General features: G+C 69.1%; 58 protein-coding genes, 4 tRNA genes and 1 pseudogene (2 of these 63 cut by a window edge). 43 read left to right on the plus strand and 20 right to left on the minus strand.

Features of this window, described 5'->3' with window-relative positions:
• Nucleotides 1-178, minus strand: partial view of a YajQ family cyclic di-GMP-binding protein gene (locus H297_RS0122395; RefSeq protein WP_027738879.1) — the start only. The gene continues 311 nt to the left of window position 1, outside the view; 178 of the gene's 489 nt are visible here — the first part of the coding sequence; it begins with the start codon at nucleotides 176-178; the stop codon falls past the left edge of the window.
• Between the two features lie 268 nt (nucleotides 179-446).
• On the opposite strand from H297_RS0122395, the gene H297_RS0122400 reads away from it, so the two are divergent.
• Nucleotides 447-528, plus strand: a tRNA-Tyr gene (locus H297_RS0122400).
• A 439-nt stretch (nucleotides 529-967) separates the two neighbouring features.
• Here the strand turns inward: H297_RS0122400 and H297_RS0122405 are convergent.
• The 5 genes from H297_RS0122405 to H297_RS40805 form a co-directional block, all read right to left on the minus strand.
• Entirely contained in the window at nucleotides 968-1663 is a 696-nt protein-coding gene (locus H297_RS0122405) for a restriction endonuclease (protein WP_486589624.1), read from the minus strand.
• Nucleotides 1660-1854: a hypothetical protein gene (locus tag H297_RS0122410; RefSeq protein ID WP_027738881.1), complete on the minus strand. Its 195-nt coding sequence runs from the start codon at nucleotides 1852-1854 to the stop codon at nucleotides 1660-1662. Before H297_RS0122410 ends, H297_RS0122405 begins: the two co-directional genes overlap by 4 nt.
• Nucleotides 1855-2249: 395 nt before the next feature.
• On the minus strand, nucleotides 2250-2438 hold the full coding sequence (locus tag H297_RS0122415; protein WP_027738882.1) for a hypothetical protein: 189 nt from the start codon (nucleotides 2436-2438) through the stop codon (nucleotides 2250-2252).
• Between the two features lie 198 nt (nucleotides 2439-2636).
• Nucleotides 2637-3317, minus strand: coding sequence for an SDR family oxidoreductase (locus H297_RS0122420; protein WP_027738883.1), 681 nt, complete (start codon nucleotides 3315-3317; stop codon nucleotides 2637-2639).
• A 129-nt stretch (nucleotides 3318-3446) separates the two neighbouring features.
• Nucleotides 3447-5009 (minus strand): hydrolase, encoded by a 1563-nt coding sequence (locus tag H297_RS40805; RefSeq protein WP_027738884.1) that lies wholly within the window; start codon nucleotides 5007-5009, stop codon nucleotides 3447-3449.
• Between the two features lie 204 nt (nucleotides 5010-5213).
• Here H297_RS40805 and H297_RS0122430 point away from each other — a divergent pair.
• From H297_RS0122430 to H297_RS0122455, 6 genes are all read left to right on the plus strand, one after another.
• Nucleotides 5214-5286: transfer RNA gene (locus H297_RS0122430), tRNA-Thr, on the plus strand.
• Between the two features lie 39 nt (nucleotides 5287-5325).
• Nucleotides 5326-5398 (plus strand) — tRNA-Met (locus tag H297_RS0122435).
• A gap of 88 nt (nucleotides 5399-5486) precedes the next feature.
• A complete protein-coding gene (gene rpmG / locus H297_RS0122440; RefSeq protein WP_019354206.1) occupies nucleotides 5487-5651 on the plus strand; it encodes a 50S ribosomal protein L33 in 165 nt (54 codons plus the stop codon).
• 245 nt (nucleotides 5652-5896) lie between these two features.
• Nucleotides 5897-6358 (plus strand): MaoC family dehydratase N-terminal domain-containing protein, encoded by a 462-nt coding sequence (locus H297_RS0122445; protein ID WP_027738885.1) that lies wholly within the window; start codon nucleotides 5897-5899, stop codon nucleotides 6356-6358.
• A 16-nt stretch (nucleotides 6359-6374) separates the two neighbouring features.
• Nucleotides 6375-6809, plus strand: coding sequence for a MaoC family dehydratase (locus H297_RS0122450; protein ID WP_027738886.1), 435 nt, complete (start codon nucleotides 6375-6377; stop codon nucleotides 6807-6809).
• Between the two features lie 105 nt (nucleotides 6810-6914).
• Nucleotides 6915-7988, plus strand: a complete 1074-nt coding sequence (locus tag H297_RS0122455) for a UDP-N-acetylmuramate dehydrogenase (protein WP_027738887.1) — start codon at nucleotides 6915-6917, stop codon at nucleotides 7986-7988.
• 81 nt (nucleotides 7989-8069) lie between these two features.
• Here the strand turns inward: H297_RS0122455 and H297_RS37865 are convergent, their stop codons facing one another.
• The gene (locus H297_RS37865; protein WP_051352085.1) at nucleotides 8070-8333 is read right to left on the minus strand and encodes an NAD(P)H-binding protein; all 264 of its coding nucleotides are present in this window, start codon (nucleotides 8331-8333) and stop codon (nucleotides 8070-8072) included.
• A 47-nt stretch (nucleotides 8334-8380) separates the two neighbouring features.
• Between H297_RS37865 and H297_RS37870 the strand changes: the two are divergent.
• A pseudogene (locus H297_RS37870) lies at nucleotides 8381-8602 on the plus strand (TetR/AcrR family transcriptional regulator C-terminal domain-containing protein); the annotation flags it as partial.
• 34 nt (nucleotides 8603-8636) lie between these two features.
• On the opposite strand, the gene H297_RS0122470 reads toward H297_RS37870, so the two are convergent.
• Complete coding sequence (locus H297_RS0122470; RefSeq protein ID WP_037795125.1) at nucleotides 8637-9707, minus strand: adenosine deaminase; 1071 nt, start codon at nucleotides 9705-9707, stop codon at nucleotides 8637-8639.
• A 148-nt stretch (nucleotides 9708-9855) separates the two neighbouring features.
• A complete protein-coding gene (locus H297_RS0122475) occupies nucleotides 9856-11094 on the minus strand; it encodes a pyridoxal phosphate-dependent aminotransferase (RefSeq protein WP_027738889.1) in 1239 nt (412 codons plus the stop codon).
• 214 nt (nucleotides 11095-11308) lie between these two features.
• Here H297_RS0122475 and H297_RS0122480 point away from each other — a divergent pair.
• The 15 genes from H297_RS0122480 (at nucleotide 11309) to tuf (ending at nucleotide 30335) form a co-directional block, all read left to right on the plus strand.
• Nucleotides 11309-11381 (plus strand) — tRNA-Trp (locus tag H297_RS0122480).
• A gap of 125 nt (nucleotides 11382-11506) precedes the next feature.
• Complete coding sequence (gene secE / locus H297_RS0122485; RefSeq protein ID WP_027738890.1) at nucleotides 11507-11791, plus strand: preprotein translocase subunit SecE; 285 nt, start codon at nucleotides 11507-11509, stop codon at nucleotides 11789-11791.
• A gap of 74 nt (nucleotides 11792-11865) precedes the next feature.
• Complete coding sequence (gene nusG, locus H297_RS0122490; protein ID WP_027738891.1) at nucleotides 11866-12804, plus strand: transcription termination/antitermination protein NusG; 939 nt, start codon at nucleotides 11866-11868, stop codon at nucleotides 12802-12804.
• Between the two features lie 211 nt (nucleotides 12805-13015).
• Nucleotides 13016-13450: a 50S ribosomal protein L11 gene (gene rplK, locus H297_RS0122495; RefSeq protein ID WP_027738892.1), complete on the plus strand. Its 435-nt coding sequence runs from the start codon at nucleotides 13016-13018 to the stop codon at nucleotides 13448-13450.
• 80 nt (nucleotides 13451-13530) lie between these two features.
• On the plus strand, nucleotides 13531-14253 hold the full coding sequence (gene rplA, locus H297_RS0122500; protein ID WP_027738893.1) for a 50S ribosomal protein L1: 723 nt from the start codon (nucleotides 13531-13533) through the stop codon (nucleotides 14251-14253).
• A 196-nt stretch (nucleotides 14254-14449) separates the two neighbouring features.
• On the plus strand, nucleotides 14450-15091 hold the full coding sequence (locus tag H297_RS37875; protein ID WP_064744860.1) for an SCO4651 family lipoprotein: 642 nt from the start codon (nucleotides 14450-14452) through the stop codon (nucleotides 15089-15091).
• A gap of 528 nt (nucleotides 15092-15619) precedes the next feature.
• Nucleotides 15620-16192, plus strand: coding sequence for a 50S ribosomal protein L10 (gene rplJ, locus H297_RS0122510; protein WP_027738947.1), 573 nt, complete (start codon nucleotides 15620-15622; stop codon nucleotides 16190-16192).
• Between the two features lie 117 nt (nucleotides 16193-16309).
• Nucleotides 16310-16699 carry a 50S ribosomal protein L7/L12 gene (rplL, locus tag H297_RS0122515; RefSeq protein ID WP_027738894.1) on the plus strand — a complete coding sequence of 130 codons (390 nt, stop codon included), beginning with the start codon at nucleotides 16310-16312 and terminating at the stop codon, nucleotides 16697-16699.
• A gap of 533 nt (nucleotides 16700-17232) precedes the next feature.
• On the plus strand, nucleotides 17233-20715 hold the full coding sequence (rpoB, locus tag H297_RS0122520; RefSeq protein WP_027738895.1) for a DNA-directed RNA polymerase subunit beta: 3483 nt from the start codon (nucleotides 17233-17235) through the stop codon (nucleotides 20713-20715).
• Between the two features lie 89 nt (nucleotides 20716-20804).
• Nucleotides 20805-24716, plus strand: coding sequence for a DNA-directed RNA polymerase subunit beta' (locus H297_RS0122525; RefSeq protein ID WP_027738896.1), 3912 nt, complete (start codon nucleotides 20805-20807; stop codon nucleotides 24714-24716).
• A 278-nt stretch (nucleotides 24717-24994) separates the two neighbouring features.
• Nucleotides 24995-25462: a DUF1707 and DUF4190 domain-containing protein gene (locus tag H297_RS0122530; RefSeq protein WP_027738897.1), complete on the plus strand. Its 468-nt coding sequence runs from the start codon at nucleotides 24995-24997 to the stop codon at nucleotides 25460-25462.
• Between the two features lie 415 nt (nucleotides 25463-25877).
• On the plus strand, nucleotides 25878-26249 hold the full coding sequence (rpsL, locus tag H297_RS0122535; RefSeq protein WP_003948652.1) for a 30S ribosomal protein S12: 372 nt from the start codon (nucleotides 25878-25880) through the stop codon (nucleotides 26247-26249).
• Nucleotides 26250-26251: 2 nt separating this feature from the next.
• Entirely contained in the window at nucleotides 26252-26722 is a 471-nt protein-coding gene (gene rpsG, locus H297_RS0122540) for a 30S ribosomal protein S7 (RefSeq protein WP_027738898.1), read from the plus strand.
• Between the two features lie 39 nt (nucleotides 26723-26761).
• Entirely contained in the window at nucleotides 26762-28885 is a 2124-nt protein-coding gene (fusA, locus tag H297_RS0122545) for an elongation factor G (RefSeq protein WP_027738899.1), read from the plus strand.
• Nucleotides 28886-29141: 256 nt separating this feature from the next.
• Nucleotides 29142-30335, plus strand: a complete 1194-nt coding sequence (gene tuf / locus H297_RS0122550) for an elongation factor Tu (protein WP_027738900.1) — start codon at nucleotides 29142-29144, stop codon at nucleotides 30333-30335.
• Nucleotides 30336-30458: 123 nt separating this feature from the next.
• On the opposite strand, the gene H297_RS0122555 is transcribed toward tuf, so the two are convergent.
• Nucleotides 30459-32267, minus strand: a complete 1809-nt coding sequence (locus H297_RS0122555; RefSeq protein ID WP_027738901.1) for a hypothetical protein — start codon at nucleotides 32265-32267, stop codon at nucleotides 30459-30461.
• 431 nt (nucleotides 32268-32698) lie between these two features.
• Between H297_RS0122555 and panD the strand changes: the two genes are divergently transcribed.
• On the plus strand, nucleotides 32699-33136 hold the full coding sequence (gene panD, locus H297_RS0122560) for an aspartate 1-decarboxylase (RefSeq protein ID WP_027738902.1): 438 nt from the start codon (nucleotides 32699-32701) through the stop codon (nucleotides 33134-33136).
• 242 nt (nucleotides 33137-33378) lie between these two features.
• Nucleotides 33379-33810, plus strand: coding sequence for a PPOX class F420-dependent oxidoreductase (locus H297_RS0122565; protein WP_027738903.1), 432 nt, complete (start codon nucleotides 33379-33381; stop codon nucleotides 33808-33810).
• Nucleotides 33811-33920: 110 nt separating this feature from the next.
• On the opposite strand, the gene H297_RS41985 is transcribed toward H297_RS0122565, so the two are convergent.
• Together H297_RS41985 and H297_RS44500 are read right to left on the minus strand one after the other, a co-directional pair.
• Entirely contained in the window at nucleotides 33921-35048 is a 1128-nt protein-coding gene (locus H297_RS41985; protein WP_486589625.1) for an FG-GAP repeat protein, read from the minus strand.
• A complete protein-coding gene (locus H297_RS44500) occupies nucleotides 34934-35443 on the minus strand; it encodes an integrin alpha (protein WP_486589626.1) in 510 nt (169 codons plus the stop codon). The genes H297_RS41985 and H297_RS44500 overlap by 115 nt, the downstream gene beginning before the upstream one ends.
• 160 nt (nucleotides 35444-35603) lie before the next feature.
• On the opposite strand from H297_RS44500, the gene H297_RS0122575 reads away from it, so the two are divergent.
• Complete coding sequence (locus H297_RS0122575) at nucleotides 35604-36296, plus strand: hypothetical protein (RefSeq protein WP_158693720.1); 693 nt, start codon at nucleotides 35604-35606, stop codon at nucleotides 36294-36296.
• A 1571-nt stretch (nucleotides 36297-37867) separates the two neighbouring features.
• Here H297_RS0122575 and H297_RS0122580 read toward each other — a convergent pair.
• The 8 genes from H297_RS0122580 to H297_RS0122615 form a co-directional block, all read right to left on the minus strand.
• Nucleotides 37868-38605, minus strand: coding sequence for a hypothetical protein (locus H297_RS0122580; protein WP_027738905.1), 738 nt, complete (start codon nucleotides 38603-38605; stop codon nucleotides 37868-37870).
• A 3-nt stretch (nucleotides 38606-38608) separates the two neighbouring features.
• Entirely contained in the window at nucleotides 38609-38899 is a 291-nt protein-coding gene (locus tag H297_RS0122585; RefSeq protein WP_027738906.1) for a hypothetical protein, read from the minus strand.
• Nucleotides 38896-39144 (minus strand): hypothetical protein, encoded by a 249-nt coding sequence (locus H297_RS0122590; protein ID WP_027738907.1) that lies wholly within the window; start codon nucleotides 39142-39144, stop codon nucleotides 38896-38898. The genes H297_RS0122585 and H297_RS0122590 overlap by 4 nt, the downstream gene beginning before the upstream one ends.
• A gap of 17 nt (nucleotides 39145-39161) precedes the next feature.
• Nucleotides 39162-39485, minus strand: coding sequence for a hypothetical protein (locus H297_RS43795; protein WP_064744861.1), 324 nt, complete (start codon nucleotides 39483-39485; stop codon nucleotides 39162-39164).
• Between the two features lie 225 nt (nucleotides 39486-39710).
• Nucleotides 39711-40271, minus strand: coding sequence for a hypothetical protein (locus H297_RS0122600; protein ID WP_027738908.1), 561 nt, complete (start codon nucleotides 40269-40271; stop codon nucleotides 39711-39713).
• A gap of 26 nt (nucleotides 40272-40297) precedes the next feature.
• Complete coding sequence (locus tag H297_RS37895; RefSeq protein ID WP_078514464.1) at nucleotides 40298-44839, minus strand: putative T7SS-secreted protein; 4542 nt, start codon at nucleotides 44837-44839, stop codon at nucleotides 40298-40300.
• The gene (locus H297_RS0122610; protein ID WP_027738909.1) at nucleotides 44839-45504 is read right to left on the minus strand and encodes a hypothetical protein; all 666 of its coding nucleotides are present in this window, start codon (nucleotides 45502-45504) and stop codon (nucleotides 44839-44841) included. The genes H297_RS37895 and H297_RS0122610 overlap by 1 nt, the downstream gene beginning before the upstream one ends.
• Complete coding sequence (locus H297_RS0122615; RefSeq protein WP_027738910.1) at nucleotides 45501-45962, minus strand: hypothetical protein; 462 nt, start codon at nucleotides 45960-45962, stop codon at nucleotides 45501-45503. Before H297_RS0122615 ends, H297_RS0122610 begins: the two co-directional genes overlap by 4 nt.
• 531 nt (nucleotides 45963-46493) lie before the next feature.
• On the opposite strand from H297_RS0122615, the gene rpsJ reads away from it, so the two are divergent.
• The 17 genes from rpsJ to rplF all read left to right on the plus strand — a co-directional run.
• Complete coding sequence (gene rpsJ, locus H297_RS0122620) at nucleotides 46494-46802, plus strand: 30S ribosomal protein S10 (RefSeq protein WP_016909683.1); 309 nt, start codon at nucleotides 46494-46496, stop codon at nucleotides 46800-46802.
• Between the two features lie 15 nt (nucleotides 46803-46817).
• Nucleotides 46818-47462, plus strand: a complete 645-nt coding sequence (rplC, locus tag H297_RS0122625) for a 50S ribosomal protein L3 (RefSeq protein ID WP_027738911.1) — start codon at nucleotides 46818-46820, stop codon at nucleotides 47460-47462.
• A 7-nt stretch (nucleotides 47463-47469) separates the two neighbouring features.
• Nucleotides 47470-48117, plus strand: a complete 648-nt coding sequence (gene rplD / locus H297_RS0122630) for a 50S ribosomal protein L4 (RefSeq protein ID WP_027738912.1) — start codon at nucleotides 47470-47472, stop codon at nucleotides 48115-48117.
• On the plus strand, nucleotides 48117-48539 hold the full coding sequence (gene rplW, locus H297_RS0122635) for a 50S ribosomal protein L23 (protein ID WP_027738913.1): 423 nt from the start codon (nucleotides 48117-48119) through the stop codon (nucleotides 48537-48539). The genes rplD and rplW overlap by 1 nt, the downstream gene beginning before the upstream one ends.
• 47 nt (nucleotides 48540-48586) lie before the next feature.
• Nucleotides 48587-49423, plus strand: a complete 837-nt coding sequence (gene rplB / locus H297_RS0122640; protein ID WP_027738914.1) for a 50S ribosomal protein L2 — start codon at nucleotides 48587-48589, stop codon at nucleotides 49421-49423.
• Nucleotides 49424-49437: 14 nt separating this feature from the next.
• Nucleotides 49438-49719 (plus strand): 30S ribosomal protein S19, encoded by a 282-nt coding sequence (gene rpsS / locus H297_RS0122645; protein WP_027738915.1) that lies wholly within the window; start codon nucleotides 49438-49440, stop codon nucleotides 49717-49719.
• A gap of 43 nt (nucleotides 49720-49762) precedes the next feature.
• Nucleotides 49763-50110 (plus strand): 50S ribosomal protein L22, encoded by a 348-nt coding sequence (gene rplV, locus H297_RS0122650; protein WP_027738916.1) that lies wholly within the window; start codon nucleotides 49763-49765, stop codon nucleotides 50108-50110.
• A complete protein-coding gene (rpsC, locus tag H297_RS0122655; protein WP_027738917.1) occupies nucleotides 50110-50934 on the plus strand; it encodes a 30S ribosomal protein S3 in 825 nt (274 codons plus the stop codon). Before rplV ends, rpsC begins: the two co-directional genes overlap by 1 nt.
• A gap of 3 nt (nucleotides 50935-50937) precedes the next feature.
• The gene (gene rplP, locus H297_RS0122660) at nucleotides 50938-51357 is read left to right on the plus strand and encodes a 50S ribosomal protein L16 (RefSeq protein WP_019354945.1); all 420 of its coding nucleotides are present in this window, start codon (nucleotides 50938-50940) and stop codon (nucleotides 51355-51357) included.
• Nucleotides 51357-51581, plus strand: coding sequence for a 50S ribosomal protein L29 (gene rpmC, locus H297_RS0122665; protein WP_016473420.1), 225 nt, complete (start codon nucleotides 51357-51359; stop codon nucleotides 51579-51581). Before rplP ends, rpmC begins: the two co-directional genes overlap by 1 nt.
• Nucleotides 51581-51868, plus strand: coding sequence for a 30S ribosomal protein S17 (gene rpsQ / locus H297_RS0122670; RefSeq protein WP_027738918.1), 288 nt, complete (start codon nucleotides 51581-51583; stop codon nucleotides 51866-51868). The genes rpmC and rpsQ overlap by 1 nt, the downstream gene beginning before the upstream one ends.
• 139 nt (nucleotides 51869-52007) lie before the next feature.
• The gene (gene rplN / locus H297_RS0122675; RefSeq protein WP_027738919.1) at nucleotides 52008-52376 is read left to right on the plus strand and encodes a 50S ribosomal protein L14; all 369 of its coding nucleotides are present in this window, start codon (nucleotides 52008-52010) and stop codon (nucleotides 52374-52376) included.
• 2 nt (nucleotides 52377-52378) lie between these two features.
• A complete protein-coding gene (gene rplX, locus H297_RS0122680) occupies nucleotides 52379-52702 on the plus strand; it encodes a 50S ribosomal protein L24 (RefSeq protein WP_027738920.1) in 324 nt (107 codons plus the stop codon).
• Nucleotides 52702-53265, plus strand: a complete 564-nt coding sequence (rplE, locus tag H297_RS0122685; protein WP_027738921.1) for a 50S ribosomal protein L5 — start codon at nucleotides 52702-52704, stop codon at nucleotides 53263-53265. The genes rplX and rplE overlap by 1 nt, the downstream gene beginning before the upstream one ends.
• A 2-nt stretch (nucleotides 53266-53267) precedes the next feature.
• Nucleotides 53268-53453, plus strand: coding sequence for a type Z 30S ribosomal protein S14 (locus H297_RS0122690; RefSeq protein ID WP_027738922.1), 186 nt, complete (start codon nucleotides 53268-53270; stop codon nucleotides 53451-53453).
• Nucleotides 53454-53668: 215 nt separating this feature from the next.
• Complete coding sequence (gene rpsH, locus H297_RS0122695; protein ID WP_027738923.1) at nucleotides 53669-54067, plus strand: 30S ribosomal protein S8; 399 nt, start codon at nucleotides 53669-53671, stop codon at nucleotides 54065-54067.
• A gap of 23 nt (nucleotides 54068-54090) precedes the next feature.
• Nucleotides 54091-54107, plus strand: the 5' end (the start) of a protein-coding gene (rplF, locus tag H297_RS0122700; protein WP_027738924.1) for a 50S ribosomal protein L6. It continues 523 nt past the right edge of the window; 17 of the gene's 540 nt are visible here — the first part of the coding sequence; the start codon lies at nucleotides 54091-54093; its stop codon lies beyond the right edge, outside the window.

Genomic DNA, 54107 nt, shown 5'->3' on the forward strand with positions numbered 1-54107 from the left:
CCTTGACCCGCTCTTCCGAGTTCGCCCGCATCTCGATCCGCTCGCCCGACCACGCGAGGGAAGCGTCCACACCCTTGAAGTCGTAGCGCTGGGAGATCTCCTTCGCGGCCTGGTTCAGCGCGTTGTCGACCTCCTGCCGCTCGACCTTCGAGACGATGTCGAAACTGGAGTCGGCCATGGTGAGTTGGCTCCTCGTACATAGATCCGGCAGAAGACGGCGGCCCCGTCACGGAGGCAGCCGTGCGCAAAGCCTAGCCACCCGCGACCGGACCACCGCGCTCTCACACCCGCCGCCGCGCCCACCCCGGCCGACGCCCCCGCGTGGAGGCTGTACGGGGCCCGCGCCCCACGCCGAATCCGGGTGGCGAACCACCCCCGGCCATCGGGTATGGTTTACACCGTTGCCACGGCGCACCGCCCCGGCGGAGTGCCCGGCAGCAATCCCAGGCGGTGTGCCCGAGCGGCCAAAGGGAGCAGACTGTAAATCTGCCGGCTCAGCCTTCCCAGGTTCGAATCCTGGCGCCGCCACAGGATGAAGGAAGCCCCTCTCAACTGGTAAAGCTCCAGGTGAGAGGGGCTTCTTCGTGCACTCGGTGCTGCCCGTGCCGGGATGAGGGTGTCTCACCTCATCCCGCATGGGTCCGAGGTTCGGTCGGCCAGTGTTCCCCAGGCGTTCCCAGCCGCTACCCGGGCAGCGCCCACGCGGCCAGCGCGGCGTCGACGAGACGGTTCGCGCGCCCCCTGGCCCGAGCGAGCACCGTCGCGTCCCCGGAAGAGCACGACGACGCTGCCGGCCCCTCGCCTGGGAGCAAGGTGAGGCTCCACACGGAGTTCGTCACCCCCGCCGCTCACCTTGCTGCACACCGTTGCCGCACACGCCCGGGCAGTTCGCCACGGCGACCCGGGCACCGTGCGCCGTGCGTGCGGGAGGGCCGACGCGCGAAGGAGCCGGCCCTCGTGGAAGCGGTCAGCGTGGCGGCCGGCGAGGAGGGGGAACCCTGTGCAGCAGGTCCCACAGCGGCCAGGAGCCCGCGGCCCAGCGTGCGAGCATCTGCCGGTCGACCAGGTGTATCCGTGTGTCCTCGCTGAACGGCCCGGCATCCCTGGTGAAACGGCCGTTGGTCAGCATGACCACCACGTCGGCCTGGTGTATCGGCCGGGCTGTCCCGTTGAGCCGCTGCAGATCCGGCGTACCGACGGCCGACCCCGCCGGGCCGTGCCGTCGGTGTTTGCACTGGATGACCCACCGCCGTCCGGCCGGGTCGGTCGCGATCACGTCTGCACCGCGGTCGCCGCGGCCACCGGTCCGTACCGCATCCCGGCAGCCGTCCCGGAGCATCAGATCGCGGACCGCGAACTCGAAGGCCGTGTGATCCAACCCGTCCATCTGCGACAACTGGTAGCGCAGTCCCCGAGCCCGTACGGCTTCCCACCGCCGCCGTTGCACCCGCTGCTGCCACCAGAGCGCACCGGCACCGCCCCCCAGCGCGGTGGCGAGGACGAGCACCCACCAGTGCACCAGGAGCCACTGGACCACCGTCACGACCAGGCCCACGCCCAGTACGGCCGCCACCAGGGCGACGACACGCTTCTCTTCCTGCCGCTTGCTCCGCCGCCGACGACGACGCACCGGCGCCCGTCGAACCGGTCGCCGCCCGCTCACCGGGCATCCTCCGGGCGTACCGGCTCACCGGTGGGCAGCGTGATCCGCAGTACCGGAGTCTTCACGTCATGCCGTACGACCGGCGGCACCTCGGGCCTGCCCTGCCTGCCGCGAGGAGCGGCAGAGCTTGCCCCGTCGCCGCTGTTCGCCATCACCAGCAACGCCACGACCGCGACCACCAGTACCGACATCTGCCGGCCCGGTCCCGGAGCCGACCTGGTGTGCGCTTGTACCGGAGTCCCATCCCTACGCGTGTACGCACGGACGTCGACCACATGCCCTCCCCTGACGAGTACCGAGTCCCCCGCTCGAACTCACCAGTGCAGCAGATGGCACTGACAGACGGTCACGGCATGATCCTCGACGGTGATCACCGGAGTCGGGTCTGTCTGTGCGGACCGGACGCGGATCCAACGGCTGCACTTCCTGGTGAGAGGCGGCAACGGAGCAGACAGCAGGACGGATTGCCGTTGCCCTGAAGCGGCTTCGGACGGCGAAGCGGTCCCTGATCAGTTCTCCGGGCTGATCAGGGACCGCTCTTGTGTCTCGAAGGGCATGCCCCGCGGGTGGCGTGGGTGGCTCCCGCTCATCGGCCGCAGCTGATGGCCCCGCCGAGGAGCGCGGCGGCGTTGGTCGCCGAGCCGCAGGTGGAGTGCGCCAGGTCGTTGACCGTCGAGGACGGGGGCGCGGGCTCGGCCGCCGTGGTGGTGCCGGCCGAGCACAGCAGTGCGGCGGCGGCCAACGCGGAAGCCGTCAGGAGGTTCCGTACACGCATGTCGAGCTCCCTCGGTCGCTCAGGGGGAAGGGCTGCTCCATGCGATCGCCCGCCTGCCCCCGGGGCAAGCTCGGGACCTCTGACGGGTGAGCGGAACCACTCGGGGGAGGGGAGCTCGTCCTGGAGTTCGGCCGGGAAGGGTGCCGGGGCAGGAGGAGCGGGCCGGGAGACCGGGGCGGAACCGCGGTGCCGGGCGGGTCAGTTGCCCGCCACTCCGGCGACCTCGTCGATGGCCTCGGGGATCGACATGCGTCCCCCCACCAGTTCCAGCGTCAGCCCGGAGGTGCGGGGCTCGTCCAGCAGGGCGACCAGGACGGCCGCCACGTCGTCCCTGGTCACCTCTGCGCGCCCGGTCTCGGGGGCGAGATGCACCCGGCCCGTGCCCGGCGCATCGGTCAGCCGTCCGGGCCGCAGGACGGTCCAGTCGAGGGTGTCGCGGGCCCGCACGTCGTCGTCGGCGGCGCCCTTGGCGCGCAGGTAGTCCGCGAAGACGGGGTCCATGCCCTCGGGCGTACCCGCGAGAGAGGCGTCCGCGTGCATCGCGGAGACCATCAAATAGCGCCGTACGCCTGCCGCTTCGGCGGCGTCCGCGAACAGGACGGCCGCCCGGTAATCGACGGTCTCCTTGCGCGCGCTGCCGCTGCCGGGTCCGGCGCCGGCCGCGAAGACGACGGCGTCGGCGCCCTCCAGGTGCCGGGCGACCTCGTCCTTGTCGGCCGTCTCCAGATCGCAGACGACGGGTTCGGCGCCTGCCGCGAGCAGGTCGCTCGCCTGTGCCGGGCGACGCAGGATGCCCGCCACCTCGTCTCCGCGCCCGGCGAGCAGCTTCTCCAGCCGCAGCGCGATCTGACCGTGTCCACCAGCGATGACTGTGCGCATGCGACGACCGTACGCCTCCGTGTACCCGGACCAGTGCATCCCCCGGCTTCGAGGCCGACTCCGCGGCTCGCTTCGGGGATCGGCTGCGGAGCTCGGTCCGGCCCTTCGGCCCGGCATGCGGCCCGAGGCTCAGCCCTGGGACTGGCGCGGCAGGCCCAGCTCGCGCGCGCCGATCGGATCGCAGTACTCGCGCACGGCGCTGGTCCGCGCCACCACACGGCCCCGATGGATGACGATCCTGCTGTACGCGAGTGAGAGCACCCCCGCGAGTTCCGTGCCGCGCACCGCGAGAAGCTCCGCGGGGAAACCGGCCTCGACGCGCACCCGGGGCAGCCCCATCGCCGCCCGTGCCCGGGTGCTGATCGCCTCGTAGGCGTCGCGGGGGTGGGCTTCGCCGTGCGTGGCGAGCAGGTAGGCCGCCTCCAACGGGTCGCCGCGGCCCACCTGGTTGGCGGCGTCCCGCAGCGCTCCGCCGCCGGCGGTGACCGGCACGCCGGCGGACGTGAGGAGACGGACGGGTGCCGTGCGGGACGGTGTGGTCGGGGTGGGGCGTTCCAGGAGGCCGCAGTCGCCCTGCGGCAGGCAGACCACGGTCACTCCGGCGGCGGCGAGCTGGTCGGCCGCGCGCTGTGCGACCTGGTGCGGCAGGCGGGCCAGTCCGCCGCACGGTCCGATGGCGACGCGGGAGCGCAGCCCGCCCGCGGCGGCGGCGAGCCGGGCCAGCCGCGCGGGGTCCCCGCCGTCGGTGTGCAGGTCGACGGAGCACCCGTGCTCCGCGGCGATCTCCAGTACGGCCTCGACGTAGCCGCCCGGGTCGGGATCGAGGTCGGGGCAGCCGCCGACCGTCGCGGCGCCCATCTTCACCGCGTCCCGCAGCATCGCCAGGCCCTCGGCGCCCGCGACCCCCGTCAGCAGCCGGGGGACGGCCACGGCGGTCAGGTCGACCAGCCCGCACAGCGCCCGGCGGGCCTGGAGCACCGCCTCCAGGGAGCGCAGCCCGGCCACGTCACCGACGCGTACGTGGCTGCGCAGCGCGGTCGCTCCGTGGCCGAGCTGGAGGAGAGCGGCCTCGGTGGCACGCCGCTGGATGTCCTGGCCGGCCGGGTCGGCACCCGCCGCGTCTCCCGCCGCGAGGCCCGTGCCGATGCCCGCGCCGCCTTCGGAGCCACGGCCGACGCCGCTCCTCGGGACGCCGCCGGCGCCCGCGGAGCCACTTTGCGGACCGCTGCCCACGCCGGCCGTCGAGCCGTCGCCCGCGCCGGAGTTGGGTCCGCTGCCCCGGCTTTCGCCGGGGAGACCGGTGTCGGCGGGACCGTAAGGGTGGCCGGGACGGTCGAGGTGGCCGGAGTCGTCCCCGTCGTCGGGGCGGCCGGGGTCGTCCGGGCGTCCGAGGCGGGGCGGCCCGGCGGTCAGCGCCGTGTCGTAGTGCGCGTGGGGTTCGGCCGGGGCGGGGAGCAGCAGGTAGCCCGACAGGTCGACGCGGGTGCCGCTGTCGTGCGCGTCGCGGAGGCTGCCCGCGGTACCGACCGCCTCGATGCGTTCACCGACGAGCCGTACGTCCACCGTGCGGCCGTCCGCGAGGCGGGCTCCGCACAGCACGAGGGAGTGCGCCGGGCGGGCGGATCGCGAGGAGACGGCGTCGCGGAAGTCGCGTCCCGCTCTCCCCGGTTCCTGCGGCTCGCTGTCGGTCATCTGGCTCCCACGTCGATGTGGGGACGAGCGTAGGACGCCCGGCGAGCGGCGACAGGGAGGAGGCGAATAGTCGTACCGGTGTGGTCCCCGGGCCGCCCGGGACAGGGGGGAGGAGGGGGGTCTCACCAGGCGTCTCAAGGCACGCGGATGGGGCTCATACCGATTTCACGTTTGGCGGCGGGACGTGTAATGTCTTCATCGCTCGCCCCAATAGCTCAGTCGGCAGAGCGTCTCCATGGTAAGGAGAAGGTCAACGGTTCGATTCCGTTTTGGGGCTCTGATGTGAGAGGTCTTCCGTGGGAGATCACCGCATCGTGGCGGTGTAGCTCAGTCGGTAGAGCAAGCGGCTCATAATCGCTGTGTCACCGGTTCAAGTCCGGTCACCGCTACTTCACCGACAGTAGCCGGTTGTGGGGTCTGTCCTTCGATCGGCTACTCTTTCTGCGTTAATCCGTCCGTTCGTCAAGGAGCACTCACGTGGCTGCCACAGACGTCCGCCCGAAGATCACGCTGGCCTGCGTGGAGTGCAAGGAGCGGAACTACATCACGAAGAAGAACCGGCGCAACAACCCGGACAGGCTTGAGATGAAGAAGTTCTGCCCGCGCGACAACCGGCACACCGTGCACCGCGAGACGCGCTGACTTCTCCTTAGCGTCGAGGCCGTCCCCGTCCTTCGGGGTCGGCCTCGTGCTGTGTCCGGCCCCGCCCGCGTGCGGCCGCTCCACGCCCGTTCGTTCCGCGTCCGCCGGTCCCGGGCTCGTCGTTCTGCGTCCGGCTGTGCCGGGCCCGGTGACGTCCGTCCCGGGCACACCGGCCGCCGGCAGCAGATGCCCCGCCGGGCCGCGAAGTCGTGAATCCGCCACCACTGTTCCAGGAGGCGCCGCCGATGGCACTCGACCAGTCCTTCGTCGGGCGGACGTACCCGCCCAGCAGGCCGTACGAGGTCGGCCGGGAGAAGATCCGCGAGTTCGCCGCGGCCATCGGTGACGACAGCCCGGCCTACACGGACGCCGAGGCCGCCGAGGCGCTCGGGTACCCCGAGGTGATCGCGCCGCCCACATTCGTGTTCTCCATCACCTTCCAGGAGGCGGAGCGCGTGGTGCGGGACCCGAAGCTGGGTCTGGACTGGGGCCGCGTGGTGCACCGGGACCAGAAGTTCGCCTACCGCCGTCCCGTCCGTGCCGGAGACGTGCTCGCGGTCACCTCCACCATCGAGTCGATCAAGTCCCTGGCCGGCAACGAGGTCCTGGACATCCGCGGTGAGGTGCGGGACGCGGCGGGCGAGACCGTGGTGACCGTGAACACCAAGCTGGTGGCGCGCGCGGTCGAGGCGCCGGAAGCCGAGTGACAGGGGAGTGACGCAGATGACAGCGCAGGTCGCCTACGCCGACGTCGAGCCGGGCACGAAGCTGCCGGCCCGCAGCTTCCCCGTCGACCGGGACCGGCTGGTGCGCTACGCCGGGGCCTCCGGGGACTTCAACCCGATCCACTGGAACGAGCGCTTCGCCAAGAGCGTCGGGCTTCCCGACGTGATCGCACACGGCATGTTCACCATGGCCGAGGCCGCCCGGGTCGTCACCGACTGGACGGGCGACCCCGGCGCGCTGCTGGAGTACGGGGTGCGCTTCACCAAGCCGGTCGTGGTGGCGGACGACGACGAGGGCGCCGTCATCGAGGTATCGGCCGAGGTGGCCAAGAAGCTGGACGACGAGGCCCGTACGGTGCAGGTCGACCTGACGGTCACCAGCGCCGGCAGCAAGGTGCTGACCCTGTCCCGCGCCGTCGTACGGCTGGCCTGACCACCGCTGCCCCGCCCCGTACGGGACGTACGTCCCGACGCGGCCGCTCAGGGGCCGGGCGCGGGTCGGGGCCGGGGGCGGTGGGCGTCCCCGTAGGCTGGGCGCGTGCAGGAACTCTACGTTGACTCCGGTGTCCCCACGTCCTCGCTGGCCCCGCTGACCACGCTGCGGCTGGGCGGCCCGGCGCGGCGCCTGGTGACGGCCACCACGGACGACGAGGTGATCGCGGCCGTCCGGGAGGCCGACGACGGCGGTACCCCGTTGCTGATCATCGCGGGCGGCAGCAATCTCGTCATCGCGGACGAGGGCTTCGACGGCACCGTCCTGCGCATCGCGACCGCCGGGTTCTCCCTCGCGGGCGGCAGCCTGGAGCTGGCGGCCGGGGAGAACTGGTCGGACGCCGTCGCCCGTACCGTCGAGGCGGGGCTGGCGGGCATCGAGTGCCTGGCGGGCATCCCGGGCTCCGCGGGCGCCACGCCCGTGCAGAACGTCGGTGCCTACGGCCAGGAGGTCTCCAGCACCCTCACCGAGGTCGTCGCCTACGACCGGCAGACCCAGCAGATCGTCACCCTCTCGAACGCCGAGTGCGGCTTCTCCTACCGGCACAGCCGCTTCAAGGCCGACCCGCAGCGCCACGTCGTGCTGCGCGTCCGCTTCGCGCTGGAGAACGCGGAGGGCCTCTCGGCCCCGATCGCGTACGCGGAGACCGCGCGCCTTCTCGGCGTGGAGGCCGGCGAGCGGGTGCCCGCGGCGCAGGCGCGCGAGGCCGTGCTGCGGCTACGCGCGGGCAAGGGCATGGTGCTCGATCCCGAGGACCACGACACCTGGTCCGCCGGCTCCTTCTTCACCAACCCGGTCCTGGACGAGCAGCAGTTCGCCGCCTTCGTCGACCGGGTACGCGAGCGGCTGGGCCCCGAGGTGGCGCCGCCCGCCTACCCCGCGGGGGAGGGCCGCACGAAGACCTCGGCGGCCTGGCTCATCGACAAGGCGGGCTTCACCAAGGGGTACGGCGACGGCCCGGCCCGCATCTCCACCAAGCACACCCTGGCGCTGACCAACCGCGGCTCGGCCACCACCGCCGACCTGCTGGCGCTGGCCCGCGAGGTGCGGGACGGGGTACGCGACGCGTTCGGCGTCACCCTCACCAACGAGCCGGTGACGGTCGGCTGCGCCCTGTGACAGCCGGCGCGGGCCCGTACGCGGGGCGCAGGCCCCCGGGGCGGTCGCCGTGCGTGAGCGCTTCCCGCGGGGCGGGCGCCGTCAGAAGGCGACGCCGACGTCCTGTCCGACCGCGGCCGGGTCGACGGCGAGCGCCAGCATCGCATGGGCGATGTCCGCCCGCCCGATGACTCCGGCACCGCGCGGATTCACCCCGTACGCCGTCCGGTAGGTGCCGCGCAGCGGCTTGTCCAGCAGCCGGGGAGGCCGGACCACTGTCCAGTCGGTGGCGCTGCGGTGCACGGCGGCCTCCATGACCCGCAGGTCGTCGTAGACGGGTCGGAGCACCTTCGAGACGAGCGGCATGGCGACCCGCCGGTTCCAGAACGTCTGGTCGTCGCCTTCGTCCGCCAGCGGGGCCGCACCAACCCCTCGTCCAGCTCGATGCCTACCTGCGCGCCGAACAGGACGCAGGGCGCGTCCGCCGGGACGCCGACACCTGCGCCGCCGCCGCGCTGTTGACGGGAGCCTGCGCGCAGCGGTCGTTCGCGTACGGGGCCACGTCGGGACCGCCCCAGCCGGAGGACGCGTTCGCCACCTCGGTCGTCCGCGCCGTGCTGGACGGCATCGGCTGAGAGCCGCGGTGGGCCGACGCCGGGTCAGACCGGGTCAGGCGCTGCCGGGGCGCTCGGCTGCCGGTGCCGACCAGGCGTCGATGTCGGCCAGCATGCCGGCACGCACGTCCTCGGGCATCGCGGCGCCCCGCACCGACTGGCGGGCCAGCTCCGCGAGTTCGGCGTCCGTGAAGCCGTGCACGCGCCGCACCAGCTCGTACTGCGCCGCCAGCCGCGAGCCGAACAGCAAGGGGTCGTCCGCGCCCAGCGCCATCGGCACCCCGGCGTCCCACAGGGCCCGCACCGGCACGTCCTCGGCCTTGTCGTAGACGCCCAGTGCCACGTTGGAGGCGGGGCAGACCTCGCAGGTGACGTTCCGCTCGGCGAGCCGGGCGAGCAGCCACGGGTCCTCGGCGGCGCGCACCCCGTGGCCGACCCGGGAGGCGCGCAGGTCGTCGAGGCAGTCGCGGACGCTGCTCGGGCCCGACAGCTCGCCGCCGTGCGGGGCGGCCAGCAGTCCGCCGTCCCGGGCGATGGTGAAGGCGCGGTCGAAGTCCCGGGCGAAACCGCGGCGTTCGTCGTTGGACAGGCCGAATCCGACGATGCCCTGGTCCTTGTAGCGCACCGCCAGCCGTGCGAGCGTCCGGGCCTCCAGCGGGTGCTTCATCCGGTTCGCTGCCACCACCACGCGGATGCCGAGTCCGGTGTCCCGCGAGGCCGTCCCGGCGGCGTCCAGGATGATCTCCAGCGCGGGCGTCAGCCCGCCGAGCCGGGGCGCGTACGAGGTGGGGTCGACCTGGATCTCCAGCCAGCGCGCGCCGTCCTGCACGTCCTCCTGCGCCGCCTCCCGCACCAGCCGCTGGATGTCCTCCGGCTCCCGCAGGCAGGAGCGTGCGATGTCGTAGAGCCGCTGGAAGCGGAACCAGCCGCGCTCGTCCGTCGCCCGCAGCTTGGGGGGTTCGCCACCGCTGAGCGCGTCCGGCAGGTGGACGCCGTACTTGTCGGCCAGCTCCAGCAGGGTGGAGGGCCGCATCGACCCGGTGAAGTGCAGGTGCAGGTGGGCTTTCGGCAGCGCGCGCAGGTCCCGCTCTCCGGAAGAGTGCAACATCCCAAGATCCTGCCGCATGCGGGGCCCCGACAGGTAGCCGGATACCGGAAGGGGGCACACCGAAAGCGTGCGCGAAAAGCGGGAGCGGGTCGGGGACGTGTGCCCCGGCCCGCTCCCGCGGTGCGCTCGGCGTGCGCGGCTCGGCCGCGTGCCGTGGCCGCTGCGCTCAGTCGCGCGCCTCGGCCAGCAGCTTCTGGATCCGGGAGACGCCCTCCACCAGGTCCTCGTCGCCCAGGGCGTAGGACAGGCGCAGGTACCCGGGGGTGCCGAAGGCCTCGCCCGGAACGACGGCGACCTCCACCTCCTCCAGGATCAGCGCTGCCAGCTCGACGGAGGTCTTCGGACGCCTGCCGCGGATGTCCTTGCCCAGCAGGCCCTTCACCGACGGGTAGGCGTAGAAGGCGCCCTCGGGCTCCGGGCAGACCACGCCGTCGATCTCGTTGAGCATCCGCACGATGGTGCGGCGGCGCCGGTCGAAGGCCTCCCGCATCGCGGCGACCGCTTCCAGGTCCCCGGAGACGGCGGCCAGCGCGGCGGCCTGCGAGACGTTGCTGACGTTCGAGGTGGCGTGCGACTGGAGGTTGGTGGCCGCCTTCACCACGTCCTGCGGGCCGATGACCCAGCCCACGCGCCAGCCCGTCATGGCGTACGTCTTGGCCACGCCGTTGACGATCACGCACTTGTCCTGCAGCTCGGGCACGACCACCGGCAGCGAGGAGAACTCGGCGTCCCCGTAGACCAGGTGCTCGTAGATCTCGTCGGTGAGCACCCACAGCCCGTGCTCCAGCGCCCAGCGGCCGATCTCCTCGACCTGGGCGCGCGGGTAGACGGCGCCGGTCGGGTTGGACGGCGAGACGAACAGCACGACCTTCGTCTTCTCGGTGCGCGCCGCCTCCAACTGCTCGACGCTCACCCGGTACCCGGTCGTCTCGTCCGCGGTGACCTCGACGGGGACGCCGCCCGCCAGCCGGATCGACTCCGGGTAGGTGGTCCAGTACGGAGCGGGCACGATGACCTCGTCGCCCGGGTCGAGCAGTGCGGCGAACGCCTCGTAGATGGCCTGCTTGCCGCCGTTGGTGACCAGGACCTGGGACGCCTCGATCCGGTAGCCGGAGTCGCGGAGCGTCTTGTCGGCGATGGCGGACTTCAGTTCGGGGAGTCCACCGGCGGGGGAGTAGCGGTGGTTCTTCGGGTCGCGCGCGGCGGCGACGGCGGCCTCGACGATGTAGTCGGGCGTGGGGAAGTCGGGCTCGCCGGCGCCGAACCCGATCACGGGGCGCCCGGCGGCCTTCAGCGCCTTGGCCTTGGCGTCCACGGCCAGCGTGGCGGACTCGGAGATCGCGCTGATGCGGGCCGACAGGCGGCGCTCGGACGGTGGCTGTGCAGGGGGAGTCGCTGCGGTCATACAGGGCATGTAACCAGACCCGCCGGACCCGCGGCACAGCGGTTTGACCGGGCGGGGAGCCGATCGCGTCCGCTGCGGTGACGGTTCCTGTTCGACGCCCGGCCGCTGAGCACGTACACTCACACGTCGTTGGCCTTCGCCCATCGATCACACAGCGTCGTCGGCGCGCACGTCGTGCGACTGTGTGGATGCGGTAGGTTGAGGGAAACACCAAAGGGTCGTAGCTCAATTGGTAGAGCACTGGTCTCCAAAACCAGCGGTTGGGGGTTCGAGTCCCTCCGGCCCTGCTACACACACGTCGCCAAGGTGTGTGCGTGCGTACGTGTTGCGAACGACTGAATGCACTGACATTGCACCGCCGTGCGGCCGGGCCGGACGCCGCAGGGCAACGACCCGGATCAGGTGAGGACGAGTGACGGAGATCACGGATACCACCGAGGTCCCCGAGCCCGGAGGGTCGTCCGAGGGCAACAAGAAGGCCCGTAAGGGCGGTAAGCGGGCGAAGAAGGGGCCACTGGCCCGCCTCGCTCTCTTCTACCGGCAGATCATCGCGGAGCTTCGCAAGGTCGTCTGGCCGACGCGGCAGCAGCTCTCCACGTACACGAGCGTGGTGATCGTCTTCGTCGTCATCATCATCGCCTTGGTGTTCGTGATTGACTATGGGCTGACCGAAGTCATGAAACACGTCTTCGGCTGACCACCCGCGCGAAGCCCCCTCCGCGGGGGCTTTCCGCATGTTCGACCCCTTGAAGCCAGGAAGAAGCAGCCACCGTGTCTGAGCCGAACATGAACGATGCCGTCGAGCCCGAAGAGGGTGACGACACGGCGCGCGACATCGTCGAGGCCGCGGACAGCAGCGTCGACCGGGCGGAAGCTGCCGAGGCCGCTGCCGGTGAGTCCGCCGAGGAGGCTGCCGTCCGGGACGAGGACGCTGCCGAGGCGGTGGCCGAGACCGCTGAGGACGCGGCCGCCGAGGGCGAGTCCGTCGAGGCCGACGAGGAAGCTGCCGCTGTCGTCGAGGGCGAGGAGACCGCCGGGAGCGCCGTCGAGGCCGAGGCCACCGAGGCGGGCCCGGAGGAGCCGGTCGACCCGGTCGCCCAGCTCCGCGACGAACTGCGCTTCCTGCCCGGCGACTGGTACGTCATCCACACCTACGCGGGCTACGAGAAGCGCGTGAAGGCCAACCTGGAGCAGCGTGCCGTCTCGCTGAACGTCGAGGACTTCATCTACCAGGCCGAGGTCCCCGAGGAAGAGATCGTCCAGATCAAGAACGGCGAGCGCAAGAACGTCCGGCAGAACAAGCTGCCCGGTTACGTGCTCGTCCGGATGGATCTGACGAACGAGTCCTGGGGCGTCGTGCGCAACACCCCCGGCGTCACGGGCTTCGTCGGCAACGCCTACGACCCCTACCCGCTGACCCTCGACGAGATCGTCAAGATGCTCGCCCCCGAGGCCGAGGAGAAGGCCGCCAAGGCCGCCGCGGCCGACGAGGAGGGCAAGCCCGCGGGGACGCCCGGCCGCAAGGTCGAGGTCCAGGTTCTCGACTTCGAGGTCGGCGACTCGGTCACCGTCACCGACGGCCCGTTCGCCACGCTCCAGGCGACGATCAACGAGATCAACGCCGACTCGAAGAAGGTCAAGGGCCTCGTCGAGATCTTCGGCCGTGAGACCCCGGTCGAGCTGAGCTTCGACCAGATCCAGAAGAACTGACGCACGGTCCACCGGGACCGCACACCCCGGGCCGGCCCCGGGCCGGCCGGTGGGAACAACCAGCTTCCGGACAGGTCAGGAAGGCGCTCAGGCCCTTCCTGACCTGCTCGGTTTCGAGCCGCAGAATGGTACGGGCTATCGTTGTGCGGTATGCCTCCGCCCGGGTGACGGGCGGGGGACGAATCCCTCTCACCAGGACCCGGAGAGAAGCATGCCTCCCAAGAAGAAGAAGGTCGCGGGGCTGATCAAGCTCCAGATCCAGGCCGGCGCCGCCAACCCGGCTCCGCCGGTCGGCCCGGCGCTGGGTCAGCACGGCGTCAACATCATGGAGTTCTGCAAGGCCTACAACGCCGCGACCGAGTCGCAGCGCGGTTGGGTCATCCCGGTGGAGATCACGGTCTACGAAGACCGCTCCTTCACCTTCATCACCAAGACGCCGCCGGCCGCCAAGATGATTCTGCGGGCCGCGGGCGTGGACAAGGGCTCCGGCACCCCGCACACCAGCAAGGTCGGCAAGATCAGCCGTGACCAGGTGCGGGAGATCGCCACCACCAAGATGCCCGACCTCAACGCCAACGACCTGGACCAGGCGGAGAAGATCATCGCCGGTACCGCCCGTTCCATGGGCGTCACGGTCGAGGGCTGAGACCGCCCCGCACCCCTTTCCTCCCCGTGGCAGGGCCAGGCGCTGGTCCGCACCACGACTCCACACCGTCAGGAGCAGCAGTGAAGCGCAGCAAGAACCTCCGCGCGGCGGACGCGAAGATCGACAAGGCGCGCCAGTACGCGCCGTTGGAGGCCGTCCGCCTCGCCAAGGAGACCTCCACCCAGAAGTTCGACGCGACCGTCGAGGTCGCCATGCGCCTGGGCGTCGACCCGCGCAAGGCCGACCAGATGGTCCGCGGCACCGTCAACCTCCCGCACGGCACCGGTAAGACCGCCCGGGTCCTGGTCTTCGCGACCGGCGACCGTGCTGCGGCGGCGGAGGCCGCGGGCGCCGACATCGTCGGCTCCGACGAACTGATCGAGGAGGTCGCCGGCGGGCGTCTCGACTTCGACGCCGTCGTCGCCACCCCGGACCTGATGGGCAAGGTCGGCCGCCTCGGCCGCGTGCTCGGTCCGCGTGGTCTGATGCCGAACCCGAAGACCGGCACCGTCACCCCCGATGTCGCCAAGGCCGTGGGCGACATCAAGGGCGGCAAGATCGAGTTCCGGGTCGACAAGCACGCCAACCTGCACTTCATCATCGGCAAGGCGTCCTTCGGCGAGCAGCAGCTCGTGGAGAACTACGCCGCCGCCCTTGAGGAGATCACCAGGCTGAAGCCCGCCGCGGCGAAGGGCCGGTACATCAAGAAGGCCGCCTTCACCACCACGATGGGCCCCGGCATCCCGGTCGACCCGAACCGCACCCGCAACCTCCTCGTCGAGGAGGACCCGGCCGCGGTCTGATCCGCGTCCGGCCGCAGGCGCCGCAGCACAGGCCGGTGCCGTCCCTCACCACGGGGGCGGCACCGGCCTTCGCCGTTCCCGTGCTGCGAGCCGGGCGGAGGGAACCCGCGACCGCCGGGTTGCCGTCCCTGCGGGTGCATGGGGTGACGGCACGGAGCGGGCCGGGCGGCGCCGCGACGGAACGGACAGGGGACCCATGCGGAAGACCCGGACAGCGGCCGTGGCCGTGGGTGTGGTGCTGATGGCCGGTCCGACGGCCTGCGGAACCGAGAGGGCGGGCGGCGGGGACGGCAGCGGCGGGAACGACGCGAAGGGCGGCGGTTCGGCGGCCACGGGCGTCATGGCAGCGCTGCAGAAGGCGTCGACGGCGACGGACCAGCACAACTCCGCCAAGGCGGAGGAAGTGCAGAAGCAGACCCTCGCTCCGGGGAAGACCATGGAGACCACGATGCAGGGCGCCTTCGACTGGTCCTCCGGGGGCATCCAGGGCGAGGCGGACATGACTGTCGCCGGCCGGGCCACCCAGGTCCGGTACCTCTCCGACGGGATGTGCACGAAGTCGCAGAAGCCGGCCGCGGGGAAGCCGTGGACGAGGATCGACCACGACGTGCTCGCCGGACAGGGGCCGTCCGGCGCCCTGCTCAAGGACCAGGCGCAGAACAACAATCCGGCCCGCTCGGTCAAGCTGCTGCTGGCCAGCGGCAAGGTCGAGTCCGTGGGCACCGAGACGGTGCGGGGGCAGCGGACGACGCACTACAGCGGCACGCTCACCCTCTCCGAGCTGGTACGGATGCAGTCCAAGGAGCTGTCCGGGGCGGCGAAGAAGGCGGTCGAGTAGCAGTTCAAGCAGGCCGGTCTGGACAAGCAGCAGATCGACCTGTGGTTCGACGGCAGGAGCCTGCTGGTCAAGAAGCGTGGGGCTGCCAAGAGCGCGAAGGGCAGCACCTACGACAACACGACCTCCTGTTCGGACTACGGCACCGAGGTGGACGTCCAGGCCCCGCCGGCCTCCCAGGCCACCGGCCAGGGAACAGGAGTGGGCATCGGCCGCAGCCGACCCGCCGCCCGCCGTCCTTCCGTTACGGGAGGCCGGATTTGGCGCTCCCGGACCCGTTCGCGTACGCTTCGATGCGAAGCCAAAGACCGCTGGTCGTCGTCGTGCGCACACAGAGCGCCGACGGCCGAAGGATCCGCTCGCTGCGGACGGCCCGCGCAGGTGACTGAGGAACTCGCTCCCGTCGTGACAGGTGCGCCAGCACGTGTGTCCGCGCCGGTCGAGCTTGCCGCCCCATGCGCCTGCGCTGGGGCGTTCGTCGTGTTCAGCCCCTTCCGAGCGGTCCTCATCACCGGAAGGAGGCCGAGGCTCATGGCGAGGGAACAGGTCGCGCCTGACAAGATCACAGCCGTCGAAGAGATCACGAACAAGTTCCGTGACTCGAACGCCACTGTGGTCACCGCGTACACCGGACTCTCCGTGGCACAGCTCAGGGAGCTGCGTCGTGCGCTCGGTGACAACGCTCAGTACCGAGTGGTGAAGAACACGCTGACCAAGATCGCGGCCAAGGAAGCCGGGATCGACGAGCTGAACGAGTTCCTGACGGACTCCTCGGCTGTCGCCTTCGTGACCGGTGACCCGGTCGAGGCGGCGAAGGGTCTTCGTGACTTCGCCAAGGAGAACCCCGCCCTTGTGATCAAGGGTGGCATCGTCGACGGCGCTCTGTACGCCGCCGAGGACCTGAACAAGCTCGCGGACCTCGAGTCCCGCGAGGTGCTGCTCGCCAAGCTGGCCGGTGGCATGAAGGCGTCCATGGCCAAGGCCGCGGCGACCTTCCAGGCCCCGCTCTCGAAGTTCGTCCGCACCGCGGACGCGCTTCGCAGCAAGGTCGAAGAGCAGGGCGGTGCCGACACCACGGCTCCCGCCGAGGCCGAGACCGAGTAATCCGCGCCGCCCCGTGCGTACGGGGCAGCGGACGCTCCGCGTACTCGGTCGCAGCGGGCCGTGAGCCCGCCGACACATCGATACGGCACCAGCCGACCAAGTGGAAGGACCGCCATCATGGCGAAGCTCAGCCAGGACGAACTGCTCTCCCAGTTCGAGGACATGACCCTCATCGAGCTCTCCGACTTCGTGAAGAAGTTCGAGGAGAAGTTCGACGTCGAGGCCGCCGCCCCGGCCGCCGCCGTCGTCGCCGCCCCGGGTGCCCCGGGCGCCCCGGCCGACGCCGAGCCCGAGCAGGACGAGTTCGACGTCGTCCTGACCGGCGCCGGCGACAAGAAGATCCAGGTCATCAAGGTCGTGCGTGAGCTGACCTCGCTGGGTCTGAAGGAGGCCAAGGAGCTCGTGGACGGCACCCCGAAGCCGGTCCTCGAGAAGGTCGCCAAGGACGCCGCCGACAAGGCCAAGGAGTCCCTCGAAGGCGCCGGCGCCTCGGTCGAGGTCAAGTGACCCCGACTCGGCGGGCCGCTGCCGGCCCACCGAGTCAGCGCGGTACACCGTCCGCCACCCCGTGGGGGTAGGCGGACAAACGGAGGGCGATCACCCAGACGGGTGGTCGCCCTTCCGCGTTGCTGGACGGTCGCGCCGTGTGCGGGTGGCTGCGGGTATGGTGATCTTCGTTGCCCCTGGGGGCCTTGACGAACGGCACGCAGCGCGCAATTCTCGGGACGCGTCGTCACACTGATCCGGTTTCCGAGGCATGGATCGAGGACGAAGCGGGAAGTGTTGCGGCAGGCACGCAGCACCACAACCGAGCACATCCGCCCCGGCGAATCGAGGCCGCTGGGGGCGGGGGCGGCACCAGAAGAACAATCGATGGAGGTGGAGACCGGGGCGTGAGCCGGTTTCCCGCAATCCTTATTGGACATCAGTGGGCCTTGTGGCTACACTGACCCTTTGCGCTGCCTATTAGCTGCCCCCTGCCCGTCACCAGGGGTGCCGGTATGCGTGTAGAGAGTCCGAGCCCTCGGAAGGACCCCCTCTTGGCCGCCTCGCGCACTGCCTCGACCTCCAATTCGAACAACGGCGCCAGCACTGCCCCGCTGCGTATCTCTTTTGCGAAGATCAAGGAGCCCATGGAGGTTCCCAACCTCCTTGCGCTCCAGACCGAGAGCTTCGACTGGCTGCTCGGCAACGACGCCTGGAAGGAACGCGTCGAGGCCGCGCTGGACAGTGGACAGGATGTTCCCACCAAGTCCGGTCTGGAGGAGATCTTCGAGGAGATCTCCCCGATCGAGGACTTCTCCGGCTCGATGTCGCTGACCTTCCGCGACCACCGCTTCGAGCCGCCGAAGAACTCCATCGACGAGTGCAAGGAGCGCGACTTCACCTACGCCGCGCCGCTCTTCGTCACGGCGGAGTTCACCAACAACGAGACCGGTGAGATCAAGTCCCAGACGGTCTTCATGGGCGACTTCCCGCTCATGACCGACAAGGGCACCTTCGCGATCAACGGCACCGAGCGTGTCGTGGTCTCCCAGCTCGTCCGCTCGCCGGGCGTGTACTTCGACTCCTCCATCGACAAGACGTCCGACAAGGACATCTACTCCGCCAAGATCATCCCCTCCCGGGGTGCCTGGCTGGAGATGGAGGTCGACAAGCGCGACATGGTCGGTGTCCGCATCGACCGCAAGCGCAAGCAGTCCGTCACGGTGCTGCTGAAGGCCCTGGGCTGGACGAACGACCAGATCCTGGAGGAGTTCGGCCAGTACGAGTCGATGCGCGCCACTCTGGAGAAGGACCACACCCAGGGTCAGGACGACGCGCTGCTCGACATCTACCGCAAGCTGCGTCCGGGCGAGCCGCCGACGCGCGAGGCGGCCCAGACGCTGCTGGAGAACCTCTACTTCAACCCGAAGCGGTACGACCTGGCCAAGGTCGGCCGGTACAAGATCAACAAGAAGCTCGGCGGCGACGAGCCGCTGGAGTCCGGCGTGCTGACCAGCGCCGACATCATCGCCACGATCAAGTACCTGGTGAAGCTGCACGCGGGCGAGACCGAGTCGACCTCGGCCGAGGGCGACACGATCGTCATCGAGACCGACGACATCGACCACTTCGGCAACCGCCGTCTGCGCAACGTCGGCGAGCTGATCCAGAACCAGGTCCGCACGGGTCTGGCCCGGATGGAACGCGTGGTCCGGGAGCGGATGACCACGCAGGACGTCGAGGCGATCACGCCCCAGACCCTGATCAACATCCGGCCGGTCGTCGCCTCCATCAAGGAGTTCTTCGGCACCAGCCAGCTCTCCCAGTTCATGGACCAGACGAACCCGATCTCGGGTCTGACCCACAAGCGGCGTCTGAACTCGCTGGGTCCGGGTGGTCTCTCCCGTGAGCGGGCCGGCTTCGAGGTCCGTGACGTGCACCCCTCGCACTACGGCCGGATGTGTCCGATCGAGACGCCGGAAGGCCCGAACATCGGTCTGATCGGCTCGCTCGCCTCCTACGGCCGGCTGAACGCGTTCGGGTTCGTCGAGACCCCGTACCGCAAGGTGACCGGCGGTGTCGTCGGCGACGAGGTGCACTACCTCACCGCCGACGAGGAGGACCGCTTCGTCATCGCGCAGGCCAACGCGCCGCTGACCGAGGACATGCGGTTCGCCGAGGACCGGGTGCTGATCCGCCGCCGCGGCGGCGAGGTCGACCTGATCCCCGGTGACGACGTGGACTACATGGACGTCTCGCCGCGCCAGATGGTGTCGGTCGCGACCGCCATGATCCCCTTCCTGGAGCACGACGACGCCAACCGCGCCCTGATGGGCTCGAACATGATGCGGCAGGCCGTGCCGCTCATCAAGGCGGAGTCGCCGCTGGTGGGCACCGGCATGGAGTACCGCTGCGCGGTCGACGCCGGTGACGTCATCAAGGCCGAGAAGGACGGTGTCGTCCAGGAGGTCTCCGCCGACTACGTGACGGTGGCCAACGACGACGGCACCTACACCACCTACCGCGTCGCCAAGTTCACCCGCTCCAACCAGGGCACCTGCTTCAACCAGAAGGTGCTGGTGGACGAGGGCGCCCGCGTCATCGAGGGCCAGGTGCTGGCCGACGGGCCGTCCACCGACGAGGGAGAGATGGCGCTCGGCAAGAACCTGCTCGTGGCCTTCATGCCGTGGGAGGGCTACAACTACGAGGACGCGATCATCCTCAGCCAGCGCCTGGTGCAGGACGACGTCCTCTCCTCGATCCACATCGAGGAGCACGAGGTCGACGCCCGGGACACCAAGCTGGGCCCGGAGGAGATCACCCGGGACATCCCGAACGTCTCCGAGGAGGTCCTGGCCGACCTCGACGAGCGCGGCATCATCCGCATCGGTGCCGAGGTCGAGGCGGGCGACATCCTGGTCGGCAAGGTCACCCCGAAGGGTGAGACCGAGCTGACCCCCGAGGAGCGGCTGCTGCGCGCGATCTTCGGTGAGAAGGCGCGCGAGGTCCGTGACACCTCGCTGAAGGTGCCGCACGGCGAGACCGGCAAGGTCATCGGCGTCCGCGTCTTCGACCGCGAGGAGGGCGACGAGCTGCCTCCGGGCGTCAACCAGCTCGTGCGCGTCTACGTGGCGCAGAAGCGCAAGATCACCGACGGTGACAAGCTCGCGGGCCGGCACGGCAACAAGGGCGTCATCTCCAAGATCCTGCCGGTCGAGGACATGCCGTTCCTGGAGGACGGCACCCCGGTCGACATCATCCTCAACCCGCTGGGCGTCCCCTCCCGGATGAACCCCGGCCAGGTCCTGGAGATCCACCTGGGCTGGCTGGCCTCCCAGGGCTGGAAGGTCGAGGGCTCCGAGGAGTGGATGGAGCGCCTGAAGGCGATCGGCGCGGACGACGTGGCGCCGGACACCAACGTCGCCACGCCGGTGTTCGACGGTGCCCGCGAGGACGAGATCGCCGGTCTGTTCAACTCCACGCTGCCCAACCGGGACGGCGACCGCATGGTCCAGCCCTCCGGCAAGGCGCAGTTGTACGACGGCCGTTCCGGGGAGCCGTTCCCGGACCCGATCTCCGTCGGCTACATGTACATCCTCAAGCTGCACCACCTGGTCGACGACAAGCTGCACGCCCGTTCGACCGGCCCGTACAGCATGATCACCCAGCAGCCGCTGGGTGGTAAGGCCCAGTTCGGTGGCCAGCGCTTCGGTGAGATGGAGGTGTGGGCCCTGGAGGCGTACGGCGCCGCGTACGCGCTGCAGGAGCTGCTCACCATCAAGTCCGACGACGTGACCGGCCGCGTGAAGGTCTACGAGGCCATCGTCAAGGGCGAGAACATCCCCGAGCCGGGTATCCCCGAGTCCTTCAAGGTGCTCATCAAGGAGATGCAGTCGCTCTGCCTCAACGTCGAGGTGCTGTCCTCGGACGGCATGTCGATCGAGATGCGCGACACCGACGAGGACGTCTTCCGCGCGGCGGAGGAGCTCGGAATCGACCTGTCCCGGCGCGAGCCGAGCAGCGTCGAAGAGGTCTGACGGAGTCGGCCGGGGCGCCTCCCGCGTCCCGGCCCTCCCGCGACCCCGTTCAGACCATTGACACACGACCCTGAGAGGGATTGACGAGAGTGCTCGACGTCAACTTCTTCGACGAACTGCGAATCGGCCTGGCCACCGCTGACGACATCCGTCAGTGGTCGCACGGCGAGGTCAAGAAGCCGGAGACCATCAACTACCGCACCCTCAAGCCCGAGAAGGACGGACTCTTCTGCGAGAAGATCTTCGGCCCGACCCGGGACTGGGAGTGCTACTGCGGCAAGTACAAGCGCGTCCGCTTCAAGGGCATCATCTGTGAGCGCTGCGGTGTCGAGGTCACCCGCGCCAAGGTGCGCCGTGAGCGGATGGGCCACATCGAGCTTGCCGCCCCCGTCACCCACATCTGGTACTTCAAGGGCGTCCCCTCCCGGTTGGGCTATCTGCTCGACCTGGCGCCGAAGGACCTGGAGAAGGTCATCTACTTCGCGGCGTACATGATCACGTACGTCGACGAGGAGCGCCGCACCCGTGACCTGCCCTCCCTGGAGGCGCACGTGGGCGTGGAGCGCCAGCAGATCGAGCAGCGCCGCGACGCCGACCTCGAAGCCCGCGCCAAGAAGCAGGAGAGCGACCTGGCCGAGCTGGAGGCCGAGGGCGCCAAGGCGGACGTGCGCCGCAAGGTGCGCGAGGGCGCCGAGCGCGAGATGAAGCAGCTCCGCGACCGCGCCCAGCGCGAGCTCGACCGCCTGGACGAGGTGTGGAACCGCTTCAAGAACCTCAAGGTGCAGGACCTGGAGGGCGACGAGCTGCTCTACCGTGAGCTGCGCGACCGCTTCGGGACCTACTTCGACGGCTCCATGGGCGCCGCTGCCCTGCAGAAGCGCCTGGAGACCTTCGACCTGAACGAGGAGGCGGAGAAGCTCCGCGAGGTCATCCGCACCGGCAAGGGCCAGAAGAAGACCCGTGCGCTCAAGCGCCTGAAGGTCGTCTCCGCGTTCCTGCAGACCAGCAACAGCCCCAAGGGCATGGTGCTGGACTGCGTGCCGGTCATCCCGCCGGACCTGCGCCCGATGGTGCAGCTCGACGGTGGCCGCTTCGCGACCTCCGACCTGAACGACCTGTACCGCCGCGTCATCAACCGCAACAACCGGCTGAAGCGTCTGCTGGACCTCGGTGCGCCCGAGATCATCGTGAACAACGAGAAGCGGATGCTCCAGGAGGCCGTCGACGCGCTGTTCGACAACGGCCGGCGCGGCCGTCCGGTCACCGGCCCGGGCAACCGTCCGCTCAAGTCGCTGTCCGACATGCTCAAGGGCAAGCAGGGCCGCTTCCGGCAGAACCTGCTCGGCAAGCGTGTCGACTACTCGGCGCGTTCGGTGATCGTCGTCGGCCCGCAGCTCAAGCTGCACCAGTGCGGTCTGCCGAAGGCGATGGCGCTGGAGCTGTTCAAGCCGTTCGTGATGAAGCGCCTGGTCGACCTGAACCACGCGCAGAACATCAAGAGCGCCAAGCGGATGGTCGAGCGCGGCCGCACGGTCGTCTACGACGTGCTGGAAGAGGTCATCGCGGAGCACCCGGTTCTGCTGAACCGTGCGCCCACGCTGCACCGCCTCGGCATCCAGGCCTTCGAGCCGCAGCTGGTCGAGGGCAAGGCCATTCAGATCCACCCGCTCGTGTGCACCGCGTTCAACGCGGACTTCGACGGTGACCAGATGGCCGTGCACCTGCCGCTGTCCGCGGAGGCGCAGGCCGAGGCCCGCATCCTGATGCTGTCCTCGAACAACATCCTCAAGCCGGCCGACGGCCGTCCGGTGACGATGCCGACGCAGGACATGGTCCTGGGTCTGTTCTTCCTCACCACGGACGAGGAGCAGCGCGAGACGTTCGGCGACGGGCGCTCGTTCAACTCCACCGCGGAAGCGATCATGGCGTTCGACGCCGGGGAGCTGTCGCTCCAGGCGAAGGTCGACATCCGCTTCCCGGCCGGTACGGTGCCGCCGCTGGGCTGGACCCCGCCGGCGCCCGCCGAGGGTGCCGAGGGCGAGGCCGCCGAGTGGCAGCCCGGGGACCCGTTCCGGCTGCACACCACGCTGGGCCGCGCGCTCTTCAACGAGCTGCTGCCCGAGGAGTACCCGTACGTCGAGTACACCGTGGGCAAGAAGCAGCTCTCCCAGATCGTCAACGACCTGGCCGAGCGCTACCCGAAGGTGACCGTCGCCGCGGCGCTGGACAACCTGAAGTCGGCCGGTTACTTCTGGGCGACCCGTTCGGGTGTGACCATCGCGATCTCGGACGTCGTCGTCCCGGACGCCAAGCCGGAGATCATCGCCGGGTACGAGGCGCAGGACGAGAAGGTCCAGAAGCAGTACGAGCGCGGTCTGATCACCAAGGACGAGCGCACCCGTGAGCTCATCGCCATCTGGACGCGGGCGACGAACGACGTCTCGCAGGCGATGAACGACAACTTCCCGAAGACGAACCCGATCTTCATGATGGTGGACTCGGGCGCCCGAGGGAACATGATGCAGATGCGTCAGATCGCCGGTATGCGCGGTCTGGTGTCGAACGCGAAGAACGAGACCATCCCGCGGCCCATCAAGGCCTCGTTCCGTGAGGGTCTCTCCGTGCTGGAGTACTTCATCTCCACGCACGGCGCCCGCAAGGGTCTCGCCGACACCGCCCTGCGTACCGCGGACTCGGGTTACCTCACCCGTCGTCTGGTCGACGTCTCGCAGGACGTGATCATCCGCGAGGAGGACTGCGGCACCGACCGCGGCCTCAAGCTGTCGATCGCCTCCAGGGACGCCGAGGGCGTGCTGCGCAAGGCCGAGGACGTCGAGACCAGCGTGTACGCGCGCTGCCTCGCCGAGGACATCGTCGTCGACGGCATGGTGCTGGCCCCGGCCGGTACCGACCTGGGCGACGTGCTCATCGACGAGCTGGTCCGGCACGGAGTGGAGACCGTCAAGACGCGCTCCATCCTCACCTGCGAGTCGCAGGTCGGCACCTGTGCCATGTGCTACGGCCGCTCGCTGGCCACCGGCAAGCTGGTCGACATCGGCGAGGCCGTCGGCATCATCGCCGCCCAGTCGATCGGTGAGCCCGGCACCCAGCTCACGATGCGTACCTTCCACACCGGTGGTGTGGCCGGTGACGACATCACCCAGGGTCTGCCGCGTGTCGTCGAGCTGTTCGAGGCCCGTACGCCCAAGGGCGTCGCGCCGATCTCCGAGTCGGCGGGCCGGGCCCGGATCGAGGAGACGGAGAAGACCAAGAAGGTCGTCGTCACCCCCGACGACGGTTCGGACGAGACCTCCTACAGCGTCTCCAAGCGCGCCCGCCTGCTGGTGGGCGAGGGCGACCACGTCTCCGTCGGCCAGCGGCTCACCGTCGGTACGGAGAACCCGCACGACGTGCTGCGGATCCTCGGCCAGCGCGCCGTCCAGGTGCACCTGGTGGGCGAGGTCCAGAAGGTCTACAACTCGCAGGGTGTGTCGATCCACGACAAGCACATCGAGATCATCATCCGGCAGATGCTGCGCCGCGTGACGATCATCGAGTCCGGCGACGCCGAGCTGCTGCCCGGTGAGCTGGTGGAGCGCACCAAGTTCGAGTCGGAGAACCGGCGCGTGGTCACCGAGGGCGGCTCCCCGGCCTCGGGCCGTCCGCAGCTGATGGGCATCACCAAGGCCTCGCTGGCCACGGAGTCCTGGCTGTCGGCGGCGTCCTTCCAGGAGACGACCAGGGTCCTGACCGACGCGGCGATCAACGCCAAGTCGGACTCCCTGATCGGCCTCAAGGAGAACGTCATCATCGGTAAGCTCATCCCGGCCGGTACGGGCCTGTCCCGCTACCGCAACATCCGGGTCGAGCCCACCGAGGAGGCGAAGGCCGCGATGTACTCGGCTGTCGGCTACGACGACATCGACTACTCGCCCTTCGGCACCGGCTCCGGCCAGGCGGTCCCGCTGGAGGACTACGACTACGGCCCGTACAACGCCTGACGGCCCGCGCCGCCTGCGGCGCGTGTACGGCGCCTGAGCGTCCATGGAGGGCGGCCATCCCGCGCGGGGTGGCCGCCCTCCGGCGTGTCCGGGGAAGGGAGCGCAGGCGGCGCGGGGCGGGGAGGGAAGACGAGTTTCGGATGCGTGCGAACTCGGCGCGGACGGCGTGCGTCATGGATGATGGAAGGGCAAGCGAGCCGGGGAGGTGGGGGCCAATGGCGTTCGGACCGTGGGAGCCCGATGGGGTGCCGGGCCGCCGGGAGCAGCAGACCGGCGTGATGCGTGCGTCGCACGCGGACCGGGAGCGGGCGATCGACGTACTGAAGGCCGGATTCAGCGAGGGACGGCTGGGCCAGGCCGAGTACGAGCAGCGGTTGACGAGGGCCTCGCAGGCGCAGACGTACGCCGAGCTGACGATGCTGCTGGCGGATCTGCCCCAGGGGCCCGTGCCGATGCCGGCCGCGCCGCAGCAGCCGGTGCATCCGCCGGTGCCGCGCACGTTCCTGCCCGTGCCGCCGCCGCAGACGAACGGGGCCTCCATCGGGGCGCTGATCTGCGGCATCCTGACGCCGATGTACGGGATCACGGCCATCCCCGCGGTGATCCTGGGGCACGTCGCGAAGTCGCAGATCCGCAGGACGGGGGAGGAGGGCTCCGGCTTCGCCACGGCCGGGCTGGTGCTGGGCTGGCTGGCCATCGGATTCTTCCTCGCGGTGATCTTCGCCGTGATCGTGGCGGCGAACTGATTCCGGCCGCCGGGGCCGGTCCCGTGGGTGCCCGGCCCGGCGTGCGGTTCCGGCGGGAGCTGCTGTGAGGGGGCCGCCTGTGGCGCCGTCCGGGGTGTCGTCCGGGGGGGGCTTCGGGTGGGTGCCCTTCTCCTCGCAGGTGGGGCGGGCTATGGTGGCCGGTCCTTGACGTTTTGACCGGAGCCGGTGAGGTGGGTACCCTCGGTCTCTGTGCCTGGGGTGTCCCCTGCGCTGTTGTCCCCCGCGAGAGCGGAGTCGGTAGGCGCAGCCGGTGACACCGGGATCTGCATGCTTCTCACCTAGGGGAAGTCTCCCCCTCAGCGGGGTCTGCGGTCTTCGACACACCCGACCTCGTGGGTCGGGGCGTGGCCCGGGTTAGCTTTATCGAGATCGGCACACAGAAACCGGAGAAACGGTGCCTACGATCCAGCAGTTGGTCCGCAAGGGCCGGCAGGACAAGGTCGAGAAGAACAAGACGCCCGCGCTCGAGGGTTCGCCCCAGCGTCGTGGCGTCTGCACGCGTGTGTTCACGACCACCCCGAAGAAGCCGAACTCGGCCCTGCGTAAGGTCGCCCGTGTGCGCCTGACCAGTGGGATCGAGGTCACCGCCTACATTCCGGGTGAGGGCCACAACCTGCAGGAGCACTCCATCGTGCTCGTGCGCGGTGGCCGTGTGAAGGACCTGCCGGGTGTTCGCTACAAGATCATCCGCGGCTCCCTCGACACGCAGGGCGTCAAGAACCGCAAGCAGGCTCGCAGCCGCTACGGCGCCAAGAAGGAGAAGTAAGAATGCCTCGTAAGGGCCCTGCCCCGAAGCGCCCGGTCATCATCGACCCGGTCTACGGTTCTCCTCTGGTGACCTCCCTCATCAACAAGGTGCTGCTGAACGGCAAGCGCTCCACCGCCGAGCGCATCGTCTACGGCGCCATGGAGGGGCTGCGCGAGAAGTCCGGCAACGACCCGGTCATCACGCTCAAGCGCGCGCTCGAGAACGTCAAGCCGACTCTGGAGGTCCGCTCCCGCCGCGTCGGCGGTGCCACCTACCAGGTCCCGGTCGAGGTCCGCCCCGGCCGCTCCTCCACTCTCGCGCTGCGCTGGATCGTGGGCTACTCCCGCGCCCGCCGCGAGAAGACCATGACCGAACGCCTCATGAACGAGCTGCTCGACGCCTCCAACGGGCTCGGCGCCGCCGTCAAGAAGCGCGAGGACACGCACAAGATGGCCGAGTCCAACAAGGCCTTCGCGCACTACCGCTGGTAGTCGCAGACCCCATCGAGACCGAGAGAAGACTGAAGCCTTATGGCTACCACTTCACTTGACCTGGCCAAGGTCCGCAACATCGGGATCATGGCCCACATCGACGCGGGCAAGACGACGACCACCGAGCGGATCCTGTTCTACACCGGTCGCAGCTACAAGATCGGTGAGGTCCACGACGGCGCTGCCACGATGGACTGGATGGAGCAGGAGCAGGAGCGCGGCATCACCATCACGAGCGCCGCGACGACCACTCACTGGCCGCTCAACGGCGTCGACCACACCATCAACATCATCGACACCCCGGGCCACGTCGACTTCACCGTCGAGGTGGAGCGTGCGCTGCGCGTACTCGACGGCGCGGTCACGGTGTTCGATGGTGTGGCGGGTGTGGAGCCGCAGTCGGAGACGGTCTGGCGGCAGGCCGACCGCTACGGCGTCCCGCGCATCTGCTTCGTCAACAAGCTCGACCGCACCGGTGCGGAGTTCCACCGTTGCGTCGACATGATCAGCGACCGCCTGGGTGCGGTGCCGCTGGTCATGCAGCTGCCGATCGGCACCGAGTCGGACTTCCGGGGCGTCGTCGACCTGGTGTCGATGAAGGCCCTGGTCTGGTCGCCCGAGGCCAAGATGGGCGAGATGTACGACACCGTCGACATCCCGGACACCCACACCGAGGCGGCCGAGGAGTGGCGCGGCAAGCTGCTCGAGGCCGTCGCGGAGAACGACGAGGAGATGATGGAGCTGTACCTGGAGGGCGAGGAGCCCTCCCAGGAGCAGCTCATGGCGGCGATCCGCCGGGTCACGCTGGCTTCCACGGGCGCCGAGGGCACCATCACGGTGACCCCGGTGTTCTGCGGTACCGCGTTCAAGAACAAGGGCGTGCAGCCCCTGCTCGACGCGATTGCCCGCTACCTGCCGTCGCCGCTGGACGTCGAGGCCATCGAGGGTCACTCCCCGAAGGACAACGACGAGGTCATCAAGCGTCGTCCCTCCGAGGACGAGCCGATGTCCGCGCTCGCGTTCAAGATCGCCAGTGACCCGCACCTGGGCAAGCTGACCTTCATCCGGGTCTACTCGGGCCGGATCCAGACCGGTTCCCAGGTGACGAACTCGATCAAGGGCCGCAAGGAGCGCATCGGGAAGATCTACCGGATGCACTCCAACAAGCGGGAGGAGATCGAGTCGGTGGGCGCCGGCGACATCGTCGCCGTCATGGGTCTGAAGCAGACCACCACCGGTGAGACCCTCTGCGACGCGAACAACCCGGTCATCCTGGAGTCGATGGACTTCCCGGCCCCGGTCATCGAGGTCGCCATCGAGCCCAAGTCCAAGGGCGACCAGGAGAAGCTGGGTGTCGCCATTCAGCGGCTGGCCGAGGAGGACCCGTCCTTCCAGGTCAAGACCAACGAGGACACCGGCCAGACGATCATCGCGGGTATGGGCGAGCTGCACCTCGACGTGCTGGTCGACCGTATGAAGCGCGAGTTCAAGGTCGAGGCCAACGTCGGTAAGCCGCAGGTGGCCTACCGCGAGTCGCTCCGCAAGAAGGTCGACAAGGTCGACTACACCCACAAGAAGCAGACCGGTGGCTCCGGTCAGTTCGCGAAGGTGCAGATCGCCGTCGAACCGCTGGAGGGCGACGGTTACGAGTTCGTCAACCAGGTCACCGGTGGCCGCATCCCGCGGGAGTACATCCCGTCCGTGGACGCGGGCTGCCAGGAGGCCATGGAGTTCGGCGTGCTGGCCGGCTACCCGCTGACCGGCGTCCGCGTGACGCTGCTCGACGGTGCCTTCCACGACGTCGACTCCTCCGAGATGGCGTTCAAGATCGCCGGTTCCATGGCGTTCAAGGAGGCCGCTCGGAAGGCGAGCCCGACCCTGCTCGAACCGCTGATGAAGGTCGAGGTCACCACGCCCGAGGACTACATGGGCGAAGTGATCGGCGACATCAACTCGCGGCGCGGTCAGGTCGAGTCGATGGAGGAGCGCGGCAACGCGAAGCTCGTCACCGGCCTGGTTCCGCTCTCGGAGATGTTCGGCTACGTCGGAGACCTGCGCAGCAAGACCTCCGGTCGTGCGACGTACTCCATGCAGTTCGACTCCTACGGTGAGGTTCCCAAGAGCGTCGCCGAGGAGGTCATCGCGAAGGCCAAGGGCGAGTAGCCACTCGTCCAGGGGCGAGCAGGGCACCCGTGCTCACCCTTTAGGCTGGAGCAAAGGCATACGGGGCACTCCGGCACATAACCGCTCGGACCGCTTGGTCCCGGCGCGGTCGTGCCGGAGGGGCCTCGTCCGCCGGCCCACCCAAGCGAACAGGTCAAGGGCATCCCCCTCGGGGTCCTGACCGGTTCGGTACGACCACCTGAGACCCTCCGCAAAGTGTGGAGGGTGTACAGCACCAGTCCACAGGAGGACCCCAGTGGCGAAGGCGAAGTTCGAGCGGACTAAGCCGCACGTCAACATCGGCACCATCGGTCACATCGACCACGGCAAGACCACTCTTACCGCGGCGATCACCAAGGTGCTGCACGACGCGTACCCGGACCTGAACGAGGCCTCGGCCTTCGAGAACATCGACAAGGCTCCCGAGGAGCGCCAGCGCGGTATCACCATCTCGATCGCGCACGTCGAGTACCAGACGGAGAACCGTCACTACGCCCACGTCGACTGCCCGGGTCACGCGGACTACATCAAGAACATGATCACCGGTGCTGCCCAGATGGACGGCGCCATCCTCGTGGTCGCCGCCACCGACGGCCCGATGCCGCAGACCAAGGAGCACGTGCTCCTGGCCCGCCAGGTCGGCGTTCCGTACATCGTCGTCGCCCTGAACAAGGCCGACATGGTGGACGACGAGGAGATCATGGAGCTCGTCGAGCTCGAGGTCCGTGAGCTTCTCTCGGAGTACGAGTTCCCGGGCGACGAGGTTCCGGTCGTCAAGGTCTCCGCGCTCAAGGCTCTTGAGGGCGACAAGGAGTGGGGCGAGTCCATCGTCAAGCTCATGTCGGCCGTCGACGAGGCCATCCCGGCCCCGGAGCGCGACACCGACAAGCCGTTCCTGATGCCGATCGAGGACGTCTTCACCATCACCGGTCGCGGTACGGTCGTCACCGGCCGTATCGAGCGCGGTGTGCTGAAGGTCAACGAGAACGTCGACATCATCGGCATCAAGGACACCAAGACCTCGACGACCGTCACCGGTATCGAGATGTTCCGCAAGCTGCTCGACGAGGGCCAGGCCGGTGAGAACGTCGGTCTGCTGCTCCGCGGCATCAAGCGCGAGGACGTCGAGCGCGGCCAGGTCATCATCAAGCCCGGTTCGGTCACCCCGCACACCGAGTTCGAGGCCCAGGCCTACATCCTGTCGAAGGACGAGGGTGGTCGCCACACCCCGTTCTTCAACAACTACCGTCCGCAGTTCTACTTCCGTACCACCGACGTGACCGGCGTCGTGACCCTCCCCGAGGGCACCGAGATGGTCATGCCGGGCGACAACACCGAGATGAGCGTCCAGCTCATCCAGCCCGTCGCCATGGAAGAGGGCCTCAAGTTCGCCATCCGCGAGGGTGGCCGGACCGTGGGCGCCGGCCAGGTCACCAAGATCCTCAAGTGATCTCGCCGCGCCGGGCGCCGCTGGCGCCCGGCGCACGGCCTGGCAGGGTCTGAACCCTGGAAGAGGGCCCGTACGGCTGCACTGCCGTACGGGCCCTCTTCCGTGCGCCAGGGGGAGAAGGCGTCAGGGGTAGTCGACCACCGTCGAGGGGACGGTGTCGGAGCCCGAGGTCGGGGAGCCCGTGTCGTTGATGACGCACTCGTACTGGCCCTTGCCGCCCAGGGAGACGACCAGCAGGTTGTGGAAGGAGACCCCCTCGGTGTCCGGCGTGGCGAAGCCGTGGTGCTGGACGATGGAGTCGTCGGCGGTGTAGTTGCAGTAGCTGCCCAGGCCCCAGGCCTCGTGGGAGGTCACCGCGTCCCCGACCTTGTAGGCCGCGTACCCCTTGATGTCTCCGTTCTGGATGGCGTCCTGGTTCGGCGCGTCGTAGGCCTTCTCGTTCTGGAAGAAGATGGTGCGGCCCTGTTGGCCGTTCCACTGGACGTCGTACTTGTTGAAGTGCTCCACGAACAGTCCGGTGGCCAGCACGTCGTCGCCGTTGACGACGACGCCGTAGTCGGCCCGGTTGGTCTCCCAGCCGACCCCGTCCCCGTGGTCGGCCCGCCACACCCAGGTGTGGTCGATGATCGTGTGCCGGCTGTTGACGACGATGCTGGTGGTGGCCTTCCCCGGGCCTGCCCCGCCGATCCGGACGAACACGTCCTGGACGGTGACCGGGTTCGCGGAGTGGTCCGCGTCGGCGCCCTCGGGGCCCACCTCCAGCAGGGTCTCGGAGTTGTCGGGCCCCGCGTCGATCAGGAAACCGGCCAGCCGCACCCCGTCGACGTCGGCGACCGTCATCGCCGTCGCACCGCCCTGGGGGACGAGCGTGGCGTATCCCAGGCCGAGCACGACCGTGTCGGCCCGCTCGACTTGGACCGGCTGGTCGAGGTGGTAGACACCCGGGGTGAGCAGCAGGTGCAGGCCCTGGGTGAGCGCCTGGTTGAGGGTGTCGGCCGTGTCGTCCGGCTTGGCCACGTAGAACTGCGACAGCGGCAGCGAGGTGCCGCGGGGCGTTCCGTTGCCCCAGCTGACCCCGCGCGCGTCGGTCCGCTTCTCCGGGAGGAAGACCCGGTAGTCGTCGCCGTCCAGGTACAGGAAGGGCTTCTCGCGGGAGACCGGGGTGGTCTCCAGGGTGGTGTAGGGCGGGTCGGGGAAGCTCTGGGCGGGCGCACCCTCCACGCCGGAGAAGACCATGTTCCACACGGCGTTCTGCCATCCGCCGACCGCGCTGTCCCGGGTGTACCACTGCTGCTGCGAGTACGGCCCGACTTCGCCGTCGATGCGGCTGTCCGCGATGTAGCCGCCGCTCGCCCAGCCGTAGCCGTCGGGGGAGAGGTTCAGGCCGCCGCGTACGTGCATCCTGCGGAACGGTGCGGCCTGGGCGACGGCCCACCTGTCGGTGCCGTTGACGGGAACGAGCGCGAGATTCTCCGCGGAGCGCCAGAAGTTCTGGGTGGCGTTGCCGTCGAACCAGCCGGCGTCCACCGTGACGTCGCCGTTGATGGTGGTGTCGTCCGGGGACAGACCGAGGCCGGCGATCGAGGTGTAGAAGCCGAGCTGGGCGTTGAGCCCGTTGTAGGTGCCGGGCTTGAACAGCAGCGCGTAGCGGCCGTCGCCGAACTGGGCCTTCTCCTGCTGCTGGAAGATCTCGTCCAGCTTGCCCTGGACACCGGTGGTGTCCGGATCGAAGACGATGACGTTGGGGCCGAGGTCGCCGCCGCCGGGCAGGTCCTCGGCGGACCCCTTCCCGCGGCGGGTGGGGGCGGCCGTGGCGGAACCGGTGAGGCCGAACAGGGCCGGGGCGGCGGCGGTCGCCGCGACCGCCCCGAGGACGGCACGGCGCCCCGGGGTGCCACCGTGCGGAGACCCGGTGGGGGGTGTGGGAGGCATGGGCGCTTCTCCTTGTTCATCAGATGAACGATGCGGGGGTGGGTGAGCGCTCTCTTGCCGACGCATGCTTCATCCGCGTGCACGCGGCGTCAAGAGTTGTGACCGAAGCATGGCGCGTTCCGACTGCCCGCCCCAACCTGCCCTTTCTGCAACCTCGTTGAAGAACCCCCGCTGATCTGCGAGGAGCCGGCGGCCCTGACGACGGTGAAAGGGCAGGTGAACGAGGAGGGGCCGCCGTCTCCCCCTTCATTACCTGCACGCGTCAGCGTTCGGACCGCCTTCCCGGACGGTCCCCGCCGCCCTCCGCGTCTTGTGGAAGGCATTTCCTCATCTCACCTCCGGCCGGGCGCCGGTAGTACGCTGAATTGGCCGAAGGAACGCCCTTGACCCGCCGACAGCGGGCAGGGAGCACACATCCTGGGAGTGACGCCATGCTGCGCACCATGTTCAAGTCCAAGATCCACCGGGCCACCGTGACCCAGGCCGACCTGCACTACGTCGGCTCCGTGACCGTCGACGCCGAACTGATGGGCGCCGCCGACCTGCTGCCCGGCGAGCTGGTCCACATCGTCGACATCACCAACGGCGCCCGCCTGGAGACCTATGTCATCGAGGGCGAACCGGGGTCGGGCGTCCTCGGCATCAACGGGGCGGCCGCCCATCTCGTCCACCCCGGCGATCTGGTGATCCTCATCAGCTACGCACAGGTCGACGACGCGGAGGCGCGTGCGCTGGTGCCCCGCGTCGTCCACGTGGACGCGGACAACCGCGTGGTGGGACTCGGCGACGACGCCGGGGAGCCGGCCCGGGGCTCCGGCACGGTGCGGGCGCCGCATGCGGTGGCCCCGCACGCGGCGGTGGGAGCCTGACCGGCCGTCCGCCATGGCGCGGGGGCGTCATGCGGTGGTGGAAGGCCGGACCGGTCGGCCGGCGCGACGCGGGGCCGGATGCGGTGGCCGGGGACGAGGCGTCCGCCATGGCGCCGAGGTCATATGGTGGGGCGGGCCGGTCGGTTGACTTCACGTGCGGTTCATGTTTCAGCCTGGCCCCGACAGGACACCGCACGAGGGCCCGGATCCGCGGGCCCGGCCTGACGGGAGCTGACCGCACCATGCCCTCCGCCACCCACCCCTTCACGGACGCCGAGCGCACCTACCTGACCGGCCAGATGCTGGGCCGCCTCGCCACGATCGGCCCCGACGGCACCCCGCAGAACCGGGCCCTGGGGTTCCGTCTGAACGACGACGGCACCATCGACCTCGGCGGCCCGTGGGTCGTGCGTACCCAGCGCTACCGCAACGTACGGCGCAACCCGCGGGTGAGCTTCGTCGTGGACGACCTGACCCCCGACGAACCTGGCCGGATCAAGCCCGGGATGGGCCGCGGGGTGGAGATCCGGGGCGTGGCGGAGACCACCCGCGCCACCACCTCGCCCGTCGACCCGTCCTGGCCCGCCGACGTCATCCGCATCCATCCCACCCGCATCCTGAGCTGGCACATCGACCCGGAGACCCCGGACGGGTACAGCCGGGACGTGGGCTGAGGACCGAGGCCGGGTGCCGGGTCCTTCGCCGGTGCTGCGGCGGCGCGGGCGGCAGCGCAGTGGGCGACAGCGCCTCAGGCGGGGCGGAGTGGGGTGGTGGCATCCCGCGTTCAGTGGTCGAAGACCTCCCCGAAGTGGAGGCCGGCGGTGCCGGTGAAGCCGAAGTCGGCGCCGTTGAACGACGTCACGCCGGTGGTCGTCAGCCCGGACGAGGCGCCCCGCAGAACCCAGACGGCGCCCACGTCCGGCACGGTGCCGATGTCCTCGCCCCCGGCGGCGCCGAACAGGTCGCCCTTGCCGTCCTTGCCGACGTCCGCGAGGTGTACGCCGGAGCCGAAGCGGTCGCCGTCCTCCGCGGCGCCGGGCACGCCGGTGGCTTCCTGGTCGAACGTCTGCGCCCCGGTGGCGGACACACCGCCGGCGGAGCCCTTGAGCAGGACGACGGCGCCGGCGTCCGTACCGCGTACGGCCTCGGAGGGGACACCCACGGCGATGTCCGCGTAACCGTCGCAGGTCACGTCGCGCACGGACACGGCGGCACCGAAACGGTCGCCCTTCTCGTCGGTGCCGGGGACGCCGGGGGTGGACTGGTCGTAGGCGACAGGCTTCCGGCCGGTGCCCAGACCGTCCGGGGCGCCCCACCGGACGGTGACCGAACCCCCGCCTCCCCGGCCGTCCGCCGGCTCGCCGGTCACCAGGTCGGTCGTGCCGTCCTTGTCGACGTCGCCGGTCGCGAGAGACCGCGTCGTTCTGGCGCCGCCGTCGGAGAGGACGTCGTGGTAGCAGCCGATGTCGCCGGGACCGCCGCGGAAGGTCGCCAGGTAGTCGCCGCCGTCCCCGGCCCCCTTCCCGCGCTTGCCGTACACGACGTAGTCACTGTTCCCGGTGCCCGAGCCGCCGCCCGAGAAGTGCCCCGCGGCGACACCGTCCAGCCGCACGTCCCCGGGGAGGAAGCTGTCCTCCAGGGGGAGCGCCACGTCGCTGCCGTCCCCCTTCGGCGTCGACTCCGCGTGCCACCAGAAGTGGCGCCCGCCGACGACCTGGAGCTGCGCGGTACCGTCCCCGTCCAGGTCGCTGAAGGCGGCGCCCTGGCCGAAGTTGCGGTCGCCGGCGGCGGGAGCGTTCAGTGCGATACCGCCGCTCGTGAGCCCCTTCGCACCGCTCCAGAGGATCGAGAGGCTGCCATCGGCTTGCCGTCCACCTTCTCGTAGGGCGCGCCGACGATCAGGTCGGCGCAACCGCCGTGGTCCACGTCGCCACTGGTGACGTTCTCCCCGGACTGGTCGCCCGCCTCCGCCACCCCCGGCACACCGGCGGTGTCCTGCGTGAGCCGTACCGAACGGGACGGTGAGACGCCGGAGGGCGAACCGTACGCCACGACGACGGCCCCCGTTTTGCCGTCGGCCGCCGGTACGCCGATGGCGGTGTCGGCGTAGCCGTCCTTGTTGAAGTCCTCGCGTGCGGTGCCTTCGCGTGCGGCCTCCTGGCGCGGCGGGGAGGGGGTGGCTCCAGCCGCTTGGCCGGTGGCGGTCGGAGCCGATGCCGCCGGGCCCGCCGACGCCACGGGGATCACAGGACCACCAGCGGCAAGCGCTGTGAGCGCCCCTGCCGTGACGAGTGCGCGCTGACGCATGCGGGGTCCCCTTCCGATGACTGCCGATTTTGGTCTCCTGAGCCCGGTTCGAGAACTCGGGCACTTCGATGCGGTCAACGGTTGTGGTGCGAGGGGGGCGTGAGGCGGCCCGCACGCAGAAGCTTCAGCGTCCGGCAGTCCCTGACGGTGGTGCCTGGCGATGGTGCCGGTGAACCAGGACGCTCCGCCCTACGTGGTGATCTCCAACCCGTGGCGACTACAGAACAAGGGAGATGCCATGGAACGGTTCATGACTCTCATGGGCATGATGAACGACTCGGCCCCCCGTGGGCGCACGCCGCGTGCGGACGCCGAGCGGCACATACGTGGAGTGCTGGCCGCGAACGGTTACGACCCGGACCGAGGGGACACCGTGGCGCACGGTGTCCTGGGCAACATCTCCAACCTTCGTGCCGTCTTCGGGGAAAGGGGTGCCCGCAACGTCGCCGAAGAGGTCTTCATGCGGCCGGAGCTGACACAGTATTACCTGCGTCCGTCTTCCGACAGGGAGGCGCACGGGGTGGTCACCGACGTCGAAATGAGGTACTGGGGGCGCGAGAACCGGACCAATCCGTCAGAAGGTACCCGGGCCGCTGTCATGTTCGACCGGGACACCCGCATCGCGCTGCAGCAAGGCCAAGCCACGTTCAACAGGGAAGGCCACCTGCTGCTGGACCAGTACCGGGCGGAGATGAATCCGTCAGCCCACGCCCAAGCCTCCATGCACATGGCTCGGGCCTCTCAGCACCGTCAGTCTCACCAGCCTTCCTCATCCCCGGCCGGCACCACATACCCGGGGCAGTCTTCGGGCAGCCACAGGAGCCATGGGGGCCGCGGTCAGAAGCGCCGCTGACGAGTGGGTCCGCTCCCGGCTGTCCGGTGGTCCGCTCGCGTATGAACCTCCGCGCGGCATGAGTGGCAGTAGCCGAAGTCCGGTGCGCGGAAGGTGCGGTCGCAGCACGGATGCTCCTGAAGCGGTACCCCGCGGTACCCCGCGGTACCCCGCGGTACCCCGCGGTACCCCGCGGTACCCCGGCGGGGAAGCGGGGAGGGGCGGGTCAACTGCCGTGAGGCGATGGGAGAGCAGGCCCGCCGGGCTACGGAGAGGCCCGGCGGGCAACTGCGAGGTCGGCGCACGGCGTGCGGCCTCGGGATCCGCGCCGCGACGCAGCCAAGTGTCCACAGCGGGGGAGAGGCGGGCCACGTCCTTCTCCGACAGCAGGAGCCGGTCGTCGTCCCGGCGGGGCGCGGCGAGGAGACCACTGACTGCGGCGCTGCCTGCCGGACGGGGCCGTACGACGTGTGCGGGCGCCCCGGAAGCTGTGGACGACCGCTCAGCTGTGTCCGGGCCCGCTGCGCCGCTTGGGACGGCTGCGCTGGCTGATGGGCCTGCGCCGCCAGGGGCGCTTGCGGTGCCTGTTGCCCCGTAGCGCCTGGGACAGCGTAAATGCCGCCGCCCCGAGCCGTGCCCCCGTCCGCCTTCGGGCAGCGCCCCTTCGGGGCCGGGAGAGCGGCGCGCTCCGGGCGCGGGTTGTCGTACGACACCGTGTGCGTGTCGATCCGTCCATTTCCTCCCCGCCGCTCGGCGCGCCGCAGATACCTGCGAACCTCCAACTCGCGCAGCGCGGCGGTGATCCGGGTCTCACCCTCCGGGAAGCGGGCGGTCAGTGACGTGACGTCCACCCTGCTGCCGTCCGGTACCGACGGGATGCGCACGGCGGGTGCGATCGTGGGGAGCGAGAGTACGCGGTGCTGGGCGCGAGGTGGTTGCCGACCACGATGAAGCGTGCACGGTGCAGGAACCTTGCGTGCGTCAGACCATGAGCGCCGGAGTCGCGGGGCCTGCCCGGTGGCTCGGCGCCGCGGGGCACCGGCTCGGTGCTGCGGGCACCGATGTGTCGTGATGCCGATGACGACGGTAGGGCGCGCGGACAGGCACGTTGAGCTGCTGGACAGCCGTCGGGAAGGTCCTTGCTTCCTTGGTGGTCAGGCCCTCGTTCGGGATGGCAGTCCTGGCCGGGGTCGTTGCCTGTGTGGAGTTGCGGGTCGCGCCTGCGAGGTGTGACGCGTGACTCCGGCTGGGACCTATGCAACTCAACCGACTCGCAGTCCACCGAAGTTGATCACGTAAGCGCTCACGCGGGCGTACGCGGCGACGCAGGGCTGGTGGTCCGTAAGGCCGAGGTGACGTTGCCGTCGGCAGGAGCGAGTGGCGAGATCGGCCCATGTCAGCCGTTCCCCCTCGACAATCCGCGGTCGTGCATGCGACCGACGTCCATGTCCGGGACGGCCTCGGCCTCCTGGCTACAGGACCGGGAGAGGGCAACGGCCTCGGCACTCGTTTCACGGGGGTGTGGGGCTGGGGCGGGTCTTGGGAGTCGGCGTGGTCGACGGGCTCAACGGCGGTGCGGCCGGGCCGGGTGGTCACACCGGCTTCGCGGGCGTGGAATCCACCTTCCAGGGATCCCGCGGCAGAGCGGCATTGAGGAACTCGTTGTTCTCGCGGGCCCACTCCGCCATCGGATTGCCGACTCGGGGCGTACGCCAGTTGCCAGACTTCCGCCTCGTGCTCAAGTTCTGTTCCCACTGTTCGAGGTCGCTGCCCTGGTACAGCTGGGTGAGCATCGGCACGTCGTAGCGGATGCTGTAACGGCTGGGTCCTTTCCAGCCGTCTTCCGTGATTTTCGAGTACGCGCCCATGATGGCGGCGATGTACTGGATCGACCCCTCATCGGTGCTGAGCAGCTTCTCCCGTTCCGGGACGCTTCGCTGCGGCAGGTAGCCCCGCTCCTCGATCTGCCGGACGAGCGGGAAGTCGGCATGGACCTTGCCCGGTCCGAACGATGCATTCGGCACCTTCGTACCGATGCCTGTGCCGGCGAGCATGTCGGCCGGAATGTGTTTCACGTTCTTCATGGCCTCCCAGGCGATGGCCGCGGCGATCGCCTGATTCCACTTCCGGGCCTCCGCGATGATGCTCGCCCGGTGCATGTCCATCCAGCTCAACACCGCGTCCTCCTCGCGCGAGAACGGGGTGCCGTCGGGGCGCTGCCGGCCGGCGCGGGGCAACAGATTGGCGTCCCACAACTCTATGGAGAGTGCCGCCGGATCGGTGGGGGCCGGCTCGGCGGGCTGCGGCGTGGGCGTGGGCGACTCCGACAACTTTCAGAAGACGCCCTCGACAGTGCACAACTTCGCACTCGTCTTCGTCCGCTGCATGTGGTGCACCCGGCTCTGGCGCGTCTGCAACTCCGTCGACTGGCTGCGGGGACGTTCGGCCAGAGTGCGGATACGCAATGCGGGCGAGGTGTCGACGTGCATCCTGGTCAGCTCTTCCCACAGGTCTCCGGCGAGCTGTTCGAGCAGGAACGCGGCGCGCGCGTGGCCGCTCACCAGGGTGTCGAAGGCCGGCGTCTTGGCGCCGGAGAAGTGGGGGTCGTCCGCGGGGAAGCTCATGGCTTCCCCGGCATGGTCGCAAGCTTCGCCTGGGCGTCCTGAACCGCCTTGGTCAGCTGAGCCTGCAACGTGTGCCTGTCGGCACGTACGGCGTCATGGAAGCGGCGGGCGACAGGCCCCACCCAGGCGTCGTCGTCCATGATCCGGCACGAGGCGTCCAGCGCGCGCCAGCAGTCGTCCGACAGACGCTGGATTCGCTGCACGGTGCGTTGTGCCTCTTGACGGGCTCCATCGGGCATCTGCATCCCCCTCCTCCCGGAGGCTATGGCAGCCGCACCCCGGCGTCGTCCCCCCACTGGTTCGACGACGCCCTCAACTTTCGCGGTATGCGGGGACGTTGGTCCTGGAGGGGAGAGGGCGGGGGCCTGCCTTTCGATGCGCGCAGACACCGTGCACTGTCGCTGTCCTGGTGGAGCGCGCTGAGCCCCGGCGGCTCGCGATCAGCGTTCAGGACCACGGCGTGCGTCTCGTCGCGGACCTGGAGTCGGGTGACCTCCCGGTCCCACCACGAGAGATGCTTCACCTGGTCGACGAACCCCGCAAGGCCCTCCACCTCGACCCCCGCCACACCGACGACTTTCGCCATGCCCTGCCCTCCTGATGGGCGAGCCTGCCCACCTTCTCGCCATGGTCGGTATCCCGTTCGCTGCAAAGGTCGTCCGGCGGCGCGAGCGTGATTCGGAGCCGTCGGTGCAGGCCGCGAGCAGGGCGACGAGCCGTACCCAGACCGCGTTCGGTGCCCCGTCTTGCGAGACAGGGGCATCCGCCGGACTCCGCGGTTGCAGGTCATGCGAGGAGCCAGTGGAGATTCTCAGGAAGATTCCCTCAGGTCGGCGAGGGAGGACCTGATGACGTCCCTGTGATCCTGAAGATCATCCATCTCAAGCGCCCTCTCCAGGTAATAGATTGAACGGGAGTGGAGATGTGCGCATGCGATGCCGCACATGAGGATCAGGTCGATGCAAGCAGTCCGTGACTCCGTCTTTGTGCCCGTCTCCAGGATCTCGACGTAAGCGGGATACCCAAGTGAGACCTCATTCAGCATCGCTGTCTCGCTGGCCGGGCCGTAGACCCGTGGGTCCTCTTCGTCCACCGTTGCCGCAGAAATATCGGACAGGATTCCCAGGATCAGATCCTCGTTGTGCTCGGTGCTCCGCCACAGGCAATGCACCAGCGCGGTCGCGAGCGGTACAGCGGCTTCGCACAACAGGCCGTTGGCGAAAACGTACCGTTGTACCTGGTGAGCTGCGGAAGCGGCCGAGTCGCGATCGTTCGCCCCGCTGAGAGCGCGCACCGCCAGGTCGAGTCCGTCGGCGGCACCGGTTACTCCCTGGAGAGAACCCCAATCGTGCCTTCTAAGTTCAAGTTCCATTCGTTCTCCTGGGTGGATGCATCTGCCTAATCGTGGGCTCTTAGTATGTCGGAATCAAATACTGTGCCGGGTTCCTTGAAGGGGCCGCGTCCGTACAGTGATTCGCATGTGAGGCAGATGTTGATGGATTCGCCTGTTCGCGGGCGAACGGCTGACGTGAAGACGACCTTCGAAGGGTCGCCGCCCAGTCGATTGATGACGCTGGCTTCGGCGCACGCACCTCTTCCCAGCTCCCCCGACGCGCCGGCGGCGTATTGGCCGGTTTCTATGTTGTATCCACCAGTGACAGTGGCCGGCCGCTTTCGGTTGGACAGCTTCGCAGCTTCTTCTGCGTAGCTGTCCCGAAGCTCCTGGGCCCTGGTCATCAATTCGTCGTGGCTCAGCCCGGCACCGTCCTTCGGTCCGGGGCACGGACCAGGGCTGAGCCCTAGCGGGTCGGCCGCCGCGTGCGGGTTGCCCACATAAGTTATCGGATTCGGTGCCGGCTCCAGCCCCAGGGGATCCGGGCTGGCATACCGTGCTGTTTCCGGATCGTAATGGCGGAAGTAGTTGTAGTGCAGGCCCGTCTCCGGGTCGTAGTACTGCCCCGGGAAGCGCAGAGGGGTGTAGGTGGAACTGTCACTGTTCCATGCTGTCGTGCCCCACAGAGTTGACCGAGTGCGCCAGGCCACCCTGCCTTGTTCATCGACCAGTTCTCTGGGCGTGCCCACGAGATCGGTGACAACGGCATAGAAGCGAGCGTCTACCTCAAGTTTGGCCGCCTCATCAGCCAGGCGTTCAGTCTGGGTAAGCGCGGCGGTCCCGTCGTAGTCCCATGTCAAAGTCACCGGGTGGGGGAGAGCCGAGCCGGACGTCGTCTGCTCGATTAGTGTCGGACCGTCCCAGACGAAGAGTGTGGTCTCGACCCGTTGCTCGCCTGCCATGCGGTGTTTCGCCGTGCGGCGGCCCAGAGGGTCGTACTCGTAGCACCAAGTAGTTCCGTCCGGGGTCACGACGTGAGTCAGCCGGTCCTCCGCGTCCCAGTGGTACCGCCAGGTGGCGGGCTTCTTGGAAAGACGCGATTTCTGCCGCAAAGTGATGCGGCCGGCTTCGTCGTTCTGATAGCGAACACGGCCTGCGGCCTTGATCGCCGTGCCTTCGTACCTCCGCGCGCCGATCGACTCAGGGGCTGCATGGGTGCGCGGCCAGGTTGCTTCGGTCTGGTTCCCCGCCTCGTCGTACGCGTAGCGCTCTGTCCAGTTGCGGGCATGGACTGCGGTGACGCGGCCGACGGCGTCCAGGTCGAAGACGGTCCGGCCGGCGAGGTGGTCCTCGATCCCTGTCAGGTATCCGTCTGGTCGATAGCTGTACTTACGCTGCTGGATTGTGCTCTGCGCGGTCAGGGCCTGCTCGGTCAGACGTCCTGCTGAGTCCCACGATTGACTGAAAGTGAGGCCCTCCTCGCCGACTCGCCGTGCTGTCTCGCGGCCCGCGGTGTCGTGGGTGAAGGCAAGGGTGTGCCCGGACGCCGTCAGCGACGTGCGGTTGCCCGCCGGGTCGTATGTGCTTGTGGAGACGGCACCCGTCGGGGTGACGCGACGTGTTCGGCGGCCCACCGCGTCGTAAGAGTGGGTCAGTACACGGCCGTTGACCAGTTCGGCCTTGATGCGCCCGAGCTTGTCGCGTTGGAAGCGCAGGTCTGAGCCCGGACCGACCGCCTCCACCAGGCGGCCGGCGGAGTCGTACGCAAAGGTGGTCACTGCACCGGCCACGTCCCGGCGGATCGTGCGGCCGAGTGCATCCCTCTGGAAGGTGATCTCCTCACCCAGCGGCGTCGTCCGACGCACGAGACCCCCGCAAGCGTCCAGCTCGTACCGCTGCGTCCGGTTGTCGAAGTCCGTCTCCGCAGTCAGGCGACCTGCGGGATCGTAGGAGTAGTCCCAGTTCAGCCCCTGTGGGTTGGTGACCCGCGTCAACCGCAGTTCCGCGTCGTACGCGAACTCGTAGCGAACGCCTTCCGGGTCCGTGCGCGCTTTCAACGCATCGAAATGGGTGTACTCGTACCGGGTCTCGCCGCCCACCGCGTCCACATGACGGGTGCAGTTTCCCTCGCCGTCCCACTCCCAGAACTCTGTCGCGCCGTCGGGCGTCCGGCGTGAAGAAAGGTGTCCTTCGACCGTCCAGGTCAGCTCCGTGCAGGCTCCCAACGGATCGACGATCCGTACTGGGCGACCGAACGCATCGCGCGTATACCAGGTCGTCGCTCCCAAGGGGTCGGTGATCTCGACTGGGAGCCCCACCGCGTCACAGCGCACGGACGTGATCGCGCCCAGGGCATCTGTGACGGAGGAGATGTGGCCCTGGGCGTCGTAAACAAAACGGGTGGTGTGGCCTGTCGGGTCGGTCAACGCGGTGCGGTTGCCACTGGCGTCGTACTCCTGACGCCAGATCGCTCCGTCAGGGGCGATTGTCGTGATCGGAAGGCCGAGATCGTCCCGGTGGATCACCAGAGCCGTACCGTCAGGACGGGTGACGGTAGCCACGCGGCCCGCCTTGTCGTACGTGTATCGCGTCGTCCGGCCCAGCGCATCGGTACGCGAGACCGCACGGCCGAGCCCGTCCCGCTCGGTGCTGCTGCGGTGGCCCAGTGCATCGACCTCGCCGACCTTGTGTCCCTGCCGGTTGAACAGGTGCCGGGTCTTGTGGCCGGCGGGTGTTGTCACCGTCGTGACCCGGTGGCCCGTGGCCTCGTCCACGCCGTCGTAGTCGACGCGGATCTGCATGTGCCCCGCGGTGCCGCCCTCGGCGATGACGCGGTGGACGTTGTCGTACACGTAGTCGTAGCGCCGGTCGTTCGTGTCGGTCCACGAGATGATGCGCTGCTCGTCATCGTAGGAGAAGCGCAGCGGCAGCCCACAGGAGTTGGTGACCTGCGTCAGGTTGCCGTCGGTGTAGCCGTAACGCATCACCGTCGTGTCGGCGTCCGCGCCGGCCAGGGCCAGCGTCGTCACCCGGTCGTCCTCGACCGTCAGCCGCACCACGTAGCCGCCGCTGTGGACGAGGCGCACGGGCGCACCCGTCTGCGCGTCGTACTCGAAGGTGACGCTGTGGCCGTTGCGGTCCGTGAGCTGTTCGATCCGGGCCGTGCCGTCGCCCTCGGAGTCCGGCCCGCCCTCCGGCGGGGCGAAGTGGCGGACCCACCCCGTCTCCGGGTCCGTCAGCGTGTACCCGCCGTCCGGCGTCCGCTCCAGCGGCATGCGGGCCGCGCCCGCCGTCGGGAGCGTCGGTACCCCGGGAGCCGGGTGCGGGAACGACAGCAGGCGGCCGTCCTCCGCGACGAAGACGACGCCCTCCGCGTCGACTTCCAGCCGTTGGTCGACCGTGGACGACCACGAGGGACCGAACCAGTGGCCGAGCCGGCAGCCGGACTCCGCGTGCCGGGAGAAGACGAGCGGGAGCGAGCCGGGGAGTTCCAGGTCGGTCTGGGGCAGGAACATCAGTCCTGTGGACAGGTCGACCGGGTCGGTGCCGTTGGCGCACCTGCGCTCCGGGGGTGTCCCCGACTCGTGCGGGCCCTTCTTCCTGAGCCCCTTCCGCGCTGCCGACAGCTCCTTCACCGTCTTCGCGGCCCGCCCCGCCTTCGTCGCCAGCCCGGCGCCCTTGGTGCCCAGCAGCTCGGGGATGAGCCGCCCGGTGCCCTCGGCGGGGTCCTTCTGGAAGGCGTCCAGCATCTGCTTGCCCGCCCCGACCGGGTCGTTGGCCATGCGCATGATGCCCGTCGTCGTCGAGTTGAGGTTGGTGAGGTACTCGGCGGGGTGGGTGATGTTGTACGGGTCGGTGGGGTTGAGGCCGCGGGCGAAGTTCACCACGCCTGCCGCGCCCTTGACGATGCCGCCGGAGACGTGGACGGCGTCCAGCTTCAGTCCCTCCAGGCCGTCGCCCGCCTGGTCCCAGTAGTCGGGCTTGGGAGGGGCCGCGTCGCGGGCGGCCTTGACGGCCTTCTGGGCGACGCCCGCGGCCGTGTTCCGCTGGGAGCGGGCCTCCTTCAGCTGGTCCTCGGCGTCGTCCTTCTTGTCGTCCTTGTACTTGATGACGGCCTCGCGGGCCTGGCCCTGGGCCCACTCCACGGTGTGGGCGAAGTCCTCCAGTGCGCCGGCGGCCTTGCCGCAGGCCTCGGCGGCCTTGGTCCACTTCGCCGGCTCCAGGCCGACCTTGTCCCAGAACGCCTCGGCGGCCTTCCCCTTCAGCGTCCCCTTGGGGAGGCCCTTGAGGCCCTTGACGACGTTGTCGAAGGCGGTCTGGAAGTCCTTGAGGTGCTGGGCAGTCGAGCGGATCCGGCTCGGACTGCCGTAGACCAGCTTCTTGGGGTCCTCCGTCTCGTCGAGCTGGAGTTCGGCGGTCTCCGCTCCCATCCGGTTGGCCACCGAACGGGACTTCTCCCGGGTCCAGTCGGCGCCGCTCTCCCAGCCGGCGTCGTCCATCCGGTCGGCGCTCCAGTTGCCGAACCCCTCGACGCCGTCACCGACCTTCTCGGTCAGCTGCTCGGCCTTGTCCTCGACGGAGTCCGGTACGAAGTCCCGCCAGCCCATCAGCCCTGACCCCCCTGGTCGCCGTCCTGCTGCTGCGCGGCCTCCGTCCGCTGCTCGGGGGAGGGGCCGAAGTACTTGTCCTGCTGGGCGGCGACCTCCTCGTCGCTGACGCCGGCGGCCTCCTGGGCGATGTCCACGTACATGCCGCCGCGGCCCTTCGTCGTCAGCTCGCGGCCGGTGTCCTTCCAGTCCTGCGAGATGTCGTCGCCCGCCTGCCGGAAGGAGTCGCCGCTCCAGTCGGGCGCGTCCGGCGTCACGATGTCGCCCCAGCCCTGCTGGGCGACCTCCTCCTCGGTCGCGTGCGGGTTGCCCGTCAGCGAGTTCAGGCCGACCTTGAGGGCGCCCTCCGCGTAGTGGTCCTCCTCGTAGGCCATGCCCGCGGAGAGGCCGAGCTTCTCGGCGAGGGCGTTGGCGTTCTGGACGAGGGCGCGCACGCCCCACTCCCACTTCTCGCAGAAGTCCTCGAAGTCGGCCGACAGGCCGTGGTGCCCCATCTCCATGCCGGTGAGGGACAACTCCTCGAAGCCCGCGCCCTGGAGGGAGGACGTCGCGGAGCTGCCGGACTGCTTCAGCTCGTCGATGGCGCCCTTGAGGCCCTTCTCGATCAGGCCGAGGGACTCCTTGTTCCAGACGACGCCCTCGTCGCCGCTCCTGGGGTCACTCATCGGCCGCTCCGCTCGGCGGGGCCGGGCGCGTCCGTGTCCACGGCGGCCTCGTCCGGGACGATGCCCCGCACCGGCGGGAAGAGCATGGAGCCGTCCTCGTCGGCGACGTCGACGGCCACCCCGGTCGGGACCTCCAGGGCGGGGATCACCGCGTCCAGCAGGCGGGCGCCGAGGACGGAGACGTACTCCCACTCCTCGTCGGCCGCCGGCTCCCCGCGGCGGCCGGGACCGCCGCCCCGCTGCTGGCCGCGCTGCCGCGCGAACCGCGAAAGTGCCGCCTCGTCCGTGAAGGCGAAGATCCAGTGGATGCCGCCGTAGCTGCCCGCCATCGGGCGGGGCTCGCCGGCGGCGGGCCGTACAGTGGGCACCAGTACGGCAGTGCGGCGGAACTCGCCCACCAGTGCGGCGGGGTCACCCGTTCCGGCACGTGTGGCGGCTATCTCGTCCGGAAGCTCCATCCCCCGCCCCCTGCGTTCCCCGGCGTATCCGTTGTGTGAGCAGTCACCACGGTAAGCGTGAGCGGGTACGTTCACGCAAGGTCATCGCTGCTGATCATGGTGCCGGGCCACCCCCGGCGGGGCGGCGGGCGCGAACGGGCCGACCCGTGATAATGCCCGGATTGGCCAGCGCCAATCCCGCTGTGGCACACTGTCCAGGTTGCTCGGTTGAGTGCCGATGCTGCGCGCCTCCCGCCGGGAGGACCGGAAGCGAGTCCCAGGTATTCGTCGTCCCTCATCAGGGGCGGAAGTACGGGAATCTTCCGGGAAGCGTAGGAGGGGCTTCCAGCCAGGCACCCGGTGGGTTTCTCCCCCGGCTTCTTCCTTTTACGGAACCTTCGGGGCCGTCAGGCCGCGGAGGCGTATTCGTGCGGAGACGTGCGAGAGGGAAGCCGACACGCCCGACCGCGTGGGTCGCAGACCGCGCGGCAGGCGGGGCGAGAGACGGACGGGGTACCAGAGCGTGACGAGAGACAGGACTACGAAGTAGCCATGGCGGGACAGAAGATCCGCATCAGGCTCAAGGCCTACGACCACGAGGTCATCGACAACTCGGCGAAGAAGATCGTCGAGACGGTGACCCGCACGGGTGCGTCGGTCGCCGGCCCGGTGCCGCTGCCCACAGAGAAGAACGTGTACTGCGTCATCAAGTCGCCGCACAAGTACAAGGACGCGCGCGAGCACTTCGAGATGCGCACCCACAAGCGCCTGATCGACATCCTCGACCCGACTCCCAAGACCGTTGACTCGCTGATGCGCCTGGACCTCCCGGCCGGCGTCGACATCGAGATCAAGCTCTGAGGGGTGTCGTAGAAGATGGCTAAGCAGATCAAGGGCGTCCTGGGCGAGAAGCTCGGCATGACCCAGGTCTGGGACGACAACAACCGCGTCGTCCCCGTGACCGTCGTCAAGGCCGGGCCCAACGTCGTCACCCAGGTCCGCACCGCAGACAGGGACGGCTACGAGGCCGTCCAGATCGCCTTCGGCGAGATCGACCCGCGCAAGGTGAACAAGCCCCTCAAGGGCCACTTCGCCAAGGCCGACGTCACTCCCCGCCGCCACCTCGTGGAGATCCGCACCAACGACTCCGCCGAGTACACCCTCGGTCAGGAGCTGGGCGCGGACACCTTCGAGTCCGGCGTCAAGGTCGATGTGACCGGCAAGTCGAAGGGCAAGGGCTTCGCCGGCGGCATGAAGCGCCACGGCTTCCACGGCGGCAAGGCCTCCCACGGCGCGCACCGCGTGCACCGCAAGCCGGGCGCCATCGGTGGCTGCGCCACCCCGGGCCGTGTCTTCAAGGGCACCCGCATGGCCGGCCGGATGGGCAACGAGCGGGTCACCACCCAGAACCTGACCGTCCACGCCGTTGACGCGGAGAAGGGTCTGCTGCTCATCAAGGGCGCAGTCCCCGGTCCGAACGGCGGCCTCGTCCTGGTCCGTACCGCGGCCAAGGGGGCTTGAGGAACCGATGAGCACCATTGACATCCTTTCGCCGGCCGGCGAGAAGACCGGGACCGTCGAGCTCCCCGCGGAGATCTTCGACGTGCAGGTCAGCGTTCCGCTGATCCACCAGGTCGTCGTCGCCCAGCTGGCCGCGGCCCGCCAGGGCACGCACAAGACCAAGACCCGCGGCGAGGTCCGCGGCGGCGGCAAGAAGCCGTACCGCCAGAAGGGCACCGGCCGCGCCCGCCAGGGTTCGACCCGCGCTCCGCAGTTCGCCGGCGGTGGCACCGTGCACGGTCCCGTCCCGCGGGACTACGCGCAGCGGACCCCGAAGAAGATGAAGGCCGCCGCCCTGCGCGGTGCCCTCTCCGACCGGGCCCGTCACGGCCGCGTCCACGCCGTGTCCGGTGTGGTCGAGAGCGAGGTCTCCACCAAGGCGGCCAAGGCGCTGCTCGGCAAGGTCAGCGAGCGCAAGCATGTGCTGCTGGTCGCCGAGCGGAGCGACGAGCAGACCTGGCTGTCCGCCCGCAACCTGCCCCAGGTCCACATCCTGGAGCCGGGCCAGCTCAACACGTACGACGTGCTCGTCTCCGACGACGTGGTCTTCACCAAGGCCGCGTTGGAGTCCTTCGTCGCTGGCCCCAAGGCCGACACCGAAGGGAGCGAGGCCTGATGGCTACGCGTCACCCGAGCATTGCCTCCAAGGCAGCGAAGGCCGCGAAGGCCGCCCGCACCGCCAAGGCCGCCCGCCGGGCTGCCGAGGGACCGGGCCCGCTCGCGCCGGCCGAGCCGAGCAAGACCTTCACCGACCCGCGTGACCTGCTGCTGCGGCCGGTCGTCTCGGAGAAGAGCTACGCGCTGCTGGACGAGAACAAGTACACGTTCATCGTCGACCCGCGGGCGAACAAGACCCAGATCAAGCAGGCCATCGAAGAGGTCTTCTCGGTCAAGGTCGCCGGCGTGAACACGATCAACCGACAGGGCAAGCGCAAGCGCACCCGCACCGGTTACGGCAAGCGCGCCGACACCAAGCGCGCCATCGTGACCCTCGCCGAGGGCGACCGTATCGACATCTTCGGCGGCCCGGCCTCCTGACGGAGGCGGGGACGTTCTGAAGTCCGGAATATTCCGAGGACTGAGAAATGGGTATCCGCAAGTACAAGCCGACGACTCCTGGCCGTCGTGGCGCCAGCGTCGCCGACTTCGTCGAGATCACGCGGTCCACGCCGGAGAAGTCGCTGGTCCGCCCGCTGCACAACAAGGGCGGCCGTAACAACGCCGGCCGTGTGACCGCCCGCCACCAGGGCGGTGGCCACAAGCGCGCCTACCGCGTGATCGACTTCCGTCGGCACGACAAGGACGGCGTGCCGGCGAAGGTCGCGCACATCGAGTACGACCCGAACCGCACCGCGCGCATCGCGCTGCTGCACTACGTGGACGGCGAGAAGCGCTACATCCTCGCCCCCCGCGGCGTCCAGCAGGGCGACCGGGTCGAGAACGGTCAGGGCGCCGACATCAAGCCGGGCAACAACCTGCCGCTGCGCTACATCCCGGTCGGTACGACGATCCACGCGATCGAGCTGAACCCGGGTGGCGGCGCCAAGTTCGCGCGCTCCGCCGGTGCTTCGGTGCAGTTGCTGGCGAAGGAGGGCCGCATGGCCCACCTGCGCATGCCGTCCGGTGAGATCCGCCTGGTCGACGCCCGCTGCCGCGCCACCGTCGGCGAGGTCGGCAACGCCGAGCAGTCGAACATCAACTGGGGCAAGGCCGGCCGCATGCGCTGGAAGGGCGTCCGCCCGACCGTCCGCGGCGTGGTCATGAACCCGATCGACCACCCGCACGGTGGTGGTGAGGGTCGTACCTCCGGTGGCCGCCACCCGGTCTCGCCGTGGGGTCAGAAGGAGGGCCGTACGCGCTCGCCGAAGAAGGCCAGCAACAAGTACATCGTCCGCCGCCGCAAGACGAACAAGAAGCGCTAGGAGGCGGGTTTTAGATGCCGCGCAGTCTCAAGAAGGGGCCCTTCGTCGACGACCACCTCGCCAAGAAGGTGGACGTCCAGAACGACGCGGGCACCAAGAACGTCATCAAGACCTGGTCTCGCCGCTCGATGATCGTCCCGGCCATGCTGGGCCACACGATCGCGGTGCACGACGGCCGCAAGCACGTCCCGGTGTTCGTCACCGAGTCGATGGTCGGCCACAAGCTCGGCGAGTTCGCGCCGACCCGCACCTTCCGCGGCCACGTCAAGGACGACCGCAAGTCGCGTCGTCGTTGACGGGCGGGGTGTGTAGATCATGACTGACACCGAAGGGACAACCATGGAAGCCAGGGCCTCCGCGCGCTATGTGCGCGTCACGCCCATGAAGGCCCGCCGGGTGGTGGACCTTGTCCGTGGCATGAATGCCACGGAGGCTCAGGCGGCCCTGCGTTTCGCCCCGCAGGCCGCGAGCGTGCCCGTGGGCAAGGTGCTGGACAGCGCCATCGCCAACGCCGCGCACAACTACGACCACACGGATGTCGACAACCTCGTCATCTCCGAGGCCTACGTCGACGAGGGCCCGACCCTGAAGCGGTTCCGGCCGCGCGCCCAGGGCCGCGCCTACCGGATCCGTAAGCGGACGAGCCACATCACCGTGGTCGTGAGCAGCAAGGAAGGAACCCGGTAATGGGCCAGAAGGTAAACCCGCACGGGTTCCGGCTCGGCATCACCACCGACTTCAAGTCGCGCTGGTACGCCGACAAGCTCTACAAGGACTACGTCAAGGAAGACGTCGCGATCCGCAAGCTGCTCACCCAGGGCATGGAGCGGGCCGGCATCTCCAAGGTGGAGATCGAGCGCACGCGTGACCGCGTCCGCGTCGACGTCCACACCGCCCGCCCGGGCATCGTCATCGGCCGCCGCGGCGCCGAGGCCGACCGCCTGCGGGGCAACCTGGAGAAGCTCACCGGCAAGCAGATCCAGTTCAACATCCTCGAGGTGAAGAACCCCGAGACGGACGCGCAGCTCGTGGCCCAGGCGGTCGCCGAGCAGCTCTCCTCCCGGGTCTCCTTCCGCCGTGCCATGCGCAAGAGCATGCAGACGTCGATGAAGGCCGGTGCCAAGGGCATCAAGATCCAGTGCGGCGGCCGTCTCGGCGGTGCCGAGATGTCGCGCTCGGAGTTCTACCGCGAGGGCCGGGTGCCGCTGCACACCCTGCGTGCCAACGTCGACTACGGCTTCTTCGAGGCCCGGACGACCTTCGGCCGCATCGGTGTGAAGGTGTGGATCTACAAGGGTGACGTCAAGAACATCTCCGAGGTGCGGGCCGAGAACGCCGCGGCGCGTGCGGGCAACCGTCCGTCGCGCGGTGGCAACGACCGTCCCCGGCGGGGTGGCGAGCGTCGCGGCCGCAAGCCGCAGCAGAACCAGCAGGCCGAGGCTCCCAAGGCGGAGTCCGTGACGCCCGCCGGTGCTGCCGCCGAGCCGAGCGCTTCCGGAAAGGAGAGCTGACCCATGCTGATCCCGCGCAGGGTCAAGCACCGCAAGCAGCACCACCCGAAGCGCACGGGTATGGCCAAGGGTGGTACCGAGGTCGCCTTCGGCGAGTACGGGATCCAGGCCGTCACCGGCGCCTACGTGACGAACCGGCAGATCGAGGCAGCTCGTATCTCCATGACCCGTCACATCAAGCGTGGTGGCAAGGTGTGGATCAACATCTACCCGGACCGCCCGCTGACGAAGAAGCCCGCCGAGACCCGCATGGGTTCCGGTAAGGGTTCGCCGGAGTGGTGGATCGCGAACGTCAAGCCGGGGCGCGTGATGTTCGAGCTGTCCTACCCGAACGAGAAGATTGCTCGTGAGGCGCTCACCCGCGCAGCTCACAAGCTTCCGATGAAGTGCCGCATCGTGCGGCGCGAGGCAGGTGACGCGTGATGGCGGCCGGAACCAAGGCGTCCGAGCTGCGCGAGCTGGGCGACGAGGAGCTTGTGAGCAAGCTCCGCGAAGCCAAGGAAGAGCTGTTCAACCTCCGCTTCCAGGCGGCGACCGGACAGCTTGAGAACCACGGCCGGCTCAAGGCCGTCCGCAAGGACATCGCCCGGATCTACACCCTGATGCGTGAGCGCGAGCTGGGCATCGAGACGGTGGAGAGCGCCTGATGAGCGAGACGAACGTGACAGAGAAGACAGAGCAGCAGCGCGGCTTCCGCAAGACCCGGCAGGGTCTGGTCGTCAGCGACAAGATGGACAAGACCGTCGTCGTCGCCGTCGAGGACCGCGTGACGCACGCGCTGTACGGCAAGGTCATCCGCCGTACGAACAAGCTCAAGGCGCACGACGAGCAGAACGCTGCCGGTGTCGGCGACCGCGTCCTCCTGATGGAGACCCGGCCGCTGTCCGCCACCAAGCGCTGGCGCATCGTCGAGATCCTCGAGAAGGCCAAGTAGGCGATTTCCCGCGAGGGAATCGGCATGAATGCTGCCTGGAGCCCGTCCCGGGTTCGCAGGTTCGTTCCGCCAGGCTCGGCAGGGGTCGCCCGATGAGGGAGATCCCTGCCGGGAACCGGCAGACATACAGGAGATAGACGTGATCCAGCAGGAGTCCCGGCTTCGCGTCGCCGACAACACGGGTGCCAAGGAGATCCTCACCATCCGTGTGCTCGGCGGTTCAGGCCGGCGCTACGCGGGCGTCGGTGACGTCATTGTCGCTACCGTCAAGGACGCGATCCCCGGTGGGAACGTGAAGAAGGGCGACATCGTCAAGGCCGTCATCGTGCGCACCGTCAAGGAGCGCCGCCGTCCGGACGGTTCGTACATCCGGTTCGACGAGAACGCCGCCGTCATCCTCAAGAACGACGGCGACCCTCGCGGCACCCGCATCTTCGGCCCGGTGGGCCGCGAGCTGCGCGAGAAGAAGTTCATGAAGATCATCTCGCTCGCGCCGGAGGTGCTGTGACCATGAAGATCAAGAAGGGCGACCTGGTTCAGGTCATCACCGGTAAGGACAAGGGCAAGCAGGGCAAGGTCATCGTGGCCTACCCCCGCGAGGACCGCGTCCTGGTCGAGGGTGTCAACCGGGTCAAGAAGCACACGAAGGCCGGTCAGACGGCCCGCGGTTCGAAGACCGGCGGCATCGTGACGACCGAGGCCCCCATCCACGTCAGCAACGTTCAGCTGGTCGTGGAGAAGGACGGCAACAAGGTCGTGACCCGCGTCGGATACCGCTTCGACGACGACGGCAACAAGATCCGCGTTGCCAAGCGGACCGGTGAGGACATCTGATGACTGCCACCACCACTCAGGCCCCCCGCCTGAAGCAGCGCTACCGCGCAGAGATCCAGGGCAAGCTGCAGGAAGAGTTCTCGTACGAGAACGTCATGCGGATCCCGGGTCTGACCAAGATCGTGGTCAACATGGGTGTGGGCGACGCCGCCCGCGACTCCAAGCTGATCGAGGGCGCCATCAAGGACCTCGCCACGATCACCGGTCAGAAGCCGGCCGTCACCAAGGCCCGCAAGTCCATCGCGCAGTTCAAGCTGCGTGAGGGGCAGCCGATCGGCGCCCACGTGACGCTGCGCGGCGACCGGATGTGGGAGTTCCTGGACCGCCTGCTGTCCCTCGCACTGCCGCGCATCCGCGACTTCCGCGGACTGTCGCCCAAGCAGTTCGACGGGCGGGGCAACTACACCTTCGGTCTCACGGAGCAGGTCATGTTCCACGAGATCGACCAGGACAAGATCGACCGGGTCCGGGGCATGGACATCACCGTGGTCACCACGGCGACCAGCGACGACGAGGGTCGTTCCCTGCTTCGTCACCTCGGCTTCCCGTTCAAGGAGAACTGACCATGGCGAAGAAGGCTCTGATCTCCAAGGCCAGCCGCAAGCCGAAGTTCTCGGTGCGTGCCTACACGCGCTGCCAGCGCTGCGGCCGTCCCCACTCCGTCTACCGCAAGTTCGGCCTGTGCCGCGTGTGCCTTCGCCAGATGGCGCACCGTGGCGAGCTGCCGGGCGTGACCAAGAGCTCCTGGTAGTCCCACCCGGCGGCCCGACCGGCACCCCTGACGGGGTGCCCTGGGGCAGCGGGTATTTGGGGATTGCTCGAAGCTCTCGGTAAGCTGAAAAGTCGCTTACTACGCCGTAGGTCCCCCGCGACGCACCCGTCCTGTCGTCGGCCGCAAGGCCGGCGGACGGGGAGAGGGACGACGCAGACAGGGAAACCCCGGCGAGAGAGGCCGAAGGCCATCACATGACCATGACCGATCCGATCGCAGACATGCTGACACGTCTGCGGAACGCGAACTCGGCGTACCACGACACCGTCGAGATGCCGCACAGCAAGATCAAGTCGCACATCGCGGAGATCCTCCAGCAGGAGGGCTACATCACCGGCTGGCGGACCGAGGAGGCCCAGGTGGGCAAGAGCCTCGTCCTGGAGCTGAAGTTCGGCCCGAACCGCGAGCGCTCGATCGCCGGCATCAAGCGGATCTCGAAGCCGGGTCTGCGGGTCTACGCAAAGTCCACCAACCTGCCGAAGGTGCTGGGCGGTCTCGGCGTGGCGATCATCTCCACGTCGCACGGCCTGCTCACCGACAGGCAGGCAGGCAAGAAGGGCGTGGGCGGGGAAGTCCTCGCCTACGTCTGGTAACGGAAGGGAACGGAGGTAAAGCCATGTCGCGAATCGGCAA

Source organism: Streptomyces sp. CNT360 (assembly GCF_000424785.1).

What these genes read in the sequence shown, in the direction of transcription:
- H297_RS0122410 (WP_027738881.1), bottom strand. Translation starts at nt 1,854, where the DNA reads ATGTCGGTACTGGTGGTCGCGGTCGTGGCGTTGCTGGTGATGGCGAAC.
- H297_RS0122415 (WP_027738882.1), bottom strand. Translation starts at nt 2,438, where the DNA reads ATGCGTGTACGGAACCTCCTGACGGCTTCCGCGTTGGCCGCCGCCGCA.
- H297_RS0122420 (WP_027738883.1), bottom strand. Translation starts at nt 3,317, where the DNA reads ATGCGCACAGTCATCGCTGGTGGACACGGTCAGATCGCGCTGCGGCTG.
- H297_RS40805 (WP_027738884.1), bottom strand. Translation starts at nt 5,009, where the DNA reads ATGACCGACAGCGAGCCGCAGGAACCGGGGAGAGCGGGACGCGACTTC.
- H297_RS0122445 (WP_027738885.1), top strand. Translation starts at nt 5,897, where the DNA reads ATGGCACTCGACCAGTCCTTCGTCGGGCGGACGTACCCGCCCAGCAGG.
- H297_RS0122450 (WP_027738886.1), top strand. Translation starts at nt 6,375, where the DNA reads ATGACAGCGCAGGTCGCCTACGCCGACGTCGAGCCGGGCACGAAGCTG.
- H297_RS37865 (WP_051352085.1), bottom strand. Translation starts at nt 8,333, where the DNA reads ATGCCGCTCGTCTCGAAGGTGCTCCGACCCGTCTACGACGACCTGCGG.
- H297_RS0122470 (WP_037795125.1), bottom strand. Translation starts at nt 9,707, where the DNA reads ATGCGGCAGGATCTTGGGATGTTGCACTCTTCCGGAGAGCGGGACCTG.
- H297_RS0122475 (WP_027738889.1), bottom strand. Translation starts at nt 11,094, where the DNA reads ATGACCGCAGCGACTCCCCCTGCACAGCCACCGTCCGAGCGCCGCCTG.
- rplK (WP_027738892.1), top strand. Translation starts at nt 13,016, where the DNA reads ATGCCTCCCAAGAAGAAGAAGGTCGCGGGGCTGATCAAGCTCCAGATC.
- H297_RS37875 (WP_064744860.1), top strand. Translation starts at nt 14,450, where the DNA reads ATGCGGAAGACCCGGACAGCGGCCGTGGCCGTGGGTGTGGTGCTGATG.
- rplJ (WP_027738947.1), top strand. Translation starts at nt 15,620, where the DNA reads ATGGCGAGGGAACAGGTCGCGCCTGACAAGATCACAGCCGTCGAAGAG.
- rplL (WP_027738894.1), top strand. Translation starts at nt 16,310, where the DNA reads ATGGCGAAGCTCAGCCAGGACGAACTGCTCTCCCAGTTCGAGGACATG.
- H297_RS0122530 (WP_027738897.1), top strand. Translation starts at nt 24,995, where the DNA reads ATGCGTGCGTCGCACGCGGACCGGGAGCGGGCGATCGACGTACTGAAG.
- rpsG (WP_027738898.1), top strand. Translation starts at nt 26,252, where the DNA reads ATGCCTCGTAAGGGCCCTGCCCCGAAGCGCCCGGTCATCATCGACCCG.
- fusA (WP_027738899.1), top strand. Translation starts at nt 26,762, where the DNA reads ATGGCTACCACTTCACTTGACCTGGCCAAGGTCCGCAACATCGGGATC.
- H297_RS0122555 (WP_027738901.1), bottom strand. Translation starts at nt 32,267, where the DNA reads ATGCCTCCCACACCCCCCACCGGGTCTCCGCACGGTGGCACCCCGGGG.
- panD (WP_027738902.1), top strand. Translation starts at nt 32,699, where the DNA reads ATGCTGCGCACCATGTTCAAGTCCAAGATCCACCGGGCCACCGTGACC.
- H297_RS0122565 (WP_027738903.1), top strand. Translation starts at nt 33,379, where the DNA reads ATGCCCTCCGCCACCCACCCCTTCACGGACGCCGAGCGCACCTACCTG.
- H297_RS44500 (WP_486589626.1), bottom strand. Translation starts at nt 35,443, where the DNA reads ATGCGTCAGCGCGCACTCGTCACGGCAGGGGCGCTCACAGCGCTTGCC.
- H297_RS0122575 (WP_158693720.1), top strand. Translation starts at nt 35,604, where the DNA reads ATGGTGCCGGTGAACCAGGACGCTCCGCCCTACGTGGTGATCTCCAAC.
- H297_RS0122585 (WP_027738906.1), bottom strand. Translation starts at nt 38,899, where the DNA reads ATGAGCTTCCCCGCGGACGACCCCCACTTCTCCGGCGCCAAGACGCCG.
- H297_RS0122590 (WP_027738907.1), bottom strand. Translation starts at nt 39,144, where the DNA reads ATGCAGATGCCCGATGGAGCCCGTCAAGAGGCACAACGCACCGTGCAG.
- H297_RS43795 (WP_064744861.1), bottom strand. Translation starts at nt 39,485, where the DNA reads ATGGCGAAAGTCGTCGGTGTGGCGGGGGTCGAGGTGGAGGGCCTTGCG.
- H297_RS0122600 (WP_027738908.1), bottom strand. Translation starts at nt 40,271, where the DNA reads ATGGAACTTGAACTTAGAAGGCACGATTGGGGTTCTCTCCAGGGAGTA.
- H297_RS37895 (WP_078514464.1), bottom strand. Translation starts at nt 44,839, where the DNA reads ATGGGCTGGCGGGACTTCGTACCGGACTCCGTCGAGGACAAGGCCGAG.
- H297_RS0122610 (WP_027738909.1), bottom strand. Translation starts at nt 45,504, where the DNA reads ATGAGTGACCCCAGGAGCGGCGACGAGGGCGTCGTCTGGAACAAGGAG.
- H297_RS0122615 (WP_027738910.1), bottom strand. Translation starts at nt 45,962, where the DNA reads ATGGAGCTTCCGGACGAGATAGCCGCCACACGTGCCGGAACGGGTGAC.
- rpsJ (WP_016909683.1), top strand. Translation starts at nt 46,494, where the DNA reads ATGGCGGGACAGAAGATCCGCATCAGGCTCAAGGCCTACGACCACGAG.
- rplC (WP_027738911.1), top strand. Translation starts at nt 46,818, where the DNA reads ATGGCTAAGCAGATCAAGGGCGTCCTGGGCGAGAAGCTCGGCATGACC.
- rplD (WP_027738912.1), top strand. Translation starts at nt 47,470, where the DNA reads ATGAGCACCATTGACATCCTTTCGCCGGCCGGCGAGAAGACCGGGACC.
- rplW (WP_027738913.1), top strand. Translation starts at nt 48,117, where the DNA reads ATGGCTACGCGTCACCCGAGCATTGCCTCCAAGGCAGCGAAGGCCGCG.
- rplB (WP_027738914.1), top strand. Translation starts at nt 48,587, where the DNA reads ATGGGTATCCGCAAGTACAAGCCGACGACTCCTGGCCGTCGTGGCGCC.
- rpsS (WP_027738915.1), top strand. Translation starts at nt 49,438, where the DNA reads ATGCCGCGCAGTCTCAAGAAGGGGCCCTTCGTCGACGACCACCTCGCC.
- rplV (WP_027738916.1), top strand. Translation starts at nt 49,763, where the DNA reads ATGGAAGCCAGGGCCTCCGCGCGCTATGTGCGCGTCACGCCCATGAAG.
- rpsC (WP_027738917.1), top strand. Translation starts at nt 50,110, where the DNA reads ATGGGCCAGAAGGTAAACCCGCACGGGTTCCGGCTCGGCATCACCACC.
- rplP (WP_019354945.1), top strand. Translation starts at nt 50,938, where the DNA reads ATGCTGATCCCGCGCAGGGTCAAGCACCGCAAGCAGCACCACCCGAAG.
- rpmC (WP_016473420.1), top strand. Translation starts at nt 51,357, where the DNA reads ATGGCGGCCGGAACCAAGGCGTCCGAGCTGCGCGAGCTGGGCGACGAG.
- rpsQ (WP_027738918.1), top strand. Translation starts at nt 51,581, where the DNA reads ATGAGCGAGACGAACGTGACAGAGAAGACAGAGCAGCAGCGCGGCTTC.
- rplX (WP_027738920.1), top strand. Translation starts at nt 52,379, where the DNA reads ATGAAGATCAAGAAGGGCGACCTGGTTCAGGTCATCACCGGTAAGGAC.
- rplE (WP_027738921.1), top strand. Translation starts at nt 52,702, where the DNA reads ATGACTGCCACCACCACTCAGGCCCCCCGCCTGAAGCAGCGCTACCGC.
- H297_RS0122690 (WP_027738922.1), top strand. Translation starts at nt 53,268, where the DNA reads ATGGCGAAGAAGGCTCTGATCTCCAAGGCCAGCCGCAAGCCGAAGTTC.
- rpsH (WP_027738923.1), top strand. Translation starts at nt 53,669, where the DNA reads ATGACCATGACCGATCCGATCGCAGACATGCTGACACGTCTGCGGAAC.